This window comes from bacterium (assembly GCA_021108215.1).
Taxonomy (GTDB): Bacteria; Oederibacteriota; JAAXVQ01; order JAAXVQ01; family JAUVAV01; genus JAIORK01.
Genome location: JAIORK010000018.1, coordinates 1 through 57,671 on the forward strand (window position 1 = coordinate 1; position 57,671 = coordinate 57,671).

The 57,671-nt window shown below is 46.8% G+C and carries 56 protein-coding genes (1 of these 56 running past the window's edge); 18 read left to right on the top strand and 38 right to left on the bottom strand.

All coding sequences use genetic code 11. From position 1 onward, the window contains the following. Positions 1 to 74 precede the first annotated feature (74 nt). Positions 75 to 221, bottom strand: coding sequence for a hypothetical protein (locus K8S19_03185; protein ID MCD4812680.1), 147 nt, complete (start codon positions 219 to 221; stop codon positions 75 to 77). Positions 222 to 451: 230 nt separating this feature from the next. Between K8S19_03185 and K8S19_03190 the strand changes: the two genes are divergently transcribed. Continuing rightward, on the top strand, positions 452 to 3,199 hold the full coding sequence (locus tag K8S19_03190; protein ID MCD4812681.1) for a T9SS type A sorting domain-containing protein: 2,748 nt from the start codon (positions 452 to 454) through the stop codon (positions 3,197 to 3,199). Between the two features lie 131 nt (positions 3,200 to 3,330). After that, a complete protein-coding gene (locus tag K8S19_03195; protein ID MCD4812682.1) occupies positions 3,331 to 6,138 on the top strand; it encodes a right-handed parallel beta-helix repeat-containing protein in 2,808 nt (935 codons plus the stop codon). Between the two features lie 180 nt (positions 6,139 to 6,318). Here K8S19_03195 and K8S19_03200 read toward each other — a convergent pair whose 3' ends face one another. From K8S19_03200 to K8S19_03210, 3 genes are all read right to left on the bottom strand, one after another. Continuing rightward, positions 6,319 to 6,783, bottom strand: a complete 465-nt coding sequence (locus K8S19_03200; protein MCD4812683.1) for a hypothetical protein — start codon at positions 6,781 to 6,783, stop codon at positions 6,319 to 6,321. Between the two features lie 127 nt (positions 6,784 to 6,910). Continuing rightward, positions 6,911 to 7,111, bottom strand: coding sequence for a hypothetical protein (locus K8S19_03205; GenBank protein ID MCD4812684.1), 201 nt, complete (start codon positions 7,109 to 7,111; stop codon positions 6,911 to 6,913). Between the two features lie 74 nt (positions 7,112 to 7,185). After that, the gene (locus tag K8S19_03210) at positions 7,186 to 7,383 is read right to left on the bottom strand and encodes a hypothetical protein (protein MCD4812685.1); all 198 of its coding nucleotides are present in this window, start codon (positions 7,381 to 7,383) and stop codon (positions 7,186 to 7,188) included. Positions 7,384 to 7,554: 171 nt separating this feature from the next. On the opposite strand from K8S19_03210, the gene K8S19_03215 reads away from it, so the two are divergent. Continuing rightward, the gene (locus K8S19_03215; GenBank protein MCD4812686.1) at positions 7,555 to 10,071 is read left to right on the top strand and encodes a tetratricopeptide repeat protein; all 2,517 of its coding nucleotides are present in this window, start codon (positions 7,555 to 7,557) and stop codon (positions 10,069 to 10,071) included. Positions 10,072 to 10,142: 71 nt separating this feature from the next. On the opposite strand, the gene K8S19_03220 is transcribed toward K8S19_03215, so the two are convergent. The 3 genes from K8S19_03220 to K8S19_03230 all read right to left on the bottom strand — a co-directional run bounded on the left by K8S19_03220 (position 10,143) and on the right by K8S19_03230 (position 11,222). After that, positions 10,143 to 10,367, bottom strand: a complete 225-nt coding sequence (locus K8S19_03220) for a DUF3820 family protein (protein MCD4812687.1) — start codon at positions 10,365 to 10,367, stop codon at positions 10,143 to 10,145. Positions 10,368 to 10,541: 174 nt separating this feature from the next. Continuing rightward, positions 10,542 to 10,940, bottom strand: coding sequence for a hemerythrin domain-containing protein (locus K8S19_03225; protein ID MCD4812688.1), 399 nt, complete (start codon positions 10,938 to 10,940; stop codon positions 10,542 to 10,544). Between the two features lie 39 nt (positions 10,941 to 10,979). Continuing rightward, on the bottom strand, positions 10,980 to 11,222 hold the full coding sequence (locus tag K8S19_03230) for a hypothetical protein (GenBank protein MCD4812689.1): 243 nt from the start codon (positions 11,220 to 11,222) through the stop codon (positions 10,980 to 10,982). Between the two features lie 312 nt (positions 11,223 to 11,534). Between K8S19_03230 and K8S19_03235 the strand changes: the two genes are divergently transcribed. From K8S19_03235 to K8S19_03250, 4 genes are all read left to right on the top strand, one after another. Further along, a complete protein-coding gene (locus K8S19_03235) occupies positions 11,535 to 11,993 on the top strand; it encodes a Spy/CpxP family protein refolding chaperone (protein ID MCD4812690.1) in 459 nt (152 codons plus the stop codon). 79 nt (positions 11,994 to 12,072) lie between these two features. Then, positions 12,073 to 12,759: a response regulator transcription factor gene (locus K8S19_03240; GenBank protein ID MCD4812691.1), complete on the top strand. Its 687-nt coding sequence runs from the start codon at positions 12,073 to 12,075 to the stop codon at positions 12,757 to 12,759. Continuing rightward, a complete protein-coding gene (locus tag K8S19_03245; GenBank protein ID MCD4812692.1) occupies positions 12,759 to 14,051 on the top strand; it encodes a HAMP domain-containing histidine kinase in 1,293 nt (430 codons plus the stop codon). The genes K8S19_03240 and K8S19_03245 overlap by 1 nt, the downstream gene beginning before the upstream one ends. A 179-nt stretch (positions 14,052 to 14,230) precedes the next feature. Beyond that, positions 14,231 to 15,919 (top strand): mucoidy inhibitor MuiA family protein, encoded by a 1,689-nt coding sequence (locus K8S19_03250; GenBank protein MCD4812693.1) that lies wholly within the window; start codon positions 14,231 to 14,233, stop codon positions 15,917 to 15,919. Between the two features lie 136 nt (positions 15,920 to 16,055). Here K8S19_03250 and K8S19_03255 read toward each other — a convergent pair whose 3' ends face one another. Together K8S19_03255 and K8S19_03260 are read right to left on the bottom strand one after the other, a co-directional pair. Next, the gene (locus K8S19_03255) at positions 16,056 to 16,706 is read right to left on the bottom strand and encodes an HAD family hydrolase (GenBank protein MCD4812694.1); all 651 of its coding nucleotides are present in this window, start codon (positions 16,704 to 16,706) and stop codon (positions 16,056 to 16,058) included. Between the two features lie 123 nt (positions 16,707 to 16,829). After that, positions 16,830 to 17,138, bottom strand: coding sequence for a helix-turn-helix transcriptional regulator (locus tag K8S19_03260; GenBank protein MCD4812695.1), 309 nt, complete (start codon positions 17,136 to 17,138; stop codon positions 16,830 to 16,832). A gap of 161 nt (positions 17,139 to 17,299) precedes the next feature. Here K8S19_03260 and K8S19_03265 point away from each other — a divergent pair, with 161 nt between their 5' ends. Continuing rightward, positions 17,300 to 17,737 (top strand): helix-turn-helix domain-containing protein, encoded by a 438-nt coding sequence (locus tag K8S19_03265; GenBank protein MCD4812696.1) that lies wholly within the window; start codon positions 17,300 to 17,302, stop codon positions 17,735 to 17,737. On the opposite strand, the gene K8S19_03270 is transcribed toward K8S19_03265, so the two are convergent. The 3 genes from K8S19_03270 to K8S19_03280 all read right to left on the bottom strand — a co-directional run bounded on the left by K8S19_03270 (position 17,734) and on the right by K8S19_03280 (position 20,107). Continuing rightward, positions 17,734 to 18,372, bottom strand: coding sequence for an IS3 family transposase (locus K8S19_03270; GenBank protein ID MCD4812697.1), 639 nt, complete (start codon positions 18,370 to 18,372; stop codon positions 17,734 to 17,736). The two genes, K8S19_03265 and K8S19_03270, sit on opposite strands and share 4 nt — an antisense overlap. 194 nt (positions 18,373 to 18,566) lie before the next feature. Beyond that, positions 18,567 to 18,917, bottom strand: coding sequence for a hypothetical protein (locus K8S19_03275; protein MCD4812698.1), 351 nt, complete (start codon positions 18,915 to 18,917; stop codon positions 18,567 to 18,569). A gap of 275 nt (positions 18,918 to 19,192) precedes the next feature. Beyond that, a complete protein-coding gene (locus K8S19_03280) occupies positions 19,193 to 20,107 on the bottom strand; it encodes an OmpA family protein (protein ID MCD4812699.1) in 915 nt (304 codons plus the stop codon). 429 nt (positions 20,108 to 20,536) lie between these two features. Here K8S19_03280 and K8S19_03285 point away from each other — a divergent pair, with 429 nt between their 5' ends. Further along, positions 20,537 to 21,784 carry an ISNCY family transposase gene (locus K8S19_03285; protein ID MCD4812700.1) on the top strand — a complete coding sequence of 416 codons (1,248 nt, stop codon included), beginning with the start codon at positions 20,537 to 20,539 and terminating at the stop codon, positions 21,782 to 21,784. 84 nt (positions 21,785 to 21,868) lie between these two features. Here the strand turns inward: K8S19_03285 and K8S19_03290 are convergent, their stop codons facing one another. The 4 genes from K8S19_03290 to K8S19_03305 all read right to left on the bottom strand — a co-directional run bounded on the left by K8S19_03290 (position 21,869) and on the right by K8S19_03305 (position 24,496). Then, entirely contained in the window at positions 21,869 to 22,021 is a 153-nt protein-coding gene (locus tag K8S19_03290; GenBank protein ID MCD4812701.1) for a type II toxin-antitoxin system RelE/ParE family toxin, read from the bottom strand. A 295-nt stretch (positions 22,022 to 22,316) separates the two neighbouring features. Then, positions 22,317 to 22,508 carry a hypothetical protein gene (locus tag K8S19_03295; GenBank protein MCD4812702.1) on the bottom strand — a complete coding sequence of 64 codons (192 nt, stop codon included), beginning with the start codon at positions 22,506 to 22,508 and terminating at the stop codon, positions 22,317 to 22,319. A 100-nt stretch (positions 22,509 to 22,608) separates the two neighbouring features. Next, positions 22,609 to 22,953: a P-II family nitrogen regulator gene (locus K8S19_03300; GenBank protein MCD4812703.1), complete on the bottom strand. Its 345-nt coding sequence runs from the start codon at positions 22,951 to 22,953 to the stop codon at positions 22,609 to 22,611. A gap of 1 nt (position 22,954) precedes the next feature. Further along, positions 22,955 to 24,496 (bottom strand): DUF1538 domain-containing protein, encoded by a 1,542-nt coding sequence (locus K8S19_03305; protein ID MCD4812704.1) that lies wholly within the window; start codon positions 24,494 to 24,496, stop codon positions 22,955 to 22,957. A 339-nt stretch (positions 24,497 to 24,835) separates the two neighbouring features. Here K8S19_03305 and K8S19_03310 point away from each other — a divergent pair, with 339 nt between their 5' ends. The 3 genes from K8S19_03310 to K8S19_03320 all read left to right on the top strand — a co-directional run bounded on the left by K8S19_03310 (position 24,836) and on the right by K8S19_03320 (position 27,190). After that, positions 24,836 to 26,224, top strand: coding sequence for a TrpB-like pyridoxal phosphate-dependent enzyme (locus K8S19_03310; GenBank protein ID MCD4812705.1), 1,389 nt, complete (start codon positions 24,836 to 24,838; stop codon positions 26,222 to 26,224). A gap of 44 nt (positions 26,225 to 26,268) precedes the next feature. Next, positions 26,269 to 26,493: a hypothetical protein gene (locus tag K8S19_03315; protein ID MCD4812706.1), complete on the top strand. Its 225-nt coding sequence runs from the start codon at positions 26,269 to 26,271 to the stop codon at positions 26,491 to 26,493. A 211-nt stretch (positions 26,494 to 26,704) separates the two neighbouring features. Then, positions 26,705 to 27,190, top strand: coding sequence for an AI-2E family transporter (locus tag K8S19_03320; GenBank protein MCD4812707.1), 486 nt, complete (start codon positions 26,705 to 26,707; stop codon positions 27,188 to 27,190). 220 nt (positions 27,191 to 27,410) lie between these two features. On the opposite strand, the gene K8S19_03325 is transcribed toward K8S19_03320, so the two are convergent. From K8S19_03325 to K8S19_03390, 14 genes are all read right to left on the bottom strand, one after another. After that, positions 27,411 to 28,265 carry a DegV family protein gene (locus tag K8S19_03325; protein MCD4812708.1) on the bottom strand — a complete coding sequence of 285 codons (855 nt, stop codon included), beginning with the start codon at positions 28,263 to 28,265 and terminating at the stop codon, positions 27,411 to 27,413. Positions 28,266 to 28,362: 97 nt separating this feature from the next. Further along, a complete protein-coding gene (locus K8S19_03330) occupies positions 28,363 to 29,076 on the bottom strand; it encodes a site-2 protease family protein (protein MCD4812709.1) in 714 nt (237 codons plus the stop codon). 15 nt (positions 29,077 to 29,091) lie between these two features. After that, positions 29,092 to 29,412, bottom strand: coding sequence for a DsrE family protein (locus K8S19_03335; GenBank protein MCD4812710.1), 321 nt, complete (start codon positions 29,410 to 29,412; stop codon positions 29,092 to 29,094). Between the two features lie 259 nt (positions 29,413 to 29,671). Continuing rightward, complete coding sequence (locus K8S19_03340) at positions 29,672 to 30,196, bottom strand: DUF2148 domain-containing protein (GenBank protein MCD4812711.1); 525 nt, start codon at positions 30,194 to 30,196, stop codon at positions 29,672 to 29,674. 9 nt (positions 30,197 to 30,205) lie between these two features. Continuing rightward, the gene (locus tag K8S19_03345) at positions 30,206 to 33,148 is read right to left on the bottom strand and encodes a BatD family protein (GenBank protein MCD4812712.1); all 2,943 of its coding nucleotides are present in this window, start codon (positions 33,146 to 33,148) and stop codon (positions 30,206 to 30,208) included. 105 nt (positions 33,149 to 33,253) lie between these two features. Continuing rightward, entirely contained in the window at positions 33,254 to 34,015 is a 762-nt protein-coding gene (locus K8S19_03350; protein MCD4812713.1) for a 1-acyl-sn-glycerol-3-phosphate acyltransferase, read from the bottom strand. Positions 34,016 to 34,168: 153 nt separating this feature from the next. Continuing rightward, positions 34,169 to 34,648 (bottom strand): pyridoxamine 5'-phosphate oxidase family protein, encoded by a 480-nt coding sequence (locus tag K8S19_03355; GenBank protein ID MCD4812714.1) that lies wholly within the window; start codon positions 34,646 to 34,648, stop codon positions 34,169 to 34,171. 317 nt (positions 34,649 to 34,965) lie between these two features. Then, the gene (locus tag K8S19_03360; protein MCD4812715.1) at positions 34,966 to 36,783 is read right to left on the bottom strand and encodes a VWA domain-containing protein; all 1,818 of its coding nucleotides are present in this window, start codon (positions 36,781 to 36,783) and stop codon (positions 34,966 to 34,968) included. 78 nt (positions 36,784 to 36,861) lie between these two features. After that, positions 36,862 to 37,866 (bottom strand): VWA domain-containing protein, encoded by a 1,005-nt coding sequence (locus K8S19_03365; protein ID MCD4812716.1) that lies wholly within the window; start codon positions 37,864 to 37,866, stop codon positions 36,862 to 36,864. After that, on the bottom strand, positions 37,863 to 38,843 hold the full coding sequence (locus K8S19_03370; protein ID MCD4812717.1) for a hypothetical protein: 981 nt from the start codon (positions 38,841 to 38,843) through the stop codon (positions 37,863 to 37,865). Before K8S19_03370 ends, K8S19_03365 begins: the two co-directional genes overlap by 4 nt. Then, positions 38,843 to 39,742, bottom strand: coding sequence for a DUF58 domain-containing protein (locus tag K8S19_03375; GenBank protein ID MCD4812718.1), 900 nt, complete (start codon positions 39,740 to 39,742; stop codon positions 38,843 to 38,845). Before K8S19_03375 ends, K8S19_03370 begins: the two co-directional genes overlap by 1 nt. A gap of 25 nt (positions 39,743 to 39,767) precedes the next feature. Further along, positions 39,768 to 40,757: a MoxR family ATPase gene (locus tag K8S19_03380; GenBank protein MCD4812719.1), complete on the bottom strand. Its 990-nt coding sequence runs from the start codon at positions 40,755 to 40,757 to the stop codon at positions 39,768 to 39,770. Between the two features lie 104 nt (positions 40,758 to 40,861). After that, positions 40,862 to 42,589 carry a PorV/PorQ family protein gene (locus tag K8S19_03385; protein MCD4812720.1) on the bottom strand — a complete coding sequence of 576 codons (1,728 nt, stop codon included), beginning with the start codon at positions 42,587 to 42,589 and terminating at the stop codon, positions 40,862 to 40,864. A gap of 253 nt (positions 42,590 to 42,842) precedes the next feature. Continuing rightward, on the bottom strand, positions 42,843 to 44,381 hold the full coding sequence (locus tag K8S19_03390; GenBank protein MCD4812721.1) for a hypothetical protein: 1,539 nt from the start codon (positions 44,379 to 44,381) through the stop codon (positions 42,843 to 42,845). A 305-nt stretch (positions 44,382 to 44,686) separates the two neighbouring features. Here K8S19_03390 and K8S19_03395 point away from each other — a divergent pair, with 305 nt between their 5' ends. Next, positions 44,687 to 44,980, top strand: coding sequence for a hypothetical protein (locus K8S19_03395; protein ID MCD4812722.1), 294 nt, complete (start codon positions 44,687 to 44,689; stop codon positions 44,978 to 44,980). Position 44,981: 1 nt separating this feature from the next. After that, positions 44,982 to 45,245, top strand: a complete 264-nt coding sequence (locus K8S19_03400; protein MCD4812723.1) for a hypothetical protein — start codon at positions 44,982 to 44,984, stop codon at positions 45,243 to 45,245. Positions 45,246 to 45,421: 176 nt separating this feature from the next. Here K8S19_03400 and K8S19_03405 read toward each other — a convergent pair whose 3' ends face one another. Together K8S19_03405 and K8S19_03410 are read right to left on the bottom strand one after the other, a co-directional pair. Continuing rightward, entirely contained in the window at positions 45,422 to 45,793 is a 372-nt protein-coding gene (locus K8S19_03405; GenBank protein ID MCD4812724.1) for a GxxExxY protein, read from the bottom strand. Positions 45,794 to 46,301: 508 nt separating this feature from the next. After that, on the bottom strand, positions 46,302 to 46,682 hold the full coding sequence (locus K8S19_03410; GenBank protein ID MCD4812725.1) for a response regulator: 381 nt from the start codon (positions 46,680 to 46,682) through the stop codon (positions 46,302 to 46,304). A gap of 114 nt (positions 46,683 to 46,796) precedes the next feature. Between K8S19_03410 and K8S19_03415 the strand changes: the two genes are divergently transcribed. Together K8S19_03415 and K8S19_03420 are read left to right on the top strand one after the other, a co-directional pair. After that, entirely contained in the window at positions 46,797 to 47,012 is a 216-nt protein-coding gene (locus K8S19_03415; protein MCD4812726.1) for a helix-turn-helix domain-containing protein, read from the top strand. A 14-nt stretch (positions 47,013 to 47,026) separates the two neighbouring features. Continuing rightward, complete coding sequence (locus K8S19_03420; protein MCD4812727.1) at positions 47,027 to 47,242, top strand: helix-turn-helix domain-containing protein; 216 nt, start codon at positions 47,027 to 47,029, stop codon at positions 47,240 to 47,242. 46 nt (positions 47,243 to 47,288) lie between these two features. Here the strand turns inward: K8S19_03420 and K8S19_03425 are convergent, their stop codons facing one another. From K8S19_03425 to K8S19_03445, 5 genes are all read right to left on the bottom strand, one after another. Next, a complete protein-coding gene (locus tag K8S19_03425) occupies positions 47,289 to 47,465 on the bottom strand; it encodes a hypothetical protein (protein MCD4812728.1) in 177 nt (58 codons plus the stop codon). After that, entirely contained in the window at positions 47,458 to 48,876 is a 1,419-nt protein-coding gene (locus tag K8S19_03430; protein ID MCD4812729.1) for a cytidine deaminase, read from the bottom strand. The genes K8S19_03425 and K8S19_03430 overlap by 8 nt, the downstream gene beginning before the upstream one ends. A gap of 220 nt (positions 48,877 to 49,096) precedes the next feature. Continuing rightward, complete coding sequence (locus K8S19_03435) at positions 49,097 to 50,248, bottom strand: AAA family ATPase (GenBank protein ID MCD4812730.1); 1,152 nt, start codon at positions 50,246 to 50,248, stop codon at positions 49,097 to 49,099. Between the two features lie 159 nt (positions 50,249 to 50,407). Next, entirely contained in the window at positions 50,408 to 51,385 is a 978-nt protein-coding gene (locus K8S19_03440; GenBank protein MCD4812731.1) for an alpha/beta fold hydrolase, read from the bottom strand. Positions 51,386 to 51,495: 110 nt separating this feature from the next. Beyond that, positions 51,496 to 53,322 carry a T9SS type A sorting domain-containing protein gene (locus tag K8S19_03445; protein ID MCD4812732.1) on the bottom strand — a complete coding sequence of 609 codons (1,827 nt, stop codon included), beginning with the start codon at positions 53,320 to 53,322 and terminating at the stop codon, positions 51,496 to 51,498. Between the two features lie 538 nt (positions 53,323 to 53,860). Between K8S19_03445 and K8S19_03450 the strand changes: the two genes are divergently transcribed. Together K8S19_03450 and K8S19_03455 are read left to right on the top strand one after the other, a co-directional pair. After that, complete coding sequence (locus K8S19_03450; GenBank protein ID MCD4812733.1) at positions 53,861 to 54,985, top strand: ATP-binding protein; 1,125 nt, start codon at positions 53,861 to 53,863, stop codon at positions 54,983 to 54,985. A gap of 202 nt (positions 54,986 to 55,187) precedes the next feature. Then, the gene (locus tag K8S19_03455) at positions 55,188 to 57,074 is read left to right on the top strand and encodes an ATP-binding cassette domain-containing protein (GenBank protein ID MCD4812734.1); all 1,887 of its coding nucleotides are present in this window, start codon (positions 55,188 to 55,190) and stop codon (positions 57,072 to 57,074) included. A 51-nt stretch (positions 57,075 to 57,125) separates the two neighbouring features. Here the strand turns inward: K8S19_03455 and K8S19_03460 are convergent, their stop codons facing one another. Next, positions 57,126 to 57,671, bottom strand: partial view of a T9SS type A sorting domain-containing protein gene (locus K8S19_03460; protein ID MCD4812735.1) — the 3' portion only. It continues 1,320 nt past the right edge of the window; only the last 546 of its 1,866 coding nucleotides appear in the window; the start codon falls outside the window, past its right edge; the stop codon is at positions 57,126 to 57,128.

Consider the following 57,671-nt stretch of genomic DNA (forward strand, 5'->3'; position numbering starts at 1 on the left):
CCTCTCGTTTCCCGATTGCTTCAACTCCATTCTAACCTTTCCTCCTGATTGGAGGTCCGACATTATTTATACCCTTACATCTTCTGCAAAAATTCCCTGAACCAGGGCGGGTTGACCAGGATCACGTAGGCAAGAAAGATGGCTGTCAAGGGAAGAAAAAACAGGACAATATCCACCAGCAGTATCCCGGTTACCAGAAGTATTTTTTGCGTCTGTGTCATGCTAATACCACCTTGTGATAAATTATTTCTTGGCAATCACCTGTGCGTGTTATTTACTGCGCCTTAGGCAATGCGGGTATTCTATTGTAAAAATAGTCACCTGACAACCGCTCTCCGCTATTTTCCTAAAAATGATTTTTAGCTATTGAAAAGAGTGGGAAATAGGCGTATGACAGAAGCACAATGCTATTTTTTACTACTCGGAATAATTATGAAGAATTGGAGACCCCATGAAAAAATCATTTCTCTATGCTCTTTTGCTTTTGTCCACCATTATTCTATGTGCCTCCGCCCCGGCTTTGGCCGCCACCCTCACGGTTACCAGCCACGAGAGTAGCGGTACGGGAACTTTGCGGGAGGCGATTGATACCCTTTCCAGCCCGGGGGATACCATTGTTTTCTCAATTTCAAACTCCATTACGGTTTATGCCGAATTGATAATCAATAAACAATTAACCATCGCGGGCAGCGGTCAGACCATCGGCGCTTATGGCACTTCGGCTGTTATTTTCCGGATTGACACCCCCACTGCTTCCAACACCGTAATCAGCGGATTGGCCATTGTGAACGGATTTTACGGTATTTATATTTATGAAGCGTCTAACTGTACGATTCAGGACTGCCGCATTGGTACTGATTATGCCGACAATACCGGGCGCGGCCATACTTCAGCCGGTATTCACATCTACAACGGAAGCAATAATCAAATCGGCCTACCCGGACATCCCAATGTCATTTCCGGCAATGATGCCGGAAACAGTTGTGGTATTTGCTTAAATAATGCTGTTGCTTCAAATATCCAAAATAATTTTATCGGGCTGGCCAGTGACGGTATAACCGCCCTTCCCAACTTTTATGGTATCGATATTACCTGGTCCTCCACCGCTAATTATATCGGCGGCAACAGAACCAGCGGGGAGGGTAATGTTATTTCCGGCAATACCCGTTTTGGAATAAATCTGAACGGCGCAACGATTACGGGAAACACGATATGCGGCAATATCATCGGTTTGGATGCCACTCAAGTGGCGGCAAAATCCAATCACTACGGGATAATATTCGAGGGCGCGGTTGGGAATTATATCGGGCTGCCGCAAAGCGGATATGAAAACATCATTGGCGGCAATGGAGACGGCATACGCTTAGACAATGCCGCTTTTGGCAATCAAATACAAAATAATTTTATCGGTCTAAATGCGGCTAATGCGGCTTTTCCCAATGAATACGGCATTAATATCAACAATGGACACACTAATCTGATCGGCGGCAATTTGGCCACAGTGCCTTTGGCACGCAATGTCATTTCCGGCAACACTGATGCGGATATTTATCTCTCAAGCGGCGATCTCGGCAATACGGTATGCGGCAATATCATTGGTTTGGACTCAACCGGTACCAATGCCGTGGGCAGCGGCGGCATGGGCATCTTGATTTTCAGTGATCATAATCTCATCGGCGGACTCAATAACGGCGGCAGCCATCAACTGGGCAATATTATCTCCGGACATAGCGGTGGCAATGGAATGGGCATCAACCTTTCCGGGGGCGCCGGCAATACCATTGCAGGCAATACCATCGGATTAAACGCCAGCGGTACGCCGGTTCCCAATAGGTACGGCATCAATATTAGCTCCAGTCCCCGCAACACCTGCATTGGCGGCAACCAATCCGGATTGCGCAATATTATTTCAGGCAATATGTACGATGACGTCAGGATCTACGCCAATTCCGGTCCGACCTACGGTCATACCATTGTGGGCAACTATATCGGCCTTGATCCCAGCGGTGTTGTGACCATCAACAATACCAGTGAGTATCCCGCTATCAGCCTCTATGAGGCTTATGACTGTGTTATCGGCGGAACCGCAGTTGGCCAGGGAAATTATATCACCGGCCACACCGACGGTATTTTATTGGAGGGTACTTCTTCGGGCAACACCATTACCGGCAATTTTATCGGTGTCCATACCGACTTAAGCGCTTCCTCCCATCCTCCGCAAAACGGCATCATTGGGTGGTGGACTATGACGGACAATTTCATCGGCCTTAAAAACAGCGGCCAGGGCAATCTGATTGCCAATTGTGTTAATGGCATTGTTTTGCAAGATAGTAGCGCAATTCGTAATGGCATATTCGGCAATACCATCTGTGCCTTTGGCGCCATTGGCATCAGTATTGAGGCCAACAACGCCAATAACAACCAGGCCCGCCCTGTCATTACCACCGCTGACGCTATCGCGATTGTGGGGACCGCGCAAGCCAATGATTATATCGAGGTTTTTCTAGCCGAAGCCGTGCCAACCGGCGAAGGCGGCAGTCTGGCGTATTTAGGCGCCGCAACTGCGGACGGTTCGGGCAATTGGTCGCTTTTATCACCGTCCGTATCTGCGGGTGAATATGTCTGCGCAACGGCAACTGATAGCAGCAACAACACCTCCCAATTTTGTCAGAATACTGTTGTCCAACCGCCGCCATCAATGACTTCAACCCCAACCGTGACGTTTACGGCCACCATAACGCCAACAGTTACGGCTACACCGACTATTACATTGACACCAACTATATCGCCAACCATAACAGTAACACCAACAATTACCATGACATCAACCATCACCCTGACTGCCACCATCACCCCAACCGCCACACCCTCTCCCACTGCGACCGCCTCACCGAGCGCCACACCGACCAACGCCCTGGGCAATATTGCACTCAACGGCAAAGCCGTGCTGGCCTATCCCAACCCGGCGGCGGATCAAATGCAGTTCCTGATTCACCTGAAAAACGCAGCAGAAATCCAGCTGGATATTTTCAATTTAGCTGGTGAGCGGATCGCCCAAATCACGCGTGCCTTGCCCGCGGGCAGGGGCCAGGTGCTTGACTGGGATTGCGCTTCCGTTGCGCCGGGCATTTATCTTGTCCGGGTGCTGGCCGACGGCAGTGTATTGGGCACACAAAAAATCGCAATAGTGAAACCGTAACCGCGTCCCCCCTTTTTTTTATTGGTTTGCGACCGTTCTCTTTAGGTTAAAAATATTTAGAAATAGGTGTATGAGAGAAGATTGTTTTTGTCCCCTTCAATCAGGGATATTATTAATCACAGGAGTTCACCATGAAAAAGTCCTTTCTCGTCATCCCTTTTCTTTTATTCGCCATGGTGGCGGGCACTGCCGGCCCTGCCCTGGCCGCTACCCTCACAGTTACCAGTCACGAAGACAGCGGTCCGGGAACTTTGCGAGAAGCGATTGAAACGACCTCCGGCTCCGGGGATACGATTGTTTTTTCAATTTCAAACTCCATCTCGGTTTATTCCTATTTAACGATCAACCATCCCTTGACCATCACAGGCAGCGGACAGACCATCGGAGCTTACACTGCTCCTTCGGATCCTGTTTTCTGGATTCCCGCAGCAGGTTCCGGCACCACCATCAGCGGACTGGCCATTGTGAATGCCTATTACGGTATATATATCTATGAAGCGTCTAACTGCACTATTCAGGACTGCCGCATTGGCACTGATTATGCCGACAGTACAGGCTGCGGCCATTCTTCTGCCGGTATTTACATCCGCGAAGGAAGCGGTCATCAAATCGGCCTGCCCGGACATCCCAATGTCATTTCCGGCAACGGCGGGTCGGCTGGTTATGGTATTAACTTCCTTCATGTTATTGGATCAACGATTCAAAATAATTTAATCGGGTTGACCAGTGATGGCATCACCGCCCTTCCCAACACTAGCGGTATCACTCTTTCCGGAAACTCCAACGGAAATTATATCGGCGGCAACAGCAGCAACGGGGAAAGCAATGTTATTTCCGGCAATACCCTCTTCGGCATCTCTCTGGGTGGCGCAACCGTCATGGGAAACACTCTTTGCGGCAACCTCATCGGTCTGGATGTAGGCCAGGGGGTGGCAAGGTCCAATAACAACGGGGTTGTCCTTAGCAGTGCGACTGGAAATTATATCGGTCTTCCGCAGAGCGGATATGAAAATATCATCAGCGGCAATTCAGCCGGATCCGGTATTCGCATAATCAATGCAGCTTCCAATAATCAAATACAAAATAATATTATCGGCCTCAACGCTGCTGATGCGGCTTTTCCGAATAATCATGGCATCGTTCTTCATAATGGGCAATCTAATCTAATCGGCGGCAATCTGGCAACAATACCTTTGGCACGCAATATCATTTCCGGTAATACAGATGCAGATATTAATCTCAGCACGGATGGGAACCTGGTATGCGGCAATATTATCGGTTTGGATTCAGCCGGTGCCAATGCCGCAGGCAGCGGCGGTGTGGGCATCTTAATTTACGGTGATCACAATCTCATCGGCGGACTCAATAACGGCGGCAGCCATCAACTAGGCAATATTATCTCCGGACATAGCACCGGCAATGGAATAGGCGTCTGGCTTGCCGGGGGTGTTGGCAATACCATTGCAGGCAATACCATTGGGTTGAATGCCGGTGCCACACCTGTTCCCAATATCCACGGCATCAATATTGGCTCCAGTCCCCGTAATACCTGCATCGGCGGGAACCAGCCGGGCTTGGGCAATATTATCTCCGGCAATACGCGCGATGGCATTCGCATCTACGCCAATTCCGGTCCCACCTACGGACATATTATTCAGGGAAATTATATTGGCCTGACGCCTGACGGCACCTCTACCATCAACACGACTGGAGGCTATCCGGCGATCAGCCTGTCCGAAGCCTATGATTGCATCATCGGCGGAATTGAACCTGGCCAGGGAAATTTTGTTACGGGTCATGATTACGGCATTATATTTACAGATAATTCCGCGGGCAATACCATCACTGGCAACCTGATCGGTGTGCATACCGACTTGAGCACTTCTACCACACCGCCGACCATCGGCATCCTGGGTTACTCGCCGAATAACTTCGTGGGTATCAAAAACAGCGGACAGGGTAATCTAATTGCCAATTGCAGCGTGGGTATTATGTTGGCATCAGTGAACGCTGTGCGTGTCGGCATATTTGGCAATACCATCTCTGCCTTTGGCGGAAGCGGCATCGATATTGAGTCCAATGGCGCGAATAACAGCAAATCCCGCCCGGTGATTACCTCTGCCCATACGCTGGCCATTGCCGGGACCGCCCAAGCCAATGATACGGTTGAAATTTTTCTGGCTGAACCTGTTGCAGTCAACGAAGGTGGCAGTCTCTCCTATTTAGGTACCGCGACTGCCGATGGTTCGGGCAATTGGTCGCTTTTATCACCGTCCGTTTCTGTAGGTGAGTATGTCTGTGCCACCGCAACGGATACGAGTAATAATACCTCTCAGTTCTGTACCAATAGCGCGGTCCAACCGCCGCCATCTTCGACCTTTACACCTACCGCAACCAATACCCCGACCATCACACCTACCTCTACGGCCACCCCAACCATTACCCTGACCGCCACACCCACCACCACGCCCACCCAATCCGCAACCATGACAGCCACTCCCACTATTACACTGACTGCCACCGCATCGCCCAGCGTGACATCCACACCCAGCATTACCCTGACTGCCACCATCACCTTAACCGCCACTATCACCCCAACCGTTACGCCCTCGCCCACAGCCACCGCCTCGCCGAGCACCACACCGACCAACTCGCTGGGCAATATTGATCTGGGCGGGCAGGCAGTGCTGGCCTATCCCAATCCGGCGGTGGATCAAATGTGTTTTCTGATTCATCTGAAAAACGCAGCAGAAATCCAGCTGGATATTTTCAATTTAGCTGGTGAGCGAATCGCCCAAATCACGCAAGCTCTACCGTCCGGCGAAGGCCAACTATTAAATTGGGATTGCAGCTCCGTGGCAACGGGCATCTATCTTGTACGTGTGCAAGCTGATGGCAAAGATTTGGGGAAGGAAAAAATCGCCGTGGTGAAACCGTAATCCATCAATCAGGTTATGCCAAGTGAAAGATGTCGGCGCTTCCTGGAATCCAACATGTATTATAGCTTGTGGTTTATCAAAATCCACAGGCTGCGACAACATCCCAAGGATCAATAATTTTTCCAGCCGGGGCAGCCCCTTGTAAACTCCCTTAATCAAGACCGGTTGACTAAACTATCCTCAAAATTTTCCGGCCCATTGCGCCGCCCGCTCACATTCGCCTGCTTTTAGCGGACCTTTCTCACCTGTCACAAAAAAACCTTCAGGTGGTACGATCAATTGACCGCCTTTTTTTTCCAGCTGTCCGGCAACCGGTTTGGCAGCATACCCACCGAGCTTGACCATCATCCGCAATGCTCCGAATTTAATAGTATTGAGCACGAGCCGGGTATCAAATGCAGCCACCCGGATTCCTTTGAGACTGTCTTTGGATCGTTGCTTAATAAAACCGGCAATCGCCGAGGTGGGCCGAAATCCCCGGGTGGGCGATCCGACAATGAGCAGTTCTATTCCCAACAGTTGCTCCGGCTGGAATGCGCTGATTTTCACGGCTGTGGACACCGGCAACCCCAATCCATCAGCTATAGCTTGTGCGATCTTCTCGGTATTACTGAAATAGGAATCATAAATAATCAGTGTTTTCATAGTTCCCCCCTAAAATTAAAATGTATTTCATTTTAATCCATCAAATTGTTGGAAACACCCCTCTTTTGCAACAGAGGAAGTTTAATATAGATTACCATTGGAAACCGACGGAGTGCAAGAAAATGGTTCATCGTGCCAGCGCGAACACAATGGGCATCCTGCCCGGCGGACTTGCCCAGCTTGCCCCGCGTATGCGGGGGCGAATGCCGGGTGCCGGGTAAGCCCATTGATGAAGCGAGTCAATACCGCCGAAGGCAAACATCTCAGGACAAAAATACCACAAGCTGCGCAGCGTCCCAAAGATACCTCTTCCATCAGGTCGGGGCATCCTGCCCGGCTTGCCCGGCGAATGCCGGGTGTCAGATGCCGGGTAAGCCTGTGGATTTTTATCAAAAGTTACTGTCAGACCAACATGTCCAAAATCCGCCCGGCCATAGCTTTTTCCGCTTCCAGGGTATCTTTGAACACCTCGACAGATATTTTAAGATGCAAATCCCTGGCATTTTTAGCGGTAATCTGCTCCGCCTCACTCTTCAAATCATAGGCATTCCCCGGGGCATACGCATTATCAATCGCTGATGAAACGGCAGATGCAGTCATTCGTTTTCTCCGAAAAATAGTTTAGACTATTTATGCATTCGAAACAAATCAAACATATCTTAAATTTATTTTTTTGGTTTTACGATGTATACTGGAAAAACCTTTTATTGAATCCACGCTGCGGGCGTACGCTTGGGGTACCGGCTTCTCAACGATGCTAGGAGACAGAGTGTGAACAAAATTATCTCAGACTATACTGATATCATTGCAAAGAACCCCAAATCTTTTGCCGCCTATTTTAACCGCGGCTTGGCCTATGCCCAAACAGACAACCTGGAACTTGCGATGCAGGATTTCACCAAAACCATCACGCTCAATCCACAGCATGACCATGCCCATTTTTGCCGCGGTTTGGCCTATGCCCGGCAAAACAAATCTGCTGAAGCAATTGCTGATTTTTCCCGAACATTAGAAATCAATCCCAAACATGATGATGCTTATAATAGCCGCGGCAATGCTTATGCGGAAAAAGGGGACTGGGACCTCGCGATTGTGAATTTTACCCGCGCCCTGGAGATAAATCCCAAGCAGTCCTTTGTTTATTTTAACCGCGGCAATGTCTTTGCAGAAAAAGGTGACTGGCACCTGGCCTTGGAAGACTATACCCGCGCCCTGCAATTCAATCCCACCCATGATGCGATTTATCACAATCGCGGCAATGCTTATGCTGAACTCGGCGAGCCGGATAAAGCCATCTCGGATTTCGATCAAGTCTTAAAAATAAATTCCCGGCATGAAGCGGCCTATTATTGCCGGGGACTGGCTGCGATGGAAAAAAATGCTACCGAGAAAGCCATTGCTGATTTTACCCGATCGCTGAAGCTCAATCCCGACCGGATAAACGCCTATTATCACCGCGGAATCGGATTCTCCCGAAAAGGCGATTTGGACAAAGCGCTGCTTGATTTTAACAAAGTGCTGGCACTGCAACCCGAACATGAAGATGCTTATGATCAGCGTGCGCTGGTGCTGGCGAAAAAAGGCGACTGGAAGCAAGCGGTTGCCGATTTTGACCGGGTTTTAAAAATCAATCCAGCGCGCAGCCGGACTTATTTTCATCGCGGCATGGCCCATGCCAAAAACCGCCAACCGGACCCGGCCATCAAGGATTTTGGGCGTGCGTTGGAAATCAATCCACTCCAAGAAGATGTTTATTTTAACCGCGGACTTTGCTTCGCCCTGAAAGAAACCATGGACCCTGCCATTGCGGATTTTAACCACGTGCTGGAAATAAACCCGCGCAATCGCGAAGCGTACTATCACCGCGGACTCTGCTTCACGTTTAAAGAAGATATGGACCGCGCCCTGGCCGATTATACCAAAGCCCTGGAAATTGATCCCAAACGCGATGATGCCTATTTCAATCGCGGTCTGGGATATGCTGAAAAATCGGTCTGGCACAAAGCCCTGACAGATTTTAACCAAGCAATCGCGCTGAATCCCCGGCATGTTGAGGCTTTTTACCACCGCGGACTGGGTTGGGTAAAACAATCCGCCTGGGAAAAAGCAGCGACAGATTTTTCCCAGGTGATTGAACTCTCTCCTTCGCATGCTCATGCGCACTACGAGCGGGGGTTTTGTCTGATACAGCAAAATGAGCCGGATCGGGCGATTGCAGATTTTAGCCGGACGCTGACGCTCAACCCCCGACATGAAAATGCCCGCTATTACCAGAGTCTGGCATACGCTCAAAAAGATGATCTCGACAAGGCGATTGAAGGATTTGGTGTCGTCTTGGCACATAACCCTCAGCGGGAAAATGCTTATTACTTTCGCGGTCTGGCCTATGCCAAACAAGGTTCATTCAAAGCGGCGATCGCAGATTTCACGCAAACCCTGACGCTCAATGCCAAACAGCCTGAGGCTTTTTTCCAGCGTGCGCTTTGTCTCTTGAAAAAAAACCAACCCGATGATGCCATCTGTGATTTTACCCAAACCCTCTTTTTGGCACCCAAACATGACCAGGCTTTTTTCAATCGTGGCCGGGTCTATTTCAATCAGGACAAGTTTGACAAAGCCATGGCGGACATGAACAAAACTTTAATCCTCAATGGAAAGCGCGATCTGGCGTATTATTACCGCGGCCTTTGCAATGCAAAAAAAGAGCAGTATGCAAAAGCCATTGAAGATTTCACAAAATCCGCAGCGCTGCTTCCGGGCAAGACGGATATTTTTTTTCAACGCGGGAGGTGTTGGTCAGTCCTTTCCAAGTCAAAAAAAGCGATTTCCGACTTTAGTCATGCCCTGGAATTGGATTCTAAATGCATAGAGGCTTGCTTTCATCGGGGGTTGGAACTCCGCAAACAGCCGGACTGGAATATGGCCATTGCAGATTTCAGCAAGGTCATCCGGCTTGATCCCAAACATGCAGATGCGCTCTATCAGCGCGCTTTTGCCCATATCGAAAAAAAATCGCCGGACCGGGCGATGCCTGATCTAAATAAAACCCTTGAACTTGACCCCCGGCATGATGCCGCTTATTTTTGCCGCGGGCGGCTTTGGGCCCAAAAAGAAAATTTTGATAAAGCCATCAAGGACTTTACGCAATCGCTGACGCTCAATCCCTGCCGCGCAGAAGCCTACTATCATCGCGGCCGGGCCCACGCTGAAAAAGGTGATGTCGAAAAAGCTTGTGCTGATTATGCCCGGGCCACGGAAATCGATCCAACCGTCATGGAAGCGCATTAACCAAGAGTACTCCGGTCGCATTGCAGGCTTCTGCCGTTTCCAGAGTGCATACCGTCACCGGGCGGCCCCTATTACTTTTCCCGAAGCGGGTCAAATAAATACTCCAACCCATTGAGCTTGATCTCATAAAGCAGTCCCAGCATGTGTCCTATTTCTCCGGGTGGAAAACCCTTTTGCTTGAACCAGACCACGTAGGTCTCGGGCAAATCAATAAGCAACCGGCCGGCATACTTGCCAAACGGCATCTTGGTATGAATAAATTTCAGAAAATATTCTTTGTCTGATGCAAGTTCCATCGTGTCTTCCTGGTTTACGGTTTTGTTGAGCCGTGGTAAGCATACCAGACTTTGTCTCCGCGAGGGGCAAATTTCCAGCACAATTTTTTCTCGCATTGCTCAAAACAAAAAGGCCCCGGAACTTCCGTCCCGGGACCTTCGTTTTTTTTCCAGTGCTACATAGATATTGCTTTTCTACGCACTCAATTCATCATACGCTTTAAACAACACATCTTCTTCCATCAAAATACGTTGCTTGAGGTTTGAAACCAATTCACCAAAATCGGACGCAAATGCATCCCCCGAACTCTCGCTGGTATATTTGTCAAAAAAAGCCAAAACCGCAGTGGTAATCGTTTTCATGTCATCTTCAAACTCTTTAATCATCTGGGCGATAGACTCATTGGATTGCGCCGCTTTTTTCATATCAGGATAAAAATCAGAATCTTCATGTGCAAGGTGGGCCAACAAAGCATCCTTAATGCCAAAAAGCTCTTTGTTCCCCTCCTCAGTACCGATCTTGCTGCTATCCACTGCACCCAAGGCTGCGACCAGTGTTGCATGTTCCTCTTTCAATGTTTCAACAATCCCCATATCCCACCTCCTGATGTGTCTGATTGAATCCACTGCTAACTATTCACTCTGAATAATCGTCGCCAAATCTTCCGCCACAAGCGAGATGTTCCGATTGGTTTCAAAAAAAGTTCGAAATTCTTCAATATACTTTTGTACTTTTTCCGGAGATGCATCCTGTTTATACTTAAGCCGAAGACGACCTGCGAGTATTTTGGTGGCAATAAATTTGAAAGAAACGGCTTTCTCCCTGCCGAGAATCTCCAACCATCTTTTATCTGAACTGGCGGGTATTGTTTGCATAATAACATCCTTGCCATAACTTTTTGCTGCCCATAAAGTGTTCCCTGCGACCAAGGGAACACTGCTCGTTCACAACAACTTTTATTAAAATTATATCATGTCTCACTGAAAACAAATATATTTATTCCGCTGTTCAAATCACCGGTTTATTCCTGAAACAATACAAAAACTCCCTGCTCCCGGTCTCTAAACAAACAGCGCCGGAACCAACCCGGTAATTGTTACTTTTTGTTACAATCCTGCAATACTCCTGCAATACTCCTTTGTTATGCTTACTCCGTCTCAAAATTATTTTCCTAAAGGAGGAGAAAAATGAAATTATTACTTTTGATCGGAGTCGGGGTGCTGGTCATGGGCGGAATCGCGCTCATGACCGGATGCGGCGGACCTCACAAACGGGTGTTTCACCGCTCGCCGGAGAAAATGGTAAACTTTATTACCCACAAAATTGCCGGCGAACTCAAACTCAACCAGGAACAAAAAAGCACACTCAGCACAATCAAGGAGGAGCTCCTGGCCAGGCACAAAGCAAACCGGGGAGATCACAGCGCAATGTTCGAAGAAACCAAGGCAATGATTCTTGCCGATCAAATTGATCCGGCCAAACTCAATGACATCATTAATAAAAAAATGAAGAAGCATGCGATGATAAAGGACTTTTTAGTATCGGAATTCGTAGAATTTCATGCCATACTAACTCCGGAGCAGCGTCAAATCATGGTAGACAAATTGACAAAGCACCATAAAAAATTTAACAAACACCATCAATAAAAATCCACAGGCGGACCAGGTGAGCCTGAGGCTTGCCCGCCTCGGGCTCCCGGCCTGCCTGTTTAAAGGAAGTCTGTCTATGAACCGGACTGTTCTGATCATTGATGATGATCAAAAACTCAACCATTTATTAAAAACCTATTTGTCAAAATACGGGTTTAGCGTTCAGACCGCCGTTCATCCGGTGGAAGGACTAAAAAAGCTTCACCATCAGACCCCGGATATAATCATTCTGGATGTAATGCTCCCGGATCAAAACGGATTTGATGTCTGCAAAACCATCCGGCAGCAACACAGCACTCCTGTCATCATGCTTACCGCCCGGGGTGAGGTGACAGACCGGGTATTGGGTCTGGAGTTGGGCGCAGATGATTATCTGCCCAAACCGTTTGAACCACGCGAACTGGTGGCCCGGATGCAAAGCATTCTTCGCCGGGGACACCACTCCCGATCCACAGAACTGCTCAAGACCCGTCACTTAACATTGGACCTCAACCGGCATGAAGCGCGCTTAGGAAAAAAAATACTCGACTTAAGTACTATGGAATTCGAGATCCTCAAACTGTTTGCCCAAAACCCGGGCCGGGTTTATTCCCGCGACCAACTGCTGGACCATATCCGCGGCATTGAGTGGGAAGCCTATAACCGATCAATAGATGTGCTGATCAGCCGTCTGCGCCAAAAATTGGCTGATGATCCCAAGCAGCCAAAGTTTATCAAGACCGTACGCGGCACCGGTTATATGCTGATTGATGAGGCGGTATAATGCGAATTCACATCCGCCACAAACTGCACGGCTCAATTTTTTTCCCCATCCTGGGGGCGATTATCACCACCGGACTGATGGTGCTGTTTCTTTTTGGTGTGTTCCTGGCCGTCCTGAAACATCGCAGCGAAAACAGTCCCTTTAAAAAAAACATTCATGCCTATGTCCGTTACATTATCCATGATCTCGGCATCCCGCCGGATTATCAAAAAGCCCGGAAACTTTCACAGCAATTATTTATCGGAATTCGCTTTGAATCCCCGGAAATGGCCTGGAGCACATCGGAAAAACTACCCTCTCTGTCCAAGGCGGAGGGCATCCTTGCGCGGACACATAAAAAATATCCCGGTTATCTCATCGTCCCGGTTGACTACGGAGCCTTCTTATTCCGGCCGGAATTCAAACGCGCTTCTCCGCCGATTAATCCCCTGTTCTTCCTACCGTTCTTTGCCGTCCTAATCCTGATTTTTTTAGGTGTCTGGCTCTGGATTCAACGGATTCTGCACCCGCTGATTTTGCTCAACCAGGGTGTGCAGGCGCTGAGCCGGGGAAAACTTGACCATGTTATCCCCGGCAACCGGCAGGACGAACTGGGACGGCTCGCCGTGTCCTTCAATCATATGGCAACACGCCTCCGGGAGATGATGAAAAGCAAGGACCAGATGCTCCTGGACATCAGCCATGAAATTCGCTCACCGCTCACGCGCATGAAGGTGGCCCTGGAACTGCTACCGCCGTCTAAAAACAAACACAGCCTGAAAGAGGACGTCACGGATATGGAACGAATGATCCATCGGATTCTGGAAGCCGGAAGAATTGAAAATTCCCAACTGGTGCCCCGAAAAAAAGACTTCTCCCTCTCCGTACTCATTAAAACCCTTTTAAAAAACCGGCAGGCAGACACGCCGCGTTTGATATTTAAAAATTCCAGGGAACGCGGCATCCTTCATGCCGATCCGGAACAAATCCAAACCGTTCTGGAAAATATTTTTGAAAATGCCCTCAAATATTCAACACCCGAAAGCGGCCCGGTACGCATCGTCTTAAACCAAAACCAAATGCAGATAACCCTTACGGTGACGGACAACGGTCAAGGTATTCCCGAACAGGCTCTGCCCCGAATTTTCGAACCTTTTTACCGGGTTGATCCTGCGCGGGCCAAAACCATTGGCGGCTTTGGCTTGGGTCTGAGCATTTGCAAACGCATTGTCGAGGCACATGCCGGGCAGATTGCCGTGCAGAGCCAACTTGGCAAAGGTACGACCGTGACCCTTACTTTGCCTGTAAAATAATGTGTTCCGCCTTCTCATTTCCAACGCGTATCCTCCTTGCCTGGGATTTTTTTCAATGTAACCCCTTTTCTTCTCCACCCGTATCACTTTTGAGCGCCTGATTATTTCATACCCCATTTTTTTTATTCTGGCGTATGATGATGGCTGATATATTTCACACTTAAATCAGGAGGTAAAACATGTTTCGAAAATTTTCCATACTTTTTTATACACTTATCCTTATTCTCACCCAGGGGATTCTCTCCCCTGCCGCTTCTGCGGCAGCCGGCAGAACATCAAGCTTTATTAAAAAAGTCACTGTATTCTCCGACCGCGCTCTGGTCGTGCGCCAGGCCAAAATTACATTGGTGCCGGGCGAGCGCACCATTCGATTCCACCGGATGACCGGCAGTATGGACCCCAATTCAGTTCAGATCAAAGGCTACGGACCTGCCATGATCAAGGGGGTCAAAGTCGAGCCGGTTTATATGGAAGCAGGACAGGATGCAGACCTTAATCTGCTCACCGAAAAACTGGAAACCATCCAAAACCGGATCGCCATGGTCAAAGACCAAATCAGCCATGCCAAACAGGAGAAAAAATTTATCGAGGCCATTGCCAAACGTCTGACAACAGCAACCGAGAAATCAGAGCAAGCCGAGCTTGATCCTAAAAAATGGATTGATATGGTAAGTTTTTACCGCAACAAGCTGGATAAGCTGGATAAAGAAATGCGCGTGAATACTTCGGCATTGAAACCCTTGATGGATAAAAAAAATAAACTGGAGCGGGAAATCAATGACCTGCGCAACCGTATCCAGTATACAAAATACGATATCAGCGTTATTGTGACTGCAACGGCTGAGGGTCAGGCCACGCTTGATCTAAGCTATATTGTGCTGGGTCCGAACTGGCAGCCCCGTTATGATGTCCGGGCTGATTCAAAAAAAGCCGCGATCCAGGTCGCGTATCACGCCATGATCCGGCAAAATACCGGCGAAGACTGGCGTCGTGCCCGGCTGCTGCTCTCCACCGCCAAACCGCAAGCCGGGGACAAACATCCTGAGCTCGCTGCCTGGCGCGTCCGGCCCTACACCCCGCCACCGCCTCGGCGTTCATCCGCCAAAAAAAAGCGTTCCTTCTCTAAGATGAAATCCATGGCCGCACCGGTGATGAAATTTTCTGATGCTGAATCAGCGCTCGACAATGCAGCGCCGCAACCGGAAGCCATCTCATACATTGAAGCAGAGGCCAAAACCGGCGGGACCGCTGTTTATTTCGATATCAAAGGCAAGCATACTGTCAAAAGCGATAATCAGCCGCATCAGGTTACCATTATGGTCAAAAGTTTTCCCGCAACTTTTAAATACTCCGCTGTTCCCAAGCTGGTCAAACAGGCTTATCTCAAAGCTGAAATAACCAATGATACGGATTTTCCGCTCCTGGCCGGCGAAACTAATATTTTTTTAGATAACAATTTTGTGGCCAGTGGCAGTATTAATACCATCGCACCGTCTGAAACTTTCTGGACTTTCCTGGGTATTGATGAGGGGATTAAAGTTGAATACAATCTGATTAACCGCGAGCAGTCAAAACCCGGCATGTTCGGTAACAAAATAAAAATCACCTTTGATTATCTTATCAAGGTGACCAATCATAAAAAACAATCACATGATCTGGTAATCCAGGACCAGCTTCCGCTGCCGGCGCATCGCGATATCCAGGTTGAGCTGATCAGCCCGGTCTACAAACAAAATGATAAAACCTTTACCAAAAACAATGAAAATTTACTGGAATGGAAAAAAACGCTCAAACCGGGTGAGATCATTAAAATCCCATTAAAATTTACTGTGACCCATCCGGAAAATATGCGGGTGGAGGGATTGTAATTATTTCAGAATTCTGTTGTAGGGAATGGTCGCGACCATTCCCTACAACCAGCACCTTTACTTTGGAGATGCCTTTGCGATCTGCGTTAACCACAAAAAGACGCATGGAACTTATTTACCTTCCATGCGTCTTTTTTCAAACCAATTCCAGCAACTCTTGGGGCGCATGAATAATTTTATCCGCCCCATTCTCCCATAATTCATCCTCTGCGCGAAATCCCCAGCTCACACCGACCGCAAACATCCCGGCCGCCCTGGCTGTCTGCATATCGGTTTTGGAATCCCCAACATAGAGAATGGCTTCTACTGAAATCCCCAGCATCTCGGCTATCTTGAGCGCCCCGTCGGGCGCCGGTTTATGCGGCATGGTATCTTGTGCCCCCAGCACAACATCAAACACTGTTCCGGGAAGTAATGCCTTTACACATGCTTGGGTAAACGCATGTGGTTTGTTGGAAAGAACCGCAAGTTGTGTGCCTTTCGCCTGGAGTTGTCCTAATAGTTCCGTAATGCCGGAGTAAGGATTACTTTTATTTTTCCATCGGCGGTCATATTCTTCTGCCGCTTCACTGGCAACACGCTTGATAGTTGCCGCATCCCGGGCCGCTTCCGGCAAAGCATCAACAATCAATTGTTTCAAACCCAGCCCCACCATTTGTTTATAGTGTTCAATACTGTGGTCCGGATACTGATTTTTTTCCAAGACACAATTTACCGCATCTGCAATATCTTCGATCGTGTCGAGTAGTGTTCCGTCCAGATCAAATATCACTGCTTGGTATGGCATAAAAACTCCTATCTGTTTCTATCCGCGGAAAACCGACTTTTTATTTAAACTCATTTTCAATATATCAAGCGTCCATTATTTGGAGCAACTATTTTTTCCACCCATTATAATCGGTTTTCGAATTTAAACTCTAACCGTCGTTGCTCGTTTGGAAATAAGCTCAATCTTCAGTCTGGCATTGAGTGCTTTGGCAATTTTCTGTAATGACCGAACCTCGATATTTTCATAATTGGCGTTTTCCCATTTGGAAATAGTCTGCTGGGTGGTATGTAATTTCTTCGCCAATGCCTTTTGGGTTAAATGCTGTTTGCGGCGCAGCACAGCAATTTTAACCGCCACTTCGGCCATGACCAGTTCTTCTTCATAAATTTTTCTAAATGTTCTGTTTTTCAGTTCTTTCTCAAGAATATCTTTATGCTTAATGATCTTCATAATTCGCCCGCCTTTCCCACCGCAAGCATACACCTTATAAGGTGTTCTGTCAATACCGGTTATTCAAATTTGTCGCAGCAAAATGATAATGTCCTATTCTGACAAAATAGAAATGTCCTGTTTTATACTATCGCCAACTTATCCACGAAAGGAAGTTGGCTATGCGAAAAAATATTATCCCCATGAGCACTAAAGAACTCAAAAAACTGCATTTAATCAAAAAAGCTGATGAAAAACTTATGACTCAAGCCCAGGCAGCCGATTTATTAGACATAACCGAGCGCCAATTCAAACGAATCATACAAAATTATCGTCTGCTGGGAGAACGCGGACTCGTTCATCAACTGCGCGACAAATCTTCTAATAGAAACTTTTCCGATCATTTCAAGAAATCCATTGTTTACATCTATCAAAAGAATTTTTTAGGCTATAAGCCTACCTTTTTCACCGAAAAACTTGCCTCTGAGTTTAATATTTCCCTCAGTAAAGAGTCTGTTCAGATTACTCTTGCTGAACACACTCTCTGGACTGTTCGAAAAAAGAGGCTCAAACACAGTGGAGTGCACCCCATAACTGGAGAATTATTTGGCCAAAGTTAGGACGACCTGTCCTGTCCTAGTGATGCTTTTCGCTTCTTGTCCTGTAATATAGCCTCGAACTCTGCTGGCGGCAAGTACTGAATACCGGAGTGAACACGTTTTTGATTATAAACGGCTTCGATGAACTGCGGGATTCGTTCCACCACATCCGTAAAACTCTCGTACTGGCAAAGATGAACTTCTTCGTTTTTTAATGTTTTCATAAAGGATTCCGCAAACGCATTGTCATACGGATTTCCGGCAGCCGACATGCTGATCTGAAACTGGTGATTTTTCAAAATCTCCACGTAATCGTTGCACGCATACTGCACACCCCGGTCCGAATGGTGGATGATGCCAGGGTCAGGATTTCGCATTTGAATGGCCATTTGTAAAGCCGCCACGGTTAATTCGTGCCGAATGCTCTTGGATATTGCCCAACCCACCACTCGCCGCGAGAAAATATCCAAAATAACCGCCAGATAAACGAAGCCGGTCAAAATCCGGATATACGTAATATCTGAAACCCACACTTGATTGATACCGGTCACTTCCAGACCTTTGAGCTGATTTGGATATACCGGGTACTTGTGATTCGAATCCGTGGTTGTGATAAACCGCTTCTTTACCTGCCGGAACAGGTTATGCGCCCGCATGATTCACAGCAGTCGTTTTTTATTCACCACCAATCCGTATTGGCGCCATAACTGGACCTTGAGCGTCCGATGGCCGAAGCAGGAATATTCGGCCTGCAACTGTTCGATTTTATCCCGTAATTCCGCCTCGGCCTCATCCCGCAGGACTCGGGATATTTAGGGCCGATAATAATACGTAGATGCGCTCAAACCCATCATTTCGCATCCTTTCCGGACCGTTCCGTGTTCCCGCCAGTGACGACGTACCCACTCGACCTTCTCATGGACGCTGAGGTCTCGTTGAGTTTTTTTAAAAGGTCAATCTGGAGGCTTAGTTCTCCAACTTTTTTCTTGTACATATCCAGTTCGTGCATCATCTTTTTTTCGTTGACCGTGGGATGCACACGCATGCTTCCATCGTGAATTTGCCGCTGCCAACGATCTATGACCGAGCCAGCCAAGTTGTGTTCCCGCGCTGCCTGCGATTTCGTCAAACCACCGCTGTCGATCCTGACAATCAAATTTCTCTTGAAATCTTCTTCAAAATGGCGATACTGTTTCTTCATCTGTCCGACTCCTTCCGGGGATTGGCCCCATTATATCGGACAGGCACACTAATTTTCAGGCTAAAGTTGTCCAGCTACAGGGGTACACTCCAGATCATCCATTTCATTAATATAATTTATAAGTTCTTTACTTGTACCCAATGTTGGCAATATGGCAAGTTGCGGATTTCGGAACGATTTCTTATCAACCTGTTAATGAAGTTGATACGAATCACAAAGTTCTAATAATCAGTTGGCTCCGCAATTTGCTATATTGCGTGTTGGCAGTAGTATTTTTATTGCTCAACTATTTCTACTCGTCTATTTTTTGCTTTTCCTTTGTCTGATGAATTTCGCGCTACAGGAGACGCAGGGCCAACTCCGTAAGACTTCAACTGTTTTTTATTAACGCCATATTTTACTATTAACTCATTTACCACAGCGTTTGCTCTTTCAGTTGAAAGTTTTATGTTCGCTTTAAAATCGCCGATATTATCTGTATGACCAACAATCAAATATTGTTTATCTGAATGTGCATTTAAGTATTCAGCTATAGTTTTTAAAGCATCGGCAGATTTTCCCTTTATTTCAGATTTACCTGTGTCAAAATGGATGTCGTACACGGCAATATGACCCTTTGTTGACATACCATCATCTAAATTATCAAGCGATATCATTCCCTTGTCCATTGGTTTTGTTTTAATAGTCACCAATGAATATACCACTTTTTGATCTACCTTTCCCGCAACAACAAATACATAATAATCAAATGTGTCTGTAGGTATTTTCCCGGAAAAATAATTATAAGCTCTGTTGGGCAATTGCATATATTCATAATTTTGCATACCATGACGAGGATGCCCCTTTTTCATAAAAGCTTTTATGCACTCATTGGTATTAGACGAGGGTAATACACTGCCACCTTTTTTGGATATTGCTTCTTCATAATTTTTTATTATTTCCAAAGGCGAACGTTTTCCCGGAGCATAACAAAATCTATGACGAATATACCCTTCAATCTTTTTAGCTTCAATCTTGCCATCAGAGGTTTTACCCGGACAAATATAAAATACGTCATACCCAATATCGTCATCATAAACAACCTTGCTGCCAGGATAAACAGGTGCAATATCTGTTGTCTTTTGTGCAAAAAGATTTACACTTGTCAATGCAATAAGCATTGTCAGCATTAGGATTAATTTTGTTTTCATTTGAATTTCTCCTTGTTCAAGTTAATAATTTTGTTATTTAATATTACTGCTAACGGTTTGAATAAACCGCGTTTTAATGCAGCTTATTCTGTGTTGGCAATAGCTTGTCCTTTTTCCCGCTTTTTTAAAATTATTATCCATATCCCAACAGATACTCCCGCTATTATTAGTTTTTCATCCCAGGTGATTCCATCTTCTACTCCGGGATTAAACATCATAATATTAATAATTATATGAAAACAAGTAGCTGCAAAAATAAATTTTAACTGATAGTAATTTGCTTTGCAGTATAAACATAGCAATCCTGGCAAAAAGTGTCAATTGTTAAAACCCAACCCTGTCGCAGCAAAATGATACTGTCCTATTCTGACAAAATAGAAATGTCCTGTTTTATACTATCGCCAACTTATCCACGAAAGGAAGTTGGCTATGCGAAAAAATATTATCCCCATGAGCACTAAAGAACTCAAAAAACTGCATTTAATCAAAAAAGCTGATGAAAAACTTATGACTCAAGCCCAGGCAGCCGATTTATTAGACATAACCGAGCGCCAATTTAGACGAATCATACAAAATTATCGTCTGCTGGAAGAACGCGGACTCGTTCATCAACTGCGCGGCAAATCTTCTAATAGAAAATTTTCCGATCATTTCAAGAAATCCATTGTTTACATCTATCAAAAGAATTTTTCAGGCTATAAGCCTACCTTTTTCACCGAAAAACTTGCTTCTGATTATAATATTACCCTCAGCAAAGAGTCTGTTCGATGTATTCTTGCTAAGAACAATCTCTGGACTGTTCGAAAAAAAAGGCTCAAACACAGAACCAAACAACCCAGGAAACTTCATCGCGGCGAACTTGTTCAACTTGATGGCTCTGTTCATCAGTGGTTTGACGGCACTGAAGGCTACTGTGTCCTTATGCTTTACATTGACGACGCCTCTTCCAACGTTTATGCCCGCTTCTACACTTATGAAGGAACTATCCCTGCCATGGATTCCTTTCGTCGTTATATTCAACGATATGGTATTCCTATGGCCATTTATGCTGATCTTCACAGCACTTATAGAAATAACAACAAAAAGCTTTCTATTGAAGAACAATTGGCCGGGGTGCGCGCCGACACACAATTCAGTCGTGCACTTAATCAATTATCGGTTAACTATATCCCGGCTTATTCTCCTCAAGCCAAAGGGCGTGTCGAACGGACTTTCCAGACTTTTCAAGACAGGCTTGTCAAAAAACTTCATCGCTTAAATGTTTCTTCCATCAAAGAAGCCAACGCTTTTTTGGACACCTGCTTTCTGAAAGACCATAACCGCCGATTTGCTGTTGCACCGGCTAATCAGACCGATTTGCACAGAGGCGCTCTCCCGGTCTCAACACTCAATAAATTTCTTTGTATCCAGGAAAAACGCTCTGTTGCTAAAGATTTCACTGTGCGCTACGAAAACAAAATTCTTCAACTCGCTGTTCCCACCATTGCAAAACAGGTTATGGTTCATTTATTTTGTAACAGCTCTCTTGCCGTTTTTCACAAGGACAAGTCTCTCAAATTCATGGATGTTACTCACAAACATCTTCAACCCAATAATAAAAACAAAAAGAATTTACCTTTTATGCCTGTTATTGATCCTATTACTTTAAAGGAGGTTCCGGCTCAGTATACTTCTTAAATTAGGACATTCTTACTTTGCTCATAATAGGACATTTCTACTTTGCTCATAATAGGACATTTCTACTTTGCCTTGACATACCGGTTATTCAAATTTAAGTTCGCCGCGACCAATGGCCTCCCTGACTTTTCTCCGGTTATCAATGGCTTTTGCAATCTCTTTTTGGGGAACTTGAGAGCCTTTTTTATTAAACGCATGCGACATAAAAATATACCGGCGATGAATGAAAAAATACAAAATTCGTTCCCTTCGGGAAGCTCAAACAAAATGCACTGTGAAAAAACAGAATGATTGACGGTCTTCATATTTACATTTTTACTCACGAAAGTTTGCACTAATGCACATAACCATACTCATAAAACTAACTGGTTCGTCTATTTGTTTTCCTGAATCATAAAATCATCAAAAAACACATAGCTGTCCGCTTTTGACCATAACCCGATTTTTCCGTTTATGGTCTATTTCCATTCATAATCAACATAGCGTTCATCATTCAGAAACCCTTGAATTCGGCCTTCCTGAATAACCACCTTCAAATCATGCCCTGCTTGAGAAGGTAGCCATCATTTCTCGAGGACCTTAAAAATATTTCTTCAAGTGACTTTGTGCCGCCGCCCAAGCATCTGCCCAGATTCTCCAAAGAGCCGGCCGCGATCATAAGCGATACCTTGTTGAGCACTTTGTTTTTTGAACAAATTTTTGAAATATTTTCTAATTCAATCATCACTGCGTCCTTATTGAAGCCGGTGTTGCGCTTGGCGGTTTATTGGAATATCGATGTACAAATACTCAGGGTTTTTCCCTCTAATGATAAGCGTGTCTATTCACGACACTTGCTGTTTTTTCTTCTTGTGGAAAAAACCCACCACCCGGCGTACTTCCTGCACAAAGGCAAATCCCATCCCCGGTGTGTCCAATTTGGCGGCTTTGACAATTTCATCAAAGATGGCATCCGTCTGTTTTTCCGCCACAACCAGTTGCAGCACTTCTTTTTCAGGCGAAATCGCAATCCCCAGTATCCCCAAATTTTCCCGAACACCTTTCCCCCGGGCAAAATGGATGGTCACGCCGCCGGCACCGGCCTTTTGGGCGGCTTTCCAAACCGCATCCGCTTTTCCCCGCTGAACAATACATGTAATTAAATTATATTTAATGTCCTGCTTGGCCATTTCAGCCCTCCCGGCTCGATTTTTTTTCTGTGCCTTCAATAATAATTCCAAGTGTTAAAACAACGATAATCGGAAAGACGCTGGCCAGGCTAATGATGCCAAACCCGTCCAGCGCCGAGGTGGCGCTGCCGACTCCCAAACCCATGGCAAGCACCAAAGGAACCGTGATCGGCCCGGTGGTCACCCCTGCACTATCCCAACCGATATTGACAAATTTTTCTGAAGCAACAAATGTCACCGGCATCAAAAATACGTATAATGGAATCAATAAATATGCCAGTGGAATATCAAACATCATTTTGGTGACACCCAGCGCAATCCCGCAACCCACGCCAAATGCCACGCTGTGGATCAACAAATATTTTTTAAATGCGCCTTGCGTGACATTTTCCACGGTAATCCCCAGCGCATTCAACGCCGGTTCGGCCAGGGTCGCTCCATATCCAAGAAAAAAAGCAAAAAGAATCACAACGACTTTTCCCCAGTTTGCTCCGTAAAACATTTCCGGGGGAACAAATGAATTTGGCGCGGCCGCGCCGACTTTTTCTCCCAAGGGTACCAGGCCAAATCCCAGCCCTAAATTAAATACCGCCATTCCAATCAGGCAGAATACAATCCCCGCCAATATCTCGTGACTGTTCGAAATCACCTCTTTTAGGATAACCTTTTGCACCAGATAAAGAAAAAGCATGAGTGGAATAACCGCCCGAGCAGCGTAATAAATCGCATCGGCAAAAACAGTTATCACCGCAGTCCCGCCGCCCGCACTCACCGTTTTGGTAACAGACAGGTCAATGGCGCCGGTATAATACAAAAAGATTCCGGAAATCAGCACAAAAAAAATGGGAAACAAACTGGCCAGGGTGACCACACCAAAACCGCTCATCCCGGTATCGGAGGCGCCTCTGGCCCGCGAAACACCTATCCCCAGCGCCAAAACCAAGGGAACCGTAACCGGCCCGGTGGTCACCCCGCCGCAGTCCCAGGCCAAACCGATCAGGGAGCGGAGATCAGGGACCCAGTGGGCAAATGCCGTCAGAATCAGAACCGTGGAAAGTATGGGAAAAATCAGGACTTTAAGTGACCAGCCTTTTAAAAAACGCAGTACACCTAAAATCGTAGCCACACCAACACCCATGGCGACCATCATCACCAGCGTTTTGGTATGATTCTGGAGATAATCATACAGCACCGGTGCCCGTAGATGATCCACCGAATTCCCCACGGATTTCAAAACCCCGATGGCCGGTTCTGCAAGTGTGGCCCCAATGCCGACCAGAAACGTAAATCCCAGAAGTATATAAATCGTGGCTTTTTTCGGCAATGTGTTTCCAATGGTCTCGGCAAAAGGCATCAATCCCAACCTAAGGCCTTCCATAAAAAACATGAGCCCGATCAGAACAAAGACAATCCCGGGAATGAAAAGAAGGGGGTTGATCATCGTGCCGCGAAAAACAACCAACAGGAAAAAAATCAAATAAATGATAATCGGCAAACACGCCTTCATCTGCTCAAGCATAAGCCTGCCGACATAAGGTGCCAGTATCGTATAGATTTCCGTGACCTTTGCTTTTATATGATTAAATTCCATTGCCGCATAATCCATCCCTGTGTTGATTCAACATTTCATCGACCATGACTGTCTGTTTGCAGGCCGGATACAGAATCATCCGGCTATCCAACATCATATAGGATAAATTACCGTTGTCCAAACTTTTTCATATCCTGTTTGATACCGGGCGGCCGGCCGCCTCCATCCCGCTTGCGGGCATGCCCCCCCTTGTTTTTGGGGTTCCATTTCCTTAGGTTATGGCTTATCATATTCCAATTACCGACCATACTCACCCTGCGATTCAATGCACTTTATTCCAAGGAGGACTTCATGAGCTTAAAAGTTTTTCTAGACGAAGATGAAATTCCACGCCAGTGGTACAACCTTGCCGCAGACCTGCCCACACCCATGCAGCCGCCGCTCGGCCCGGATGGCAACCCGCTCACCCCGGACAAACTGTCTCCGGTTTTTCCCATGAATTTGATCGAACAGGAAATGTCACAAGAACGCTGGATTGATATCCCGGAAGAAATTCTGGAAATGCTCTACATGTGGCGGCCTTCGCCGCTCTACCGCGCCAAGCGCCTGGAAAAAGCTTTGGGCACACCGGCCAAAATTTATTATAAAAACGAGGGTGTGAGCCCGGCCGGGTCGCACAAGCCCAACACCGCCGTCGCCCAGGCCTGGTATAACAAACAATTCGGCATCAAACGTCTCACCACCGAGACCGGCGCGGGCCAGTGGGGCAGTGCGCTCTCCTTTGCCTGCTCCCTGCTTGGCCTGGAGTGCAAAGTTTATATGGTGCGCATCAGCTTTGATCACAAACCCTTCCGGAAAATGATGATGGAAACCTGGGGAGGCAACTGTGTCGCCTCCCCCAGCGAAGAAACCAATGCGGGGCGTGAGATTCTCAAAAAAATGCCGAACACTCCGGGTAGTTTGGGAATTGCCATCAGTGAAGCGATCGAAGCAGCTGTGACGGATAAAAGCGGCCAGACCCGCTATGCGTTAGGCAGTGTGCTCAACCATGTGATGCTGCATCAGACCATCATCGGCTTGGAAGCGAAAAAACAGCTTGCCAAGATCAATGAGGATAAAGTGGATATCGTCATTGGTTGTGCCGGCGGCGGGAGCAACTTTGCCGGACTGAGCTTTCCTTTTATCAATGACAAAATCAATGGCACAAACATTGAGGTGATTGCCGCTGAGCCGACCTCCTGTCCAACCCTGACCAGGGGTCCTTTCGCGTATGATTTTGGTGATGTGGCTAAGATGACGCCGATGCTTCCGATGTATACATTGGGACACCAATTTATCCCGGCACCCATCCATGCGGGTGGGCTGCGCTACCATGGTATGTCACCGCTGGTAAGCCAAGCTGTAAACGAGGGGCTAATCACACCTAAGTCCTATGACCAGCTCGAGTGCTACGAAGCTGCTGTGATGTGGGCGCGGACCGAAGGCTTCATCCCTGCACCGGAGACCAGTCATGCCATCGCGGCGGTTGTCGAAGAAGCCAAAAAGGCCAAAGAGGAAGGCAAAGAAAAGGTTATTGTCTTTAACTGGAGCGGACACGGGCTTATGGATCTTTCGGGTTATGATGCTTATTTACAGGGCAAGTTGACCAATTCCTCCCTGTTGGATGAAGATCTAAAAAAGTCTCTGACACCGCTGGAAAAATTCCCCAAAGCATCCACCGCCAAAAGCGGTAAGTGGTAATTTCCGTGCTTGAGCGCTATGACACCCAGGAGGCCCGCTGCAAATTGCTCGGGCATCCTGTGGTGTTCAAATACTGCCGGACCCAGGCAGACAACACGCTCTGCCGTCATATCCGCAACTGCTGGTTTGAACGTCTGCCCATTCAGGATTATCTGGAAAAAAACTATACCCCGGATCAACTAAACACGCTGGATGCGCCGCCCAAACCCAAAACCGTTTCCTTGTTTGAAATGATTGAAAAGGCAAAAAAAAGCATGGACCATCGCTGAGATAAAGCTTACAAGACGCCGTCTGCGTGTCCAATCAAATATTCACCGCTGAGACGCTGAGCACGCAGAGAAAAAGCTCCAAAGCGGGATAAAAACATAACTTTATCTATGCTATTTAAAAATATGAATTCATTTCAAAAATTCGACACTATATTTTTACTCCGCGACCTCAGCGTCTCAGCGGTGAATTTTTTCCTATCGGGTGGTATCCATGACAGAACATGATCCAAGAACACATATGACTTTTTGGCAAGAGCTGTGGTGGGTGCTCAAGAATTTCATCCAGGGCCAATTTCTCATTGCCGTTTGTATCGGCCTGACCGCTTTTCTGGCTTTTTGGCTCATGGGAATCAACCACGCTTTTTGGCTCGGTCTCTTCGTGGGACTCATGAGCTTCATCCCTTACCTCGGTCCTGCGCTGGGGTTTATTCCACCGCTGGTCTTTGCCTGGACCACACACCATCATTGGGGCTATTTAATCGGTATGGTCGGGGTCTGGATTCTGATTCAAATATTAGAAGGGCTTGTGTTTCAACCTAAAATATTGGGTGATAAACTCCGTATCCATCCGCTTCTGGTGATTGTATCCTTTTTCTTTTGGGGACTGATCCTGGGGATTTTTGGTGTGCTGCTGGCTGTTCCGTTAACTGCTGTGGTACAAATTCTCTGGCGCCGCTGGCGTACTCAAAAACATTAAGACTTTATTTTCCGCGAATAATCACGAATCGTAAAAATAAACTAATTGAAAATATTATTCAATTTCCCCGCTCTGAAGATCGGGGATTTGGATATGATCTGTAAAAAATCATTATTACTATTCCGTTTCATCCCCGGCTTGAACTCCGGGGAATTCACGGCTAACATATTAAATTTTATTCGTAAAATTCGTGGAAGGTTGTTTGCCTTTTTACCCGTAATTAGCAGATCGCCAGGCCCCAGCTTTTGTCGCCGAGATGAGTGCCGAGGACCGCGCCGACCTCGCGGATCGCGATCCGGCTGGAATTGAGGCCCTGGTCGATAAGCGCCAGTTTAAGTGCTTGGCTGTTTTCTTTGCGTACGGTGTGCATAATACAGATACCCTGAATAATCCCGTGCATATCCGCGTGCCGCTTCGTCAGTTTGGCAATAACCTCATTGGCCGCCTGCGTGGATTTCACTTTGTCCACTACCTCAATTTTACCGTGCCCGCCAGTGATCGCCAAAATAGGACGAACTCCCATCAAATTGCCAAAAAAAGCGCTCGCCTTGCCAATCCGGCCGCCACGCTCCAGCGCATCAAGATTATCCACCGAGAAAAGGAGCTGTGCCTTGGGAATGCGCGCGACCACCTGTTCGGCAATCTCATTCATCCCCTGGCCGCGATTGGCCAGATCACGGGCATACAGCGCAAGAAAAGCCATGGCGTAACTTGTCAGCTTAGAATCTATAATCCTGACTTCTGCATGTGAGATCATACTGGAAGCAAATTGGGCCGTCTCAACCGTCTTGGAAATTTGGCTTGAAATGAGAATACATAAAATATGTGTATAGCCTTTTTGGACCAAGTCCTGAAAAAGCTCAAAAAAACGTTTGGAAGTAGTCTGGCTGGTGCGCGGATAAGTTTTGGTGCTCTCTAGTTTAATAAAAAATTGCTCCGGCGTGATGGTCTCGCGGTCCCAGTATTCCTCCTGCCCGAAATAGACCTTGAGCGGCGCACGATAAACTTCGTGTTGCTTTAATATCTCATCCGGCAAATCACTCGTGCTGTCTGTAACAATCGCAATTTTTTCCATAGTCCGGTCTTTCTCTATAGCGTTTATTCGTAACTATTATCACTATACGCACTGCCGGACCAAAGCACAATCCAATTCTTTTGCAAAAAATATGAAATCAGATAAAAAACTTCTGAATATCCAACACAGTCACATAAATCATTAAACCAAAAAGCAGTGCCAGTCCGGCAACTGTGATAGGCATCTGCCAGCGTACCGCCTTGGGATGAATTTTTTCCAATAGGGACATAAAAATTTTTCCGCCATCCAGTCCAGGAATCGGCAATAAATTGAGCACCGCCAGATTGAGACTGATAATAATCGTAAACATTAATCCATTAGACAAATTCTTTCCAATAAATGCACCGCCTTGAGAAACAATTCCCACTACGCCGCTTAATTTATCCGGATGTGTGAATAACATCGGCAACGCATTAAGGATTTGCATAAAATGAGCAACGGTCTGTTCCCAGGGCTTAATAAATAAGCCGGATATGCTAATGCCTGATTTCATGGCATTCACAATCGCGAAAAGAAAAACCGGTAAAATAAGATTTGCCAGTGGTCCGCCCAATGAAAACACAAAGCGCTGACGAACCGGAATTTTAAAATAGTCTTCCTCAGACGCCAGGGCCGGGAGCACATATCCGCCCAAAGGAATCCACGAAATACGAAATTCAGTGCTGCCCCTTTTCCATGACCAGAATTTGGGTCCAAAACCAATTGAAAAAATTTCAATAGGAATCTTGATTGCGCGGGCGGCCAAATAATGCCCCAACTCGTGCACGAAAATAAGAAATCCTATAATAAAAACAATCAACACATATTGCATGTTTTACCTCCAAAATCAAAACGTAACAATGCGATCACTTTCTTTTACAATATCATACATGTCCTTCATCGTCGAGATCGGACACATTTCCGAGCCGGCCTGCTCCCTGGACTTGATACAACTACCGCATGCGTAAATCTTGCCGCCGGTCCGGATTAATTTTTCCGCCTGCTCGATTGTGTTGAATTTTTCTATGCTGATTTGCTGATATTCCACCCCTTTGCCCATGAAAAACACTTTCACTTCATCCGCTTGCGCCAGCGCAAAATTTCCATAGCGCAAAGCATTCCAGCATGTCTCCGCGTCATTACTTGAAATGATGATACCCACTTTCATGTTCTTTCTATTCCCTTCATACTTGTTATCTAAAAACATTGCTTCCAAACTTATACAGATCGAGACTTCTTTTTTTACCTAAATTTATTGTTTAGTTAAGAACACCAGTCATACTGTTTTTTCGAAGTGCGTCTTGTCTGAGCTTCCCGAAGGGGGCGCCCAGCATCCGCTGGACGTCCATATTAAATAGAAACATGTTGTCCGAGTTACGCAACAAAAAAAAACAGTATAACTAGTGTTCTTAACATGGTCAAATATTTTACTTCCTGTCAAAAAATGGATTCTTGGCGGTACCTGTCAGGGGAATCCCGTAGGCGATCTTTACCTCCGGACCCAGCACTTGCCTGGAGAGCGCTGCCATCCCCAGGGTGTACATAATCCGGTTGTCCGCCCGGCATTGGGCTGCCACAGATACCGCAGACCCCATGGCAATGCCCAAGTCACCGGTATTAAACGCACAGACCGCCCCGGCCCGGCGGTTGGCATCGCAGTTTTCAAAACCACATAAGCCGCAATATTTCAATCCGAGCGGTTCAACTTTAGTGCCGATTAATACCGCAATGTGGACATGGTCGCGCAAATTTTCGGCGTCACGCAAAAACGAGGGTACCTTTTTTTCTTGACTGATTCGCGCCATCTCATCTGCCAGCATCTCAATATCTTTGCGCTCTAAAACCGCCATCTCCAAATTATCCAGACCGCGGCCTTTGGGAGCGGTGTGGGCCGCCAGAATCATTTGCTCGGCCACCTGAAGCAGCGCCTGGTTTTGTCTGTCCTTCAACATCCTGTCCTCCTATTCAATAAAACTTAACGTCGCGCGCTGTACCCAGCCGTGCCGATGCGGTTCAAAAAACACCTCAACCCAAGCCTCTTCCTCGCGCTTGACCTGTACCCGCATACCCTCCGGAATAGTATAAAGCATATCCGCATTGGCATAGGGGCGGCTGAAAATTTCGGTGGTCTTGGTCATCACCACGCCCTGCTTAAACCACCTGGATTCATACTGCCGTGTGATGCTCCAGCCCGTGCATAAAACCGCAAACACGGCCGCCACCCACATCAAAAGACGCAGCCGCTGTAAACGTACCGGCCACAATAATAACAGAACCAGGAAAATCACGGCAATAAAATAACTTGCCGAAGCGCTCCCGATTAATTCATTGGGGGTCAGGCTCCGGTAAATAGTGAAAAAACGCGTCCCCGGACCGCGTTTGCGGGGCAGCGCATTTTGTAGGTAGACCTGCTCTTCCGCCTGATAAAGATTGTACTTCAAGTCTTTGTCCCGCGGCCGAATCTTTAATCCCCGCTCATACGCCATGATCGCCAAACCGGTCTTCCCTTGACGGAGATACGTATTCCCGAGGTTATAATAAACATCTGCATCCTCAACCCCCATCGCCAGCACCTGCTTATACTCTCCTTCCGCCTTAGCCAAATCATTGTTTTCAGCATAGGTGTTGGCGCGCCAGAAACGCACCTCTTCATCACCTGCCAATGCAGGACCTGCCGCACCCAGGCCGGTTGAAAGCAGTAAAATTGCAGCGACTGTAGGATTGAGGCGGTGTGCTTTTTTGCGATTGCGTGCCACCCAATATTTTTCAAAATCCCGGATTGCGTTTTTCACATCCCGGTAAAGCGCTTGTTTATCTCTGTTCGGCAAAACTGCGGCAGCATAGCGGACATATTCGCAGGCGGTCAGGGCGGCCTTGAAGCGTGTATGCAGCACTTCAGGAATGCCAAAATGCTCAAAATAATCGGGCATACTCTCGACCCCAATATAGACATTGGGTGATTCAAATTTAAGCGAAAGGTACTCTGAAGCGGTCTTGGCCAGTCCGTTATAAAATTCCTTGTCCGCCTGACGGTGCATCAGCCGCTTGAGACGGCGCAATGATTTTTTTGCGCCGGCATAGGCTTTACGAATGCGGATAACCTCCGCATCTTTGAGCGCCTGTTTATACAGACGGCGGCCGACCAATATCAGCGCGATAAGCAGCAGTCCAATTCCCTGAAACAACCAGAACGACAACTTGACCACCGCCCAGTGAACCGGTTTTTTCAAAACCGCCGCACCACCATGATTGGGACGCAGCTCAAGCGGGATGATCTGCGGATCTTCAGAAATCACTTCAATTTCCTTAAACGGGCGCGGAGCAACCTGCACGACAGGAATTTTGGCAATTGCGCTTTCCCATACTTCCCGGTCCGGATTAAAAAAACGTATGATGGCATGTCCCAAATCAGCCTGACCCGGTTTATCAAAAATAACCAAATAGGTAAACAATTTCTCCCCCGAGACACCCTCCCCGGTTGTCTCAATCGCCACGTTTTTATTTTCCAGGTAAACACGAAAGTCCTCTGCCCGGGAAATCACCGGTTCCGGTACGCTGGACAAATTTCCCTTGCCGCGCAGTGTCAGGGTTAATCGGATGGGTGCATCCACTTCCGCGGTATCCTTGTCCAGGCGTGCGGTCATGTCAAATTGTCCCACCAAACCCCGCCTGTCGGCTGGAATAAATCCACGGACATCCTCCGGCAGGGGCAATACCTGCAGCACGATGGATTCGGTTAAAAAGGAACGCTTCTGGCGTTTCCTGACAAAGACCGCCTCGGCAACATCCACCACCACTTTTCCGTGCCGTACCGGAAAAAGTGCGGTCCGATACCGGCGATCAATATCACTTTTTTTCTCCCCTGAAATGCGCTCCTCCGTCTTGGCCTCCGGGAGTTCCTCGGTAATGAAGCCGGTCAACTGCGGCGGACGGTAGGACATATCCGTGTGCTTATCCAAACTATACTTGAGCTGCACGGTTAAAATAACCTGCTGATTAACGTAACTTTTTTCCCGGTTGATCCCCGCGGTAATATCGACCTCATCTTTACGCGCTTTGCCCACATCGGGTGCGCTCTCAATAATTTCATCGATTTGATACGCCTTGCCGGAAAGCGGTCCATAATAGCGGATGCCGGAGCGTGTGCCTTTCACCTCGATACTCGTTTTTTCAGTAAAATATTTTTTCCCGTCAAAGTGGATCATAATGGCGGGAATTTGATGGGCTCCTGTCCGCCTGGCAACAAAAACATACTGCACCGTGCGCACACTCCAAATTTTCCCATTTAGAACTGCACTCGAATCACTTGCATAGGTATTAATCAAATTCAAATCCGCCATCGGCGGCAGTTGAATGGGATGCAAAGCATTGATGTCTGACACCATGATTTCTAAAATCAGTGTAAAGCTTTCATCTAAATGGGTCTCGCTGCGATCCAGTCTCGCCTCAAGCGTATGCAGCTGCTCTATCTGCTCCCGGCTATCCACCATGGGTTCGGTCTCCAGATCGGTCTCAACCACAACTTCCTGAAACAGGACCGGCCGCCGGGGTGCTTGCTGCGTTGACGGATCTTGTTCAGGTTCCTGATAGCCATATTTTTTGGATTTCTTGCTGTGTATGGGCCGGGTACGCTTCAGTCCTTGCTGCTGGTAATCATCCTCCGAAATCTCCCCGCCGCCGCTGCTGTCCAACAGCGGCTGGGTCTCTAATTCTTCCTCGCCCTCCGCGCTGCGCTCCAGTACCTGCTGCTCAAACAGTGCTTGCGCCTTTTCCGAGCTGTAGACACGTTTGACTTTCTGACCACCCCAAGCAGGCGATGCCGGTTGTTCCTCGGTCGCGCCCAAGCAAACGATCCCTGAAAAACCAGCCGCGAGCATACACAATAAAATCAATTTTTTTTTCAAATGATCCTCAATTTTTGAACCAGCCGGCCCGAATGAATTGCTTCCGTATTCTATGATTATATGCAGAGACCTGTCTTAAGGGAACCGTCTTTTTACCGCTTCCGCCTAATCCTGTGCCTGCGTCTCCTGAGGGTGCTGCACCATGGCCGTAATCTGCGCATACACCTCACGGGAAATTTCTTGTTTCTGCTGCGCAGAATATTTCCGGGGATCAAATGGTTTGGCGAAGGTGAGGGTAATGGTTCCGGGAATCATACCAAACACACCCTTGGGTAAAATCCGATGGCTCCCCTGAATAGACACCGGCACCACTTCCAAACCGGCCTCCAACACTAAAGTAAAGCTTCCCTGTTTAAAAGCCTGGAGGCGCCCGTCCGGGCTGCGCGTCCCTTCAGGAAAAATCAGCAGAGAAAACGGTTCCGCGCGTACCCGCTCGGCTGCCCGGGTAAATGATTCACGCACCCGTCGCGGGCTGCGGCGATCAATCGGTATCATGCCCAGTGCTGTAATCCCCCATCCAAAAAAAAGTGTCCGGAAAAGTTCCTTTTTGGCAAGAAACGCCAAACGCCGGGGTGTCCCACTCATCAACGCCATGATATCCAGCTGGCTTTGATGATTACTCAAAAATGTGTATTCTTTTGTTGGGTCCAGATTTTCCTTGCCCCGGATTTCCAGACGCACACCACCCACCGCTAAAACGTGCCTGCTCCAAAGACGGCCGATTGCATAGGCCGCATTGCGCGAAAACAGACTTACCACAATACAAGGAATACTGTAGAGACCTATCGAGAACTGACTCCAGCAATTGGCGATTATGGCGCGAATAAAAATCGCCGGTGTTTTAAACCGGGTTGCTTTTCCTGACATGCTTTCACCACAATGCAGGTCGAATAAAAACCCGCCAAGCCCTTTCCTCTATCCGCTGTCGTTTAATAGAATACAAACAACGCAGAAAGATTTTTTCCACAGCCTGTCTCTTTTCTCTTATTTTAAAAAAATCTTCACTACTGTCAAGCAGGCTTATTCTGTGACGTAATCCTGGGACTGCTTCCCTGTCATTTGGGTGATCTCAACACAAAATATGCACACCAATTCCACCGGTTTTTCAGCAAAAATCAGCTGATCGCCCTGGTCGGTATAATGTGCCATAATAATTTTCAGGGCTGCCAATTTTTCCGCCGCATCCTTTATGAAACGCGCTTTGCCCAGACCGACAATGCTCTGATAGCGTGCGCTCCATTTGCAGGCGAGTTCATCACCCCGAATAATCCCGGTCTCCCCTTCGATCTCAAATGCCACCGTATCATTTTTGCAGAGCATCTCAATTTTTTTTCCCTTGGCTGCGCAATGAAAATACAGTGTATTGTCTGCATATCCAAAATTCATGGGCACAATATACGGAATATCATCCACCGTCATTGCCAGGCGGCACACCTCCGCTTTTTGCATAATCACTTCCAAGACTGCTTTATCTTTAATTTCCCGCGTGGCCTGTCTCATCAAACTCCTCCTTAAAGGCTTTCTCACCACGGAGAACACCCTACTCTTTGATATTAAAGCAGCAGATTCGTAGGACCGGCGGAGATCACGGAGAAGATCAATTGCAAAAAATATAAATACTATTTAGAATTAAACCATAAAAAGCGATAACATTTTTTGTTTGCGCTTTTGACCTTACCTTATCTGCCTTTGCCTTTCTCCGTGAGCTCCGTGTTCTCCGTGGTGAGCCGCTTTATGCCTTTGATTTTACTCTCTGTAGATTTTGATCTTGCCCTTCTCCGTGATCTCCGTGCGCTCCGTGGTAAGTCGTTTTGTTTTTACCAATCCGGGCCTTTGTACTCATTCATCTGTTTGTCGTCCTTGGGACTGTTTTTCTGCACCGTACTCTCCTCCGCCTCCAAAGAGCGCAACGCGCGCAGCGCATCCTCCTGCGACATGCCTTTTTGTTTGCGTCCGGGTTGCTGATCAGACGTAGATGTTTTTCCCTTTTGCTCCTTGCGCTGCGAGGTCTTCTCCTGCTCCTCATTCGGCGGCGCATCATCATTGCGGCGGCCCGAAGAACTTTGCCGGTCAGATCCGGGCTTATCTGCGCCGCTGCCCGGCGCCTTGCCTTTGTCCGTGCCTTGGGACTGTTCCTCGCGTTTCGAGAGCGTCTTGGTGCGCTTTTTTATTTCCCGCAGAATCAATTCCAGATTGTAACGTGCATCATCATCCTGGGGATCCAGCAGCAAGCATTTTTTAAACGCGTCTACCGCTTCCTGCCACTTTTCCGCCTTGCCCTGCTTAATTCCCAGATAAAAAGCGGTATAGCCGAAATTGTACCAATTGTCCTGCTCGAGCGCACCGGAAGCGCTGGGGAGCGCGCGTATGAACGCTTTGTAGGCTTGCGAATATTTATGCTGCCCCAACTGAGCACACCCGAGATTATATTCTGCCAGCGCATCACCCGCATTGGCTTGACGCGCCTCATTGAAATGCCGTTCCGCTGCGATCAAGTCCTGACGTTTAAAGGCGTCCAATCCCTGCTTGATCTCTTTTTGGGCTGCGGCTTGCGCAAGTGATGCCAAACAAACACTCACCAGGATTGCCGCGCCGGTCCGTTTAAAAAGACGGATTAGATTCGCAAGCCTGGGCCTCCCTTTACGCCGCCCGATAAGCAGCTCAAACAGCAAGAACAGGAGTGCCAACAGCGCGGCGACCGGATAGTAATCTTCCCAAGTCTGATGCCGCTCGGAAAACATCTCAATTTTTTCAAGTTTATTGAGCTCGGCGACCAGGACATCCGCTTCCTTTCCTCCCGGACTTAGGCGGGCATAAGTCCCGCCGCCTACCAGTGCCATTTTTTTCAAAATAATTTCATCCAAACGCGTAATCTGTTTTGAGGAAGACTTTGCTTGTGCCGGTCTTTTTTTCGACACCTCCCAGCGCGGCGGCATCGGCGCACCTTCGGCTGACCCTACGCCCAGACAATAGGTCCGAATACCTTCTTTAGAAGCTTCCTTTACTTTGGGAAGCGGGGCGCGTCCAAAATTCTCTCCATCGCTAATCACCACAATCGCCCGATGTTGTGCTCCGGTCCGTTGAAAAGCCGCCAATGCCTCTTCCAGCGCATTGCCAAGATCCGTTCCTTGTACCGGCAATGTGCTTGTATCCAGCCCATTGATTAAAAGCTTGAGTGCGCCTGTGTCGCGTGTAGTGGGACAATTTAAAAAAGCATTGCCTGCAAAGGGAAGCAACCCGATCCGGTGCTCCGAGAGCTGGTCAACCAGATAAAACAAAGTACGCTTGGCACGTTCCAGACGCGTACCGCCCGAAACATCGCGGACCGTCATGGAACGCGAGGTATCAATTAAAAACATAATATCCAGCCCTTCAGTACTAACCTCTGTGCGCATAAGCGCCACTTGGGGGCGGGCCAATCCGACAATCATAATGGCAATCGCCGCGATAATGGCAATACGGCCCAACTGCCGTTTGGCCGGACTGTTCTGTCCGGTCAGAGTCCGGGCCAGACGTTCACTGAAAAACTGCTGCATCCGCCGACGCTCACGCAAATTGGCCCAGACCAGCCCGAGCACCAATGCCGGCAGGACCCATAATAAATTCAGCATGATGGGAAAAGCAAATCGAAACATAATTCACCTGATATTTGATATTCCGTAGGGGCGATTCATGAATCGCCCCTACAAAACCGCCTGCGGTCGCTTCGCGACCTACGGCAGTTTACTCTCCATCGTGCGGATCACCAACAATTCCATCATCATAAAAAGCAGTGCCAAAAAAATAAAAATGTGCCCAATATCACGCTTGGCAGTATAGCGTTTTGAAGAAACCCGGGAATACTCCATCCGGCCGATCTCAGTATAAATTTCGCGCAGCTTATTTTTGTCCGTGGCGCGGAAATACTTTCCGCCGGTGGCTGCTGCAATCTTCTCCAGTGTTTCTTCGTCAACTTCCTCCATGTGCACTGATCCATCCGGGTTAAGCAGCATGGTCTCGCCGCCGGTGGCCTTTTTTACAACAATCGGCGCGCCCCCAGGCTGCCCCATACCAATCGTATAAATGCGTATATCCAAGGCTCTGGCGATCTCTGCTGCGGTCAAAGGATCCACACGTCCGGCATTGTTTCTGCCGTCGGTCAGCAGGATAATCACTTTGGAAACAGCTTCGGATTGTTTCAACCGGCTGGCACATGCCGCAATGGCCATGCCAATCGCTGTGCCGTCAGATGTCATACCGATCTGTAGGTGCTCAAGCAGTGTGAGCACAACTTGATAATCCAGGGTCAGGGGACAGACCGTAAACGCCTGAGCGGCAAATGCCACCAAACCGAGACGGTTATTGCTCTCCTTGGTCAAAAACCGGCGTAATTCCGCCTTGGCTGCCTGGAGACGGTTCATCGGTTCAAAATCCCGGGCCGACATACTGCCTGAGATATCCAGCGCCAACATGATATCCAAACCACTGGTCGTAATGCGCTGTACATTTTGTACCAATTGCGGACGCGCAGCAGCAAAGACAAGCATACCGACCACGATCAGACGCAGCGTCTCCCGCATCCCGCTTCCCGGTCGGCGCCCGCCGCGAAAAACATCTTTGACTGCCTGAGTCTCGGGATAAAGAATAGACGCCGGTTTGCCGATCCCGCGTTTTCGCAAAAAAACAACCAGTGGAATCAATGCCAACAGAATCAATGCCAACGGATAATAAAAACTCATGTACGCCCAACTTTTTGTCCGGATTCATCCGGTTCTTTGGTCAGCATAATAATTTCACGCGCCAAACCGTGTGCCTCAGCCACACGTTTATAATCAACCGCTTCTTGCGCAAATTTTACCAGATCGGATTCTTTGAGCAGCCGATTAATCAACTCCCGGCGTTTTGCCTCCACCCCGCGCGTGATGAGTTCATTGACAATTGCAGTACGCGGCATTTCCAATGCCGGAAAGTGAAAACGATTGGCAATGTAGTGACGAATAATTCTGGAGAGCTCAGTAAAGTATTGATCACTCCGCGTGGCCTCCGTTACAATTTTTGATTTTCCCAGTTTTTCCAACCCACGCATTGCCTCGATATGCGCCGGCAACCTGGGGACACTCTTCTTAGGCCTCCCGGCCTTTCCCCGGATGATCCAAACGACCAGCAGCAGACAAAACCCCGCCAGAACCAACAGCTCCCAAATCCGAGGAGCCTGGCGCGGGGCGCGGGGATCAATGAGGGACAAGCCCGCTTCCGGGTACATGCTGCGCATTTTGATCTGAATGGGAACAGAATAGGCGGTCGCGGTATCACCCTGCGGCCAGGTAATTTTAATCGGCAGGGAAGGGATAATGATATCTTCCAAAGAAAAAGCCGCCAGAGTGTATACTCCCTGAACCGCAAGATACCCCTCGTGACGTTTGCTCACGTCTTTTTCCTGATAATTCAGTACCTGGCAATCGGGCAGTACCACCCCTCTGCCCGGCAAATAAACCATACCGTTTTTAGCCCCGGCGGTAACCACAAACCGGAACAATTCGCCGGTTTTAACCAACCGGGTATTGACCGCAGCATCGACCCAAATATTTTCTGCAGCTCCGGCGCGGATGGTGAGACACACCGCCAGTGTTGCTGTAAAAAATATGGCTATGCTGAAAAATTTTTGTCGAAGCGCATCCACCTGCAACCGGGCGTTATGCATATGCCTGCGTTTCACTAGACCCCTGCCATTTTCTGTTTGCGGGCACGAAAAAATTTAATCAAAGGAAAAAGATAAGAACGATCTGTGAAAAGATCAATCGCATCAACCTGATGTTGGGCAAAATAATGCACTCTAGCCCGGGCCCGGGCGCGGGTGAAGCGTTCATATTCCTGGCGCGCATAAATATCCCTGGTATCCACCTCGGTTTCCTGTCCGGTTTCAGGATCGGTCAATGTGGTCCACCCCAGAGGCGGCAGCTCATACTCGCGTTTATCGTTTAGAATGATTGCCACACAATCATGTTTTTTCTGCGCAACCTTGAGTGAGGTCGTAAAATCCGGCGCATAAAAATCAGAAATCATAAAAACAATGCTCCGCCGCTTCAACCCCCTGGCCATAAACTCCAGGGCACAATTCAAATTGGTTTTTCTAGGCAGCGTTTTGTGGGAAAGCACTTCTGTGATGATACGCATGACATGCTTGCGTCCTTTGCGCGGCGGGACGAATTTTTCCCGCCGGTCTGAGAAAAGCAACAACCCGACCCGGTCATTATTTTTAATCGCAGAAAAAGCCAGTAAGGCGGAAATTTCGGCAGCCAGCTCAGCTTTACTCTGTGAGCCTGAGCCAAAGGCTGTGGATGCGGAAACATCAATCGCGAGCATAAGTGTCAATTCCCGTTCTTCACTGTAGCGCTTGACATGCAGTGTGCCGGTGCGGGCGGTCACATTCCAATCAATGGTGCGCACATCATCTCCGCGATGGTAATTGCGTACCTCATTGAACTCAACGCCCTTGCCCTTAAACACGCTGTGATAAGCGCCGGAAAAAATATGATTGACTGTGGCGCGCGTGGCAATCTCGATACGCCGAACGCGCTTGATCAACTCCTGGGGTGTAACACCGCCTTCGCTCATAAGAACAAACACCCGCTTGCCATGTTTAGGGAATCTCCACTTTTTCCAGGAGCCGGTTTACGATCTGCTCAGAGGTCACTTCTTCCGCCTCGGCCTCGTAGGTCAGGATCAGCCGGTGCTGCAACACATCGCGGGCAATCGCCTGAACATCCTCTGGGGCGACATAGCCGCGGTGACGCAAAAAAGCATGGGACCGCGCCGCCTGAGACATAAACAGCGACGCACGGGGCGAGGCACCATACTGGATGTGCGGTTTCAAGTCAGCCAAACCGAACTCTTCGGGACGACGCGTCGCCATCACCAACGAAACAATATACTGCTCAATTTTCTCATCCACATAGCATTCTTTGAGCAACTGCCGCGCTTTGATGATCTGTTCCGGTGTGGCCTGAGGTGTAACTTCGCGCACCTTGCCGCGGGAATGGCGGCGCACAATGGCGAGCTCGTCATCCATCTCCGGATAGTCCACAGTAATCTTGAGCATGAAGCGGTCAATCTGCGCCTCGGGCAGCGGATAGGTCCCTTCCTGCTCAATCGGATTTTGGGTTGCCAAAACCAAAAACGGTTCTTCCAACGGATAAGTGGTATCACCAATGGTCACCTGATGCTCCTGCATGGCCTCGAGCAGTGCGCTCTGTACTTTGGCCGGGGCGCGGTTAATTTCATCTGCTAAAATAAGATTGGCAAAAACCGGGCCTTGCTTTGGAATAAATTCCTGCTTTTTCTGATCATAGATCAGCGTACCGACAATATCAGCCGGCAACAAGTCCGGTGTAAACTGAATACGCTGAAAACTGGTGCGGATCGTGGCAGCCAGGGTTTTCACCGCCAGGGTCTTGGCCAGTCCGGGTACACCCTCAATCAGAATATGCCCGTCAGCCAGCAACCCGATGAGCATGCGCTCAATCATCACCGATTGGCCTACAATCACTTTGTCCATCTCTGCGCGAATATTATCCAAAAAGGCGCTCTCCTCTTTGATCCGCTCATTGATTTTTTGGATATTTTTATTCATTTCAGCAAACCTTTCTTGCAATCATTATAATGCGTCTGTAGCAGGGGCACGATGCATCGTGTCCCTGCTTTTAAAACCAAAGATGCTTTGCTTTAAACCATTCCTTATTGCCCGGTCTGGACCAGCTTTTCTTTGATGTTGTTTACCGCATCTCTGGCCTTCACATGGTCCGGCTGTAATTTAAGCAGCGATTCAAACGCATGCAGCGCCTTGCGCAACTCCTGGCGGGCGTAATGATTCAATCCCTGTTTATAAAGCCGGTCCACCTCTTCGGGAATTCGCTGTTTGGCAGCTGCCAACTTTCCCTTGGCGATTTTATTAGCCGGGTCCAAATCCAGCATCTTTTGATATGCATCCACTTCTGCGACAATATCACCTTTTTCGCTTGCCCGGGATGCCTGCGCAGACAAAGCCGCCATCTCTGTCTTGAGAGCCTTCTTGGCTTTTCCCAACAGCTCGGTTGCCTTCCGGTGTTGGGTGGTTAACTCCAGCACCAGCTGGAGCTGCTTAATCGCTTGTGTATAGTCTTTTATATTATAGGCTTTCTCGCCTTTGTTATAATACTTCCGGATTAACTGCTGCAAAGAAGCGTTTTTCTTTGCCGGTTTAACTGTTTTCATCTGTTCTTTTTCAAGTACTTGCGACCGGGCTTTTTGCTTGGCCTTGGCCAGTGCCTTTTGTGCCCGGGTAAAAGCAGGCAAAAGCTTCAATGCCGCTTTGTATTCAATAATGGCATCAATCGTCTGTCCGTATTTTTCATACTCCTGCCCGGCCTTGTAATGGTATTCCGCTTGCTCCCGGTTCTCTCCTTGCATGCGGCGATCTTTTGGTTCCGGTTTGTAGACATATTTGGGATACGGTGTGGGGGTTGGTTTGGGTGTTGCTTTTGCAATGGGTTTGACCCGCGGTTGGTTGAAATAGTATTCCACCGCCACACCGAACTCATTGCCAAAGTCACCACGATTCATGAATGTCAAATCAATCCCGAATTGGGCGAGATTGAATCCCAAACCCAGAACAATCCCCTCAACACTACTGGCTTGATCACCGGAAAGCGGAACTTTGAATCCGGTTCGTATATCAAGCCAGTCCCAAGCTCTGTACTCCGCGCCCATACCGAATTCTGCAATACTGCCAAACACCATCTCCAGCTCGGCATCAATAAGTAAGCGGCGCTGGATAGTCCAAAACGCACCGGCCATGCGCAGACTCGAAGGCAGGGTGTATCCATCAACCTTGGCTCCCAAATTTTTCAGCACAGCTGACAATGACCAGTCCGGTGCCGGATCAAAACTGCCGCCCAAATCAATGACCACACCGCTGTACTCAATCTCACCCAGCTTTTCGACAAATATTCCGGCATTGAGACCGGTACGCCATTTGGGTCCCAGGGACATACCATATCCGACATCAATCAGAACATCGGACGGCTTCAGGGTTTTCCCTGTTGGCTGACCGGAAGAATCCAGTTCCGTAAAATCCCCGTAGGAATAAAAATTAAACAAAGCACCCAGCGCACCCGGACCCAGCGGCATGATGCCGGAGAGCACATTGTGACTGATAACCCCGCCGGTACCGTCAAACTGAAACCCCAGGGCCGGCGTCTCGGCCAGGGCCAGTCCGGCCGGGTTGTAAAGCTGTCCAAACGAACCTGTTGCCACAGCCGTATAATTGTCTCCCATTCCGGTTGTCCGGCCGCCGACACCGTTTTGCAAAAACGCGGCAACATAATTGGCCTCCGCCATAATCCTGTTTGCTGCTCCCAGCAATACGCAGACTGCCAGCAGTCCTGCAAGATAGATGCTTGGCTTAAACTTATTTTTATTCCGCATGCGTTTTCTCCCCCGGTTAATTTTCATTCCAAAAAAGAGCACTTTACCACGGAGCACACTGAGCTCACGGAGAAAGCTCTAAAAACAAAATCATCTATAGGGTAAAAGCCTAAAGACAGAAACAACATTTTTTTCTTCAGGTTTTAATCTTACCCGATATGCCTTTTGGTTTTTTCCGTGTCCTCCGTGCTCTCTGTGGTGAGACGCTTTCAAGTTGTTAATTTTTTCTGTGTCTATCAGTGGCCCTATGTTTTTACCGGGCGATGATAAATTTTTCCATGGCTGTCTCTTTCTCGCCAATTGTGATCTGGTAAAAATAAACCCCCGGAGCAATCAATGAACAATCCCAGTTGATAGTGCCCTCGCCGGTCAATGTCGTGCTGCCGGTAATTTCCGCCACCCGCCGGAAGTGGGTATTGTAGACCCGGACAACGGGCTCACCCTCGGCATCGGTCATGCGATAAACAAAATTGACTTGTGTCGATGCAGGCAAAGGATACGCCTTGGTGCTGTCCGCCCCGGTAATATGATCCGGTGCCGGGGTCAGCGTACCTTCCGGCGTGGCGGTTGCGATCGGCGTTGGCGTTGCTACGGGTGTTGGTTCAATCCAGTGCTTGACATGCACCCAATCGTTGCCCGAACCATTGTCCTCCTCATGCCAGGTAACAAAGGGACCGCTTTCCGACACAGCGATATCTGCAAACATAGCATTTTTGCCCACATTAATATTCAGGCTGTCATCCAGAGATTCCCAATCAGAACCATTATAAAATTTCACATAGATATTCCCCATACTCGCCAACTCCTGTCCATAGGAGAGAAAGAGTGTGTCGGTCTCATCCACCACCAGTTTGGGGTATCTGACATTATTATTACTGGCCACCACTGATCCGTGCAGTACCCAGTCGCTTTCGTTCCAATATTTAACCAAAATCTTGGGTTGCAAAGAGTCCTCAACATACGCAACAAAAATCTGATTGTTACTATTCACTGCAACTGAGGGGGCGCCATCAGTGGTTGTCAAGGTTCCCACCCGGCCGCCCACTAAAATCCAGTCCACGCCACTATATTTACGCACATAGACATCCATATTTGCAGTGTCTTCCTGCCAGGCAATCACCGGTAAATTATCCTCTCCTACCGTAATGGAGGGCGCAAAAGCAGATGTAGTGGTCTGGACATTCAAATACCCATTGCTTGATTCGTCCATATTAATATGTGAAAGATCCGTGCCATTGAACCGCAGCGCATACACCCGCTGCAAGCCACCCTCGTCTTCCAACCAAGTCATTTGTCCCCAGGCCGGGATTTGGTGATTAAAGACGATTTTCGCGTTACCTGCGTTATTGTCATAGCTCCGGTTGCAAATCGTGTTCCCTTGCCAGTCAGCGCCATTCCACTTGGAAAGACGCACCTTGGTGGTTGCAGTACTGGTTTCGAACCAGCAAATATAGGGGACATCCGTGTGAGGATCAATTGCGAGATCCGGCGCATAAGCATCCTCATCATTCTGGAAATTCACATGTCCGGCCATATTCCACCAGTCAGCGCCATTCCAGCGTTTAACATAAATCAGTTGATTGCCGCCGGTGGTCTCCTGAAACGCCGCAAAAGTCCTGCCCGCAGCAACAATATCGCCTCTGGGAACCGCAATCGCGGGGTGATTCGCGTTTTCATTATTATCAATATTCAATTCAACTGCCAAACTTTCCCAGGACGCCGCCGCAACCAGGGGAAGAAGAAAAGCTACCGATAAGATAATGAAACCTGTTTTTATATCAAGCTTGCGCATAGGCTCCTCCTAAGACATACTGCGATTTCGCGTCATGATTCAAAGCACTCATTCTAAACGATTTTTCCGGGGATGGTAAGAAAAAACATGGAAAAAACAAGCGTGATTAAATTTTTAATTTGGGCGGGTTTGCGACCAGCGGAAGTCCCTTTACTTCATTATCTTTTCCGGTTGGGGGACCTGCGAATCTTCCCCATCACTATAATCAGTAGCATCAACTTGTTTATTGTGATAAAGTTCATACGCATATAAACATATCCGTATAGTCTTTTTTTATTCCCGCCAAGACGAAAGGAACGAAAATTATGCTGGCCCTGTATATTAATTTTGCCGCTATTGTGGTCATTATCCTGGCTTTTATTTTGTCCCTGAGATTGCGTAAGCAGGTTCTCGGTGGAACGGTTAAAACAACCTGGAATATTTTAACCGCGCTTATCGCTGCTTTTGTGATCGGTTATTTACTGACCCCCTTTTTCTCGGTTCTCAATGCCGGCAGTAAAGATCTTGTGGTAAGTCTGATCTTTTTCTTCGGGGCAATTTTCGTGATTATCGTCATCTACTTATTTCAGAAAATCATCAAGGATTTGGGTTTATCCTGAAATGACAGAAAAAAAATCCGACTTTGATTCGCGTATGCCGGTTACAAGAAACAGGCTAAGAGAAGTAATCTATGAAATCTTGGGGAATAATATCAATGAGGTTTATACCAAAGTCATTAACAAAGAATTAGACGCCGCCATTTCAAATAAAGCGGATTTAGTAAAAATGTGTAATAAAATCAAAAACCTCATCGCCTTATTTATTGACAAAAAAAAAGCGAAAACCATCGCCGCGAAATTAAACGACATTATACTCCCCTTGTAATTCCAAAAATAGACATGTTGAAGATAATCTAATATTCCGACTCCGGCATTGGCAAGCTTTCCTTCTTTTGTCATTAAAACATTTCACCACGGAGATCACGGAGCGCACGGAGAAAGATAAAAACTTGTGCAGGTTAAGACATAAAACAAATCCACCATGACTTTATTAGTTTTCTGTCATAACACAAAACGCTTTATGCCGTTTCTCAGCAAAGCACAATTGAAGTTAAGTAGTAGACCAACGTGAATGTTTGCTATTTTCATGTAGGTCAAAATCTGTGCTTCATGTAGGCGCGTAAGCGTATCTACACTTTTCAACTCAACAATAACTTGGTCCTGTACAAAAAGATCGATACGGTACCCACAATCCAACATGATTTTTTTATAGCGAACAGGTAATGAAACTTGTGTGCAAAAAGAAATATTGCGGTTTGCCAGTTCGTGAGCGAGGCATTGCTCATATGCTGATTCCAATAATCCCGGACCTAAACACTTGTGTACTTCAAAGGCAGCGTCAATAATTGGTTGCGTTAGTTCTTGATTGATCATATCCCCCTCCAAAAAATGGTTTATAAGATTAGACCCATTGGGAGACACATTCCATGCATCATTAATATAATAATAAAAAGTAGTAACTGCGGAGGTAAATAAGATCAAAGGCTGAAAAATGTAGATGCATAGGGCTATCTACCACGGAGCACACCCTGCTCTTTGATATTAAATCAGAGGAATCGCAGGACCGGCGGAGTGCACGGAGATAATCAAGATCAAAAGCTAAATAGGGTAAAAGCAAAAAATGAAGATACAAAATGGTACGCTACGGAGTTCATACCCAAACAACGGGTACAGGCGGAAACACAAATACAATCGTATATTCTATTTTTTATGCCTTTGATCCTAACCCTATTTTCGTTTTAATGCCTTTGCCCTTTCTTCTTTTTCTGCCTTTGCCCTATCCTGTCCTTGACTTTATCCTTTTCGCTTCATGCTTTTGCCTTTACCCTCTTTACATTTTGCCTTTCACCGTGCGCTCCGTGATCTCCGTGGTGAGCTGCTTTTATGCCTTTAATGCCTTTACGATCTTCGCCCTCAGCGTTTCCAGATCAAACGGCTTGCGCATACACACATCCGCCCCGGCAGCCAACGCCCTTTTCTCCAGCGCCCCATCCAGCATCGCAGAGAGCACAATAATTTTCGGTGGTGTGTTTTTGTGTAGGGAACGGTCGCGACCGTTCCCTACGATATATTCAATCAATTCAATCCCGGTCATGCCCGGCATGGCGTAATCCGTAATCACCAGATCCGCCTTCCAGCGGTCCAGCACCGCCAATGCTTCCCTCCCATTGCCGGCCGTCTTCACCGTGTAATCATTTTCCAAAGCCACGCAGAGAATATAGCGCAAACTTTTCTCGTCTTCGATAATAAGAATATTGGGCATAAAATTGAGTCTTTCCGTGTTATGTTGATAGTGGTTGCGTGACTACTATAGTTTTCTTTATTATAACCACTATAGTTTGTAGATCATAAGTATCATTTTGAGCATACTTTGTCCATGAAAAAAGATCAGATATCCATCAAGTTCGGTGAGAAAGTCCGCAAAGTACGGATCAAGAAAGGTCTGTCTCAAGAGAAATTGGCCGAGCTGGCTGATTTACATCGAAATTACATCGGTATGATAGAGCGTGCAGAGAGAAATGTTACATTGATGAATGCTGCGAAAATTGCGAAAGCACTAAAACTCCGGGTTCGCGATTTAATCGACAAGTGATTTCTACTTTATCCATGAAAAAAGCACCCATCCTCAAAAAATTTGGGGCAAAGCTACGCAAAGAACGCCTCAAACGCGGCTTGTCCCAGGAAAAACTCGCCGAACTGGCGGATGTTCACAGGACGTATGTTGGCATGCTCGAAAGAGCGGAGAAAAATATTACGTTGAAGAATATCGAAAAAATCGCCAAGGCGTTGAAGATGAGCCTATCGCAGTTGGTGAAGCTGTGAAGCAACATCATACCTATTTGGTATCCCCAAAAACCACCACTTCCGTTTAGCTCTTACTTTGCGTTACTTTCCCACTTTTTTTATTAATAAACTCACCTGAACTTGCTGTAGTTGATGTAATCTTTATAGATTGCTTCCATTCTGGCCATTTTTGTACGGTTGTACTATTCGCAGCAGCTACCTTCCAAAACGCTTTATAAGAAACATTTTCTTTTTTATCCATTTCTAAGCCCTCCCTTTATTTCAGCACCAATAGAAATTTCCTTTTCTAAATATGAAAAACCCAATAAAGGAAATCTAAAAATAGCGTCCCGCTCACACCAAGAAATTTTTCTATCAGTTTTTTTTCTTACAACACTAATTCCGTTACTCATCTGCAAAGAAAATAAATCAATAAAACGTCGCGGTCCAACTCCAATAAACGGTTGAAAGACTACCTTTGTTGCCTTTTGTTTATATTTAGTATCAAATGAGATAGCATCGCCATGCAACTCCAAAGCTTTACTTTTTGGATACGGCTCAATAAACACTACTCTTTTTATACCCGAAGCAACAATATGTTTTGCACAGTTATGACAAGGAAAGGTTGTTGAATATAGTGTACCACCACAGGAGCTAACTCCTATTCTAGCACATGCTAATAGTGCTTCCATCTCTGCATGCACTGCTCTTCCATACTCAGTTATATCAAATAATCCTGTCTTTTTCAATTTTAGTTTCGCTTCTTCTGTTTTTGGCATGTTTAATTCTGTAAGTATTTTGTCTGCTATTTTGTTTTGTTCTTCTTTATTAGAATCATATCCTAATTGATAATCTCTTTTGTCATTTTGATCATTTGCCCAATATAGTCCTCCGCCTTTTTTGGGCACATCATTACAGCCTGTAGATATTATTTCACCATTCCCAGAAGTAATTACCGCCCCCACTTGTCTTGAAAGATCACCCGACCTAAATGATGCCGAAAACGCAAGAAACATTGCAAACTCATCTTTCGTTGGAGTAAAATAGGGATATCCGAAAATTAGATCAAAAAATTTTTTAACATCTTCTTTCCAGTTTTTTTTATCGACATCAAAAAAAACATCTGATATATAAAAAGCATCACGAGTATGCTGTCCATAAGCATTCTTCTCTTCTTCATCTCTATTTATAAGTTTTCTTGCGTTTGCATTTGACATGTTTTTTTGGTGTACTAAATATTTTAGTCTTTCAGTTTGTGAACTCGAAAACCCCATAAGAAAAAAACCCTTACCATATACCGTCCTCAGCAATTGAATTTCCTCGGGATGCTTGAGTGATTTAAAAATATAGACTTGGTTTTGTTTTGGCTGTGGAACTTTCCTGATTTCTTGAATCTTAATTATCGAATATCTTGCAAGAATATCAGCTTGTTTTGTTTGTTGACGAATTTCATTACCAGCAGTCATGCTTGTATTAATCCGAGTATATTCTGACGATTTACTAATTTTAGGATTAAACTTCGGAATATTCTGAATAAGCTGGCTTAATTTAATTAAATGTGTTTTATATCCATATTTATTTAAGTAATCCTTGAGTAATGTACATATATAATCCAAGTCCACTCCTACAGGTGCAACTAAGCCAAGAAATATTTCTGAATTATATTTTGTCATATTTTAATCCTCTGCAAGTTATTTGCTATATTTTTAGACTCTGGCAAGCGTATTTTATTGCATTATTTATTTCCCTTTTTCAATTCTTCAACTTAATCTGTCTCCTGACTGGATAGAGTATACTCGGGGCTGGAGCCAGGTTAAAGCCCTCACCCATTCACCCACTGATATTTGTTGCTTGGCGCTGAAATCATTTTCCTACGCCAATATTTTTTGAATACTACATATTTCCTGTTCGGTAATATTCCAACGCTTGTTTCCAGGGCAACACATCGATGTCTCCCGCTTTCTTCCTGCGACTATCTGATAATGACGCAACGACCAGCCTGACTTTTGGAAATTGTTTCTTGAATTGACGGACTGCGGACTGTTGGATCTCACTTTTACCTGATTTTAATTCAATCGCCAAAATGGGTCCCCTGCCGGATGAGACCATGATATCAATTTCCTGATCACGATTACGCCAAAATGAAAACTGGTGCTCCAATCCTGCATAGTTCCGTATTTTTATCAATTCATTGATAAACCACGTTTCATAAATAAAACCAAGTTCTGTTGGTGTTATTGGATCAGAAAGGCGGTTTTGAATCGCCCGTACAACGCCTGTATCAAAGAAATAAAACTTGGGTCGTGCTTTTTTTCTTTCACTGTGATTCCAGGGCCATAGGTAGAATCCAATTAATGTATCCTCAAGAATTTGAAAATACTCTTTGACTGTGCTCATCGGTACGGAACACTCTCGGGATATATTTGCAAATTCTATCACCTGGCCATTGCTTTGTGCTGCAACTGAAAGAAACCGATTAAATGCTCCGGCATTTCGTGTGAGTGCTTCCGCCTGAATTTCTTCACGTATATAAGTCGTGATATAACTTTTTAAATGTTCTTTGACCAGCTTTGTTTTGTTTTCTATTAAGAATCCTGATATTTTGGGCAATGTGCCAAAAGCAAGTGCCTGCTTTATATTAAAATGGCTTTTCATTTCACTGCTGGATAGTGGATGTAATTTCATGTCCAGTGCTCGCCCACCCAGTAAATTGGCACCACCGCGTTTTAATTTACGCGCACTTGATCCGGAGAGGATAAAGCAGTGACCTAGGCTATCAATTGCTTTTTGGACATAATTTAATAGAACCGGCGCTTTCTGAATTTCATCAACAATGATTAATGAACCCTTTGGCAGAGCACTCAGTTCATTCCAGAAATCTTTTGGATTGGTTTTATACTGGAGTTCCAAGTCAGGATCAAGCAGATCAATATACGCATCTGCTTTCAACTTTTTCAATAAAGTTGTTTTGCCTGTCATGCGGGGCCCAAACAGAAATAAAGAAGTTTCTATTTGATCAAGCTTCAATTCCCGGGAAAATAGCATTTTCAACCTCTTTCACAAATAACATCAAGTTGTTATTTGTGAATCAAATATAACATATAGATGTTATTTGTGTAAACGGTTTTTTTAATTGGTGCCGAGTTCAAATGTTCAAATAACGTCACCCGGCCTTCTATTGTCTTCCCAGGACACCCTGCTAGTTTATTCTATCCCCATACCTTTGGGTTCGGGCACCTCGCCCGTGCCGCTATCATGCTCTGTTTGATAATTGAGAAATAGCTCTAGCCTATTACGAACCGGCTCCCGGGTCGTTTGGTACAGTGTCAGCAGATGCCTGTCATGATCCCACTTTCTCAAATCCAAAATCATATCTTCCACCTGTGAGGATGACACATGCTGCTTGATGTAATTGAGATTTTCAAAAGGTGCTGATTTATCCCCTTTTGAGTGGATTAATAAAATCGGTTTTTTAATCAGGGATAATTTGGCTTTAACTTTTTTCATGCCTAGTTTCATGCTGTGTATCTGCTTCATAAAATGCTTTCCTTCAAAGCCGATTCTGTCTGCGCCATCACGATTCTCAGGCACAACCGCTTCCAGCTCATCCACGAACCATGATATAACTCTGGTAAGATACGCCCGCCAATCATGCAGTAACCCGATTTCAAACAGATTATTTAGAAATACCGGCGCAGCGATACAAACCAGCGCTTTTATCTTGTCATTGTCTGCATACGCACTTGCCAGATCCAATGTCAATAACCCTCCCAAAGACAAACCAATAACTGTAATTTCTTCGTATTGCGTCAATAATGTGGTTAATTCATCCTCGCTTTTTTTAAACCACTGTGTGTAATAAGAATTTTTAAACCTGTCTTCTGTTCCTCCGTGACCAGCCAGCAAGGGTACAAAGACATCAAATTCTTTGGAAAAATAATCAGCATAGGCGCGAAAATCATTGGGGGATGATCCAAAACTATGTAAAAAAAGAATCGCTTTACCATGATTGTTCTTGATTGCAATTGGACTTACTTTGGGGGACAACCATTCCTGAACCGGGGTCCCTTCATACCGCTGCGGTTCTTTATATAAAAAAGTTGTTTCATTGATCAGATAATTAAGCCCCAGGATCATCATCAAAGCGATCGCGACGAAACTGATTTTTCGCAAAATCACCATTTGCTCTCCTTCCGAACTCTTTCTGTTCCAAAATCATTGGGCAAACATATCCTGACGACGGGCAAACACATAGGTTTGCCCGTACGATTGACAAATATATATATTTTCCCCTACCTGACAACTACCTTTAGAATTTCTCTCACCTCACCATCAATCATAATCTTAGCGATGTAGAGGCCCGGTGCGACATCGGCGCACTGCCAGATCACAACCTGCCCGTTCCCCGCCAAAAAATTTTCTTTCAAACTGGCAATCCGCTCTCCGGTGATGTTGTACAGATCAATCTGGATAGGTGCGGCTTTTTTGAGGTGCATCAGAAAGCGCACTTCATCTGTCGCCGGGTTGGGATAGGCCAGAGCATTTTTCCAGTTGAGATCCACATCCGCCAAAACATTTTCAATCATGGTGGGTGTCCGGGTCACTGTAATCGTGAAGGTTAGACTGATGGTCACCGTTGGGGTGATGGTTGATGTTGATGTCGCAGACGCAATGACGGTTTCAGTAGCACTCGGTGTTATGGTAGGCGTTGGTGTGATCGTAGAACTGGGTGTCATACTTGCAGTGATCGTGGATGTTGGTGTCCAGGTCAGGGTAGGTGTTGCTGTGGAAACATCTTCTGTTTCATCAGCACCAACATCCCAGCTGCCTGTGCGTGTCTGTCTATCCATATCATCACTAAAGGGCCAATTGGGATCACTACTGAGATCATCACCATTATCCTTAGCCAGTGTATCAAATGGATTCAAGTGAAAGTCTAAATTACCGGGATCATTTTCTTCTACAAAATAAGCTCTGCCGGTTAGAGGATTAAGCCCCGGCGCATCGCCGGCTATATCTGAAACATTGCTGGTAGAACTTGCATCAAAAGATCCTGAATACCCATCTGTACAAAGTTGCGTAATATTATTTTTCGCTATAACAATACCATTCATCTGTTCAACACCAACTTTACAGTCATAGATGGTGTTATTATAAATATAAACATTATAACCACTGTCATTGACAAGTATTCCGCCTCCTGATGTACTGTTGGTAACATTAAAAGCATATATAATATTATTCCAAATATAGCCATTGCCCGATATGTTGGCGTTAAATTCAATACCATAATAATCTCCCATTAAACCATTACCACTACCTTTGATAATACATTGGGTTGCTTTGAAATCACAGGCAACCACACTGGTATCAAAATATAGACCTACCCTGCCTGCTGCACCTGGATTATTCGAAAACAGTTGAAGACCTTCAACTTGAAAATATGCATCCCGCAAAGTAAGCGGTCTGCTACCGGTTACCTCAATGCGATAACCACTTGTTGTCCATTTTCCCTGATGACGCTGGCTAACACCGACTTCACTGGGTAGATAGGGTGTATAAATCTTAATCCGATGTGATGCATCTGAGGTCCAACTCATCCAGGTCGTCGGTGAGGTATCCACGGCATCGTTATAACAAGCAACATAGAAATTTTCATCATTGCTCACCAAATTACGGTTACCAACATCAAAATTCACCAACCCCGCATCAATGCCTGTATTCTCTGTGCCATTCCTTAATAAGGCAAGCGTGATATATGCGCGGAAAATCGACCAATCCTGCGTGGCACCGGCATCACCGGGTATCGCGCCTGCGGCATCCCGCACAGTATATTCTGTATCCGAAGTCCTGCCGTGAATAAACACAATTGCATCCGGCGTGGTATCGCCGGTGGTATCGTATTGGATGACATCTCCCACACCCACATTGTCCGGCACGGCCTGGTTAAAGGTTGCGGTACCCGAGCCAATCGATATGGTATTGCTGTCCGCTGTTCCGGTATCCAACGCGGTTGTATTGCCGGGACCGACGGAACGATAAATAGGTGCAGCGGACAGCAAGGCCGGATGGGCAAGTGCCAGCAAACAGAAAATTATTTTTAGCTTGAACATTCTCATGACAGATCCTTTCTCTTGCATTTGTAAATACGAAGGACATAGTTGACGAGAAAACGTCCACCGCTTCTTTGCCGAATTTTCTCATAGGTATATGCAATTGATTATGCCGTCTGAACAGTGAATATTTCAAGTGGAAAAAGCGGCAAGGCTATTCCCCGCCGAGGCACCCTATTCCATACTGTCCAAACAACGAAATCACAGGACCGCCAAAAAACACGGAAAATCCTTGGGAATATAGTCAAAGACATAAAAGCAAAGAATGCTACAAGCATAAAATGCGTCTCACCACAAAAACAGGCTTTGCGCCCCAAAAAGAGATGATGGTTATCTCTTTATCCCGCTCCGCAGAACACCCCGGGCTTGCCCGGGGATGAATGCGTCATAACGCTTCGCGGGATGTCGCCTGCCAAATTGGAGTACGACGCAAGGTCAAAAGGGGTGCCACGGGCTTGCCCGTGGGGCTCCATGTTGTCTGACTATTTTGCAGTGTACTTTAAAAAAGTCTTGACTAATTTTCAGTTTAATTTAAAATAGTCACATGAAACGGCGACTGGAAAAAGCCATCCTCAAAGATCTCAAATCAAAAATTGTCCTGCTCTCCGGACCGCGGCAGGTGGGCAAAACCACACTAAGCCGCCAGCTTGGTGTGAAATACGATTATCTCAATTTTGATGCCGCTCCGGACAGAAAAATCATTATGCATCAGGAGTGGGATCGTCACGCACCCATTATTATTCTGGATGAAATCCATAAAATGAAAAAATGGAAGTCATGGATCAAGGGCGTGTATGATACGGAAGGAATTCCTCCGGGACTGCTCTTGACCGGCTCTGCCCGAATGGATGTCTATCGAAAAGGCGGCGACTCTTTGGCGGGCAGACATTTTAACTACCGGCTGCTCCCTGTCTCCATAAAAGAGGCCGCTGTATTTATGCCTGCCGAGGAAGCGTTGGAACGCATTATGCAAGTCGGCGGATTTCCTGAGCCGTTTTTAAAAGGCGAGCGTACTTTTTATAAACGCTGGCGTAAGCAGCATCTGGATGTCATCTTGCGGGAAGATTTGATTGATCTGGAAAAAGTGAGAGACATCAAAAGCATTGAACTCATGGTGGATATGTTAAGGGAACGGGTCGGCGCGCCTGTCTCGTATTCATCATTGGCCACGAATCTTCAGGTATCCGTGAATACGGTCAAGCATTGGCTTCAAATATTAAAAAATCTTTATGTTATTTTTCCGGTTCGCCCCTATCACAAAAATATTGCCAGAAGTATTTTAAAAAATTCCAAATACTATTTTTATGATACGGGTGCCGTCATGGGGGGTGACGGGGCCAAACTGGAAAATGCCGTGGCCTGCTCCTTGCTGAGTGAGCTTTATTATCATGAAGAGACAACCGGCGAGCGGACATCGTTGTGCTATCTGCGTGACAAGGAAAAAAGGGAGGTTGATTTTCTCGTCACTGTAGAAAGAAAACCCCGGCAGATGATTGAAGTAAAGTGGGCTGATGACACTTTTTCAAAAAATCTGCTGCATTTTAAACGGAATTTTCATCAGATCGAATGTCTGCAGCTCGTTGGGAAAACAACCAGACGTAAAACAAGGACACATGATATTATTTTGCAACCAGCCGGCGAGTATCTAAAAAACATAACAATTAAATAACCTGAAACAGTGTTTGAACAGCCGGTTCCCTCGATCCCTCAATAAAATCCATCGCCTTTTTTCCACCCAAAAAAGCATACTTGAAGCAAAATCGCGGCAGGTCGCGGCTTGCTGGAAATCATTTCCCGTCTTCATTTTTTTGCGGTTGTCTTTTGGCGCCTATGCTACAGTAGCTGAAACTTTTCAGGAGAAGGGCTGTTTTATGTCTTTAATCAGTTTACGCAATGTCCGGATCGCTTTTGGCGGCCCGCTTATTTTGGAAGATCTTTCGCTGGATATTCACAAGGGTCAGCGTATCTGTATTTTAGGGCGCAATGGCACGGGTAAATCCACCTTGATGAAACTCCTGAGCAAACAGCTCTTGCCGGATTCCGGTGAGATCAACTATGCCGTGGGACTGCAACTGGCCTATCTTGCTCAGGATGTCCCGGAAAACATTATCGGAACTGCTTTTGAGGTGGTTGCAACCGGTGCCGGACCGACCGGTGAACTGCTGGCCGCATATCACCGGGAACTTGCCCATCCGACAAATGATGACTTGCTCCACAAACTACAGCATGACCTTACTGTCCGTGATGGCTGGAAAATCGAGACACTTATTAACCGGGTTCTCGACCAGGTTCAAATTGATCCGGGGGTTATTTTTTCCGGACTTTCCGGGGGGATGCGGCGGCGGGTTTTTCTTGCCCGGACATTGGTCACGGAGCCCGATGTTTTGCTGCTTGACGAACCCACCAACCATCTTGATCTGGAATCCATCACCTGGTTGGAAACTTTTCTCCTGTCCTCCAAACTGACGATTCTTTTTGTAACGCATGACCGCCGGTTGCTCCGGAAGTTGGCAACTCGAATTATTGAGATTGATCGGGCACGGGTTGTCGATTGGATCTGTGACTACCCCACCTTTCTTGAACGTAAGCAAGCGGTTTTAGACAATGAAGAAAAAGAGTGGACCCGGTTTGATAAAAAGCTGGCCCAGGAGGAAGTCTGGATTCGCCAGGGCATCAAAGCCCGGCGTACCCGCAATGAAGGCCGGGTCAGAGCACTTAAAAAAATGCGCGAGGAAAGACGCCAACGGCGCGACCGGATCGGCAAGGTCTCGATGAGTATTAGCGCTGCGGCCAGATCAGGCGATCAGGTCATGCAGGCCAAACGGGTTTCTTTTTCTTATGGCCAAACACCGCTGATCCGGGACTTTTCATTTACCCTGACACGCGGTGATCGTATCGGCATCATCGGTCCCAATGGCTGTGGAAAAACCACGCTTTTAACTTTACTATTAGGCAAATTAGCGCCGCAACAAGGTCACGTGAATCTGGGCTCCCAGGTACTGCCGATTTATTTTGACCAGCTTCGTCAGGGTATCCATCCGGATAAAACGGTCTGGGAAAATATTATACCCTCCGGCGGCGACCGGGTTACGATCAATGGTCACTCCCGCCATATTATTGGTTATCTCCAGGATTTTTTGTTTACCTCCGAACGTGCACGAACCCCGGTCAGGCAACTTTCCGGCGGTGAAAAATACCGGCTGCTGCTGGCCCGCTTATTTACCCAGCCGTCCAACCTGCTCATTTTTGATGAACCGACCAATGATCTGGATACCGAGACGTTGGAATTATTAGAAGATGTTCTTGCTGATTACAAAGGGACGCTGATTGTGGTAAGCCATGATCGTGATTTTTTAAACAATGTTGTGAGCGCAGCCTTGATCTTTGAAAGTGATTTTACCGTGAATGAATATATTGGCGGCTACGATGACTGGAAACAGCAGCTGGCTAAACGGACCGGCGCTGTCTTGCCGGAACCTGCGGTGCAACCACCCAAAACAGCTTCACCGGCTCCCGAAAAAGTGATTAAAAAATTATCGTACAAAGAAACCCAGGCGTTAAACGCACTCCCCGGGCTGATTGATGCTTTGGAAAAAGAGCAGGAAGCGCTGCATCAGCAATTAGCCGATTTTGAGAAGTGCAGGCAACCGGGATTTGTTGCGAATACCGAGTCTCGTCTCAAAACAATTGAAACCGAGCTTGACGAGGCCTACGTGCATTGGGAAGCGCTTGACAGCCGCACACATCCTTCCAAATAACGCGGGTTTAAATTGACCCGGATGCTTTCCCGCAAAAACCCGTGGTTCTTTTCATTTCACAATCGCTATCTTGAGTTTCTGGACTTCCCTGCCATCCATAAACACACGCGCCAAATACACGCCCGGTGCCGCGTCTGCACAGTCCCAGGTCAAGGTCCGGCCCCGGCCTGCCGGATAGTGTTCACGCAAGGATACCACCCGCTCACCAATTAAATTGTACACATGAATCTCCACTTGCGTCTCCTGGGATAAGTGGAAGAGAAACAAAACCTGCTCCTTGGCCGGACTGGGATAGGCCAGCACAGTCTTGCCGCCCAGATCTATGTTCAACAGTGGATTATCCGGCGTCATGGTTATGGTCGATGTTTGGGTCACCGTGGAAGTAGTCGTCACCGTGAAAGTGGTCGTCACCGAAGGGGTGCTTGTCACGACCGGCGTACTGGTATACGTGACGCTAATCGTAGGCGTGTGTGTCACTGTGGCTGAAGGTGTCAATGTCGGCGTCTGTGTCGGTGTTACGGTAAAACTCGGTGTCATGGTGGGTGTCTGCGTCTGCGTGGCTGTAAAGCTCGGTGTCACCGTGGAAGTGGGCGTGGG

Excerpts from the sequence above, each read along its gene's own strand:
- K8S19_03185 (MCD4812680.1), bottom strand. The coding sequence starts at position 221 with ATGACACAGACGCAAAAAATACTTCTGGTAACCGGGATACTGCTGGTG.
- K8S19_03190 (MCD4812681.1), top strand. The coding sequence starts at position 452 with ATGAAAAAATCATTTCTCTATGCTCTTTTGCTTTTGTCCACCATTATT.
- K8S19_03195 (MCD4812682.1), top strand. The coding sequence starts at position 3,331 with ATGAAAAAGTCCTTTCTCGTCATCCCTTTTCTTTTATTCGCCATGGTG.
- K8S19_03200 (MCD4812683.1), bottom strand. The coding sequence starts at position 6,783 with ATGAAAACACTGATTATTTATGATTCCTATTTCAGTAATACCGAGAAG.
- K8S19_03205 (MCD4812684.1), bottom strand. The coding sequence starts at position 7,111 with ATGCCCCGACCTGATGGAAGAGGTATCTTTGGGACGCTGCGCAGCTTG.
- K8S19_03210 (MCD4812685.1), bottom strand. The coding sequence starts at position 7,383 with ATGACTGCATCTGCCGTTTCATCAGCGATTGATAATGCGTATGCCCCG.
- K8S19_03220 (MCD4812687.1), bottom strand. The coding sequence starts at position 10,367 with ATGGAACTTGCATCAGACAAAGAATATTTTCTGAAATTTATTCATACC.
- K8S19_03225 (MCD4812688.1), bottom strand. The coding sequence starts at position 10,940 with ATGGGGATTGTTGAAACATTGAAAGAGGAACATGCAACACTGGTCGCA.
- K8S19_03230 (MCD4812689.1), bottom strand. The coding sequence starts at position 11,222 with ATGCAAACAATACCCGCCAGTTCAGATAAAAGATGGTTGGAGATTCTC.
- K8S19_03235 (MCD4812690.1), top strand. The coding sequence starts at position 11,535 with ATGAAATTATTACTTTTGATCGGAGTCGGGGTGCTGGTCATGGGCGGA.
- K8S19_03240 (MCD4812691.1), top strand. The coding sequence starts at position 12,073 with ATGAACCGGACTGTTCTGATCATTGATGATGATCAAAAACTCAACCAT.
- K8S19_03245 (MCD4812692.1), top strand. The coding sequence starts at position 12,759 with ATGCGAATTCACATCCGCCACAAACTGCACGGCTCAATTTTTTTCCCC.
- K8S19_03250 (MCD4812693.1), top strand. The coding sequence starts at position 14,231 with ATGTTTCGAAAATTTTCCATACTTTTTTATACACTTATCCTTATTCTC.
- K8S19_03255 (MCD4812694.1), bottom strand. The coding sequence starts at position 16,706 with ATGCCATACCAAGCAGTGATATTTGATCTGGACGGAACACTACTCGAC.
- K8S19_03260 (MCD4812695.1), bottom strand. The coding sequence starts at position 17,138 with ATGAAGATCATTAAGCATAAAGATATTCTTGAGAAAGAACTGAAAAAC.
- K8S19_03265 (MCD4812696.1), top strand. The coding sequence starts at position 17,300 with ATGCGAAAAAATATTATCCCCATGAGCACTAAAGAACTCAAAAAACTG.
- K8S19_03270 (MCD4812697.1), bottom strand. The coding sequence starts at position 18,372 with ATGCGGGCGCATAACCTGTTCCGGCAGGTAAAGAAGCGGTTTATCACA.
- K8S19_03275 (MCD4812698.1), bottom strand. The coding sequence starts at position 18,917 with ATGAAGAAACAGTATCGCCATTTTGAAGAAGATTTCAAGAGAAATTTG.
- K8S19_03280 (MCD4812699.1), bottom strand. The coding sequence starts at position 20,107 with ATGAAAACAAAATTAATCCTAATGCTGACAATGCTTATTGCATTGACA.
- K8S19_03285 (MCD4812700.1), top strand. The coding sequence starts at position 20,537 with ATGCGAAAAAATATTATCCCCATGAGCACTAAAGAACTCAAAAAACTG.
- K8S19_03295 (MCD4812702.1), bottom strand. The coding sequence starts at position 22,508 with ATGATTGAATTAGAAAATATTTCAAAAATTTGTTCAAAAAACAAAGTG.
- K8S19_03300 (MCD4812703.1), bottom strand. The coding sequence starts at position 22,953 with ATGGCCAAGCAGGACATTAAATATAATTTAATTACATGTATTGTTCAG.
- K8S19_03310 (MCD4812705.1), top strand. The coding sequence starts at position 24,836 with ATGAGCTTAAAAGTTTTTCTAGACGAAGATGAAATTCCACGCCAGTGG.
- K8S19_03320 (MCD4812707.1), top strand. The coding sequence starts at position 26,705 with ATGACAGAACATGATCCAAGAACACATATGACTTTTTGGCAAGAGCTG.
- K8S19_03325 (MCD4812708.1), bottom strand. The coding sequence starts at position 28,265 with ATGGAAAAAATTGCGATTGTTACAGACAGCACGAGTGATTTGCCGGAT.
- K8S19_03330 (MCD4812709.1), bottom strand. The coding sequence starts at position 29,076 with ATGCAATATGTGTTGATTGTTTTTATTATAGGATTTCTTATTTTCGTG.
- K8S19_03335 (MCD4812710.1), bottom strand. The coding sequence starts at position 29,412 with ATGAAAGTGGGTATCATCATTTCAAGTAATGACGCGGAGACATGCTGG.
- K8S19_03340 (MCD4812711.1), bottom strand. The coding sequence starts at position 30,196 with ATGTTGAAGGACAGACAAAACCAGGCGCTGCTTCAGGTGGCCGAGCAA.
- K8S19_03350 (MCD4812713.1), bottom strand. The coding sequence starts at position 34,015 with ATGTCAGGAAAAGCAACCCGGTTTAAAACACCGGCGATTTTTATTCGC.
- K8S19_03355 (MCD4812714.1), bottom strand. The coding sequence starts at position 34,648 with ATGAGACAGGCCACGCGGGAAATTAAAGATAAAGCAGTCTTGGAAGTG.
- K8S19_03360 (MCD4812715.1), bottom strand. The coding sequence starts at position 36,783 with ATGTTTCGATTTGCTTTTCCCATCATGCTGAATTTATTATGGGTCCTG.
- K8S19_03365 (MCD4812716.1), bottom strand. The coding sequence starts at position 37,866 with ATGAGTTTTTATTATCCGTTGGCATTGATTCTGTTGGCATTGATTCCA.
- K8S19_03375 (MCD4812718.1), bottom strand. The coding sequence starts at position 39,742 with ATGAGCGAAGGCGGTGTTACACCCCAGGAGTTGATCAAGCGCGTTCGG.
- K8S19_03380 (MCD4812719.1), bottom strand. The coding sequence starts at position 40,757 with ATGAATAAAAATATCCAAAAAATCAATGAGCGGATCAAAGAGGAGAGC.
- K8S19_03385 (MCD4812720.1), bottom strand. The coding sequence starts at position 42,589 with ATGCGGAATAAAAATAAGTTTAAGCCAAGCATCTATCTTGCAGGACTG.
- K8S19_03390 (MCD4812721.1), bottom strand. The coding sequence starts at position 44,381 with ATGCGCAAGCTTGATATAAAAACAGGTTTCATTATCTTATCGGTAGCT.
- K8S19_03395 (MCD4812722.1), top strand. The coding sequence starts at position 44,687 with ATGCTGGCCCTGTATATTAATTTTGCCGCTATTGTGGTCATTATCCTG.
- K8S19_03400 (MCD4812723.1), top strand. The coding sequence starts at position 44,982 with ATGACAGAAAAAAAATCCGACTTTGATTCGCGTATGCCGGTTACAAGA.
- K8S19_03405 (MCD4812724.1), bottom strand. The coding sequence starts at position 45,793 with ATGATCAATCAAGAACTAACGCAACCAATTATTGACGCTGCCTTTGAA.
- K8S19_03410 (MCD4812725.1), bottom strand. The coding sequence starts at position 46,682 with ATGCCCAATATTCTTATTATCGAAGACGAGAAAAGTTTGCGCTATATT.
- K8S19_03415 (MCD4812726.1), top strand. The coding sequence starts at position 46,797 with ATGAAAAAAGATCAGATATCCATCAAGTTCGGTGAGAAAGTCCGCAAA.
- K8S19_03420 (MCD4812727.1), top strand. The coding sequence starts at position 47,027 with ATGAAAAAAGCACCCATCCTCAAAAAATTTGGGGCAAAGCTACGCAAA.
- K8S19_03425 (MCD4812728.1), bottom strand. The coding sequence starts at position 47,465 with ATGGATAAAAAAGAAAATGTTTCTTATAAAGCGTTTTGGAAGGTAGCT.
- K8S19_03430 (MCD4812729.1), bottom strand. The coding sequence starts at position 48,876 with ATGACAAAATATAATTCAGAAATATTTCTTGGCTTAGTTGCACCTGTA.
- K8S19_03435 (MCD4812730.1), bottom strand. The coding sequence starts at position 50,248 with ATGCTATTTTCCCGGGAATTGAAGCTTGATCAAATAGAAACTTCTTTA.
- K8S19_03440 (MCD4812731.1), bottom strand. The coding sequence starts at position 51,385 with ATGGTGATTTTGCGAAAAATCAGTTTCGTCGCGATCGCTTTGATGATG.
- K8S19_03445 (MCD4812732.1), bottom strand. The coding sequence starts at position 53,322 with ATGAGAATGTTCAAGCTAAAAATAATTTTCTGTTTGCTGGCACTTGCC.
- K8S19_03450 (MCD4812733.1), top strand. The coding sequence starts at position 53,861 with ATGAAACGGCGACTGGAAAAAGCCATCCTCAAAGATCTCAAATCAAAA.
- K8S19_03455 (MCD4812734.1), top strand. The coding sequence starts at position 55,188 with ATGTCTTTAATCAGTTTACGCAATGTCCGGATCGCTTTTGGCGGCCCG.